This is a genomic window from Mycobacterium sp. NPDC050041, from assembly GCF_049541695.1.
Lineage (GTDB): Bacteria > Actinomycetota > Actinomycetes > Mycobacteriales > Mycobacteriaceae > Mycobacterium.
Window position 1 is genome coordinate 1,068,722 of the sequence record NZ_JBMVDG010000001.1, and the last position, 57,671, is coordinate 1,126,392.

Annotated in this window: 16 protein-coding genes (2 of these 16 running past the window's edge); 10 read left to right on the top strand and 6 right to left on the bottom strand. The window is 69.5% G+C overall.

Features of this window, described 5'->3' with window-relative positions; translation table 11 throughout:
• Nucleotides 1–1,673 carry the 3' portion of an alkaline phosphatase D family protein gene (locus ACPCHZ_RS05205; RefSeq protein WP_423483742.1) on the top strand. Its footprint begins 43 nt before the window's first position, so 1,673 of the gene's 1,716 nt are visible here — the last part of the coding sequence; the start codon falls outside the window, past its left edge; the stop codon is at nucleotides 1,671–1,673.
• Here the strand turns inward: ACPCHZ_RS05205 and ACPCHZ_RS05210 are convergent.
• Together ACPCHZ_RS05210 and ACPCHZ_RS05215 are read right to left on the bottom strand one after the other, a co-directional pair.
• On the bottom strand, nucleotides 1,636–2,058 hold the full coding sequence (locus ACPCHZ_RS05210; protein ID WP_423483743.1) for a pyridoxamine 5'-phosphate oxidase family protein: 423 nt from the start codon (nucleotides 2,056–2,058) through the stop codon (nucleotides 1,636–1,638). The two genes, ACPCHZ_RS05205 and ACPCHZ_RS05210, sit on opposite strands and share 38 nt — an antisense overlap.
• A complete protein-coding gene (locus tag ACPCHZ_RS05215; protein ID WP_423483744.1) occupies nucleotides 2,055–2,903 on the bottom strand; it encodes an NAD(P)H-binding protein in 849 nt (282 codons plus the stop codon). Before ACPCHZ_RS05215 ends, ACPCHZ_RS05210 begins: the two co-directional genes overlap by 4 nt.
• A gap of 80 nt (nucleotides 2,904–2,983) precedes the next feature.
• Between ACPCHZ_RS05215 and ACPCHZ_RS05220 the strand changes: the two genes are divergently transcribed.
• Nucleotides 2,984–3,916 (top strand): AraC family transcriptional regulator, encoded by a 933-nt coding sequence (locus ACPCHZ_RS05220; RefSeq protein WP_423483745.1) that lies wholly within the window; start codon nucleotides 2,984–2,986, stop codon nucleotides 3,914–3,916.
• A gap of 818 nt (nucleotides 3,917–4,734) precedes the next feature.
• Here ACPCHZ_RS05220 and ACPCHZ_RS05225 read toward each other — a convergent pair.
• Nucleotides 4,735–5,541 (bottom strand): L,D-transpeptidase, encoded by an 807-nt coding sequence (locus ACPCHZ_RS05225; RefSeq protein WP_423483746.1) that lies wholly within the window; start codon nucleotides 5,539–5,541, stop codon nucleotides 4,735–4,737.
• Nucleotides 5,542–5,670: 129 nt separating this feature from the next.
• Nucleotides 5,671–6,687: an alpha/beta fold hydrolase gene (locus ACPCHZ_RS05230; RefSeq protein ID WP_423483747.1), complete on the bottom strand. Its 1,017-nt coding sequence runs from the start codon at nucleotides 6,685–6,687 to the stop codon at nucleotides 5,671–5,673.
• 85 nt (nucleotides 6,688–6,772) lie between these two features.
• Here ACPCHZ_RS05230 and ACPCHZ_RS05235 point away from each other — a divergent pair, with 85 nt between their 5' ends.
• The 3 genes from ACPCHZ_RS05235 to ACPCHZ_RS05245 all read left to right on the top strand — a co-directional run bounded on the left by ACPCHZ_RS05235 (nucleotide 6,773) and on the right by ACPCHZ_RS05245 (nucleotide 39,868).
• Nucleotides 6,773–7,693: a LysR family transcriptional regulator gene (locus ACPCHZ_RS05235; RefSeq protein ID WP_423483748.1), complete on the top strand. Its 921-nt coding sequence runs from the start codon at nucleotides 6,773–6,775 to the stop codon at nucleotides 7,691–7,693.
• A 670-nt stretch (nucleotides 7,694–8,363) separates the two neighbouring features.
• Nucleotides 8,364–8,588 carry a hypothetical protein gene (locus tag ACPCHZ_RS05240; protein ID WP_423483749.1) on the top strand — a complete coding sequence of 75 codons (225 nt, stop codon included), beginning with the start codon at nucleotides 8,364–8,366 and terminating at the stop codon, nucleotides 8,586–8,588.
• Nucleotides 8,589–8,629: 41 nt separating this feature from the next.
• Nucleotides 8,630–39,868, top strand: a complete 31,239-nt coding sequence (locus ACPCHZ_RS05245; RefSeq protein ID WP_423483814.1) for a non-ribosomal peptide synthase/polyketide synthase — start codon at nucleotides 8,630–8,632, stop codon at nucleotides 39,866–39,868.
• A gap of 15 nt (nucleotides 39,869–39,883) precedes the next feature.
• Here ACPCHZ_RS05245 and ACPCHZ_RS05250 read toward each other — a convergent pair whose 3' ends face one another.
• Nucleotides 39,884–40,381 (bottom strand): DUF2505 domain-containing protein, encoded by a 498-nt coding sequence (locus tag ACPCHZ_RS05250; protein WP_423483750.1) that lies wholly within the window; start codon nucleotides 40,379–40,381, stop codon nucleotides 39,884–39,886.
• 736 nt (nucleotides 40,382–41,117) lie between these two features.
• Between ACPCHZ_RS05250 and ACPCHZ_RS05255 the strand changes: the two genes are divergently transcribed.
• From ACPCHZ_RS05255 to ACPCHZ_RS05270, 4 genes are all read left to right on the top strand, one after another.
• Nucleotides 41,118–41,537 carry an MmpS family protein gene (locus tag ACPCHZ_RS05255; protein ID WP_423483815.1) on the top strand — a complete coding sequence of 140 codons (420 nt, stop codon included), beginning with the start codon at nucleotides 41,118–41,120 and terminating at the stop codon, nucleotides 41,535–41,537.
• The gene (locus ACPCHZ_RS05260) at nucleotides 41,534–44,416 is read left to right on the top strand and encodes an RND family transporter (RefSeq protein WP_423483751.1); all 2,883 of its coding nucleotides are present in this window, start codon (nucleotides 41,534–41,536) and stop codon (nucleotides 44,414–44,416) included. Before ACPCHZ_RS05255 ends, ACPCHZ_RS05260 begins: the two co-directional genes overlap by 4 nt.
• 9 nt (nucleotides 44,417–44,425) lie before the next feature.
• Nucleotides 44,426–47,371, top strand: a complete 2,946-nt coding sequence (locus tag ACPCHZ_RS05265; protein ID WP_423483752.1) for an RND family transporter — start codon at nucleotides 44,426–44,428, stop codon at nucleotides 47,369–47,371.
• Between the two features lie 159 nt (nucleotides 47,372–47,530).
• Nucleotides 47,531–47,869 carry a hemophore-related protein gene (locus ACPCHZ_RS05270; protein ID WP_423483753.1) on the top strand — a complete coding sequence of 113 codons (339 nt, stop codon included), beginning with the start codon at nucleotides 47,531–47,533 and terminating at the stop codon, nucleotides 47,867–47,869.
• 46 nt (nucleotides 47,870–47,915) lie between these two features.
• Here the strand turns inward: ACPCHZ_RS05270 and ACPCHZ_RS05275 are convergent, their stop codons facing one another.
• Entirely contained in the window at nucleotides 47,916–49,229 is a 1,314-nt protein-coding gene (locus tag ACPCHZ_RS05275) for a hypothetical protein (RefSeq protein ID WP_423483754.1), read from the bottom strand.
• Between the two features lie 1,078 nt (nucleotides 49,230–50,307).
• Here ACPCHZ_RS05275 and ACPCHZ_RS05280 point away from each other — a divergent pair.
• On the top strand, nucleotides 50,308–57,671 hold the 5' portion of the coding sequence (locus ACPCHZ_RS05280) for a non-ribosomal peptide synthase/polyketide synthase (protein ID WP_423483755.1). The gene runs 13,684 nt beyond the window's last position; the window shows 7,364 of its 21,048 coding nt (coding positions 1–7,364); its start codon is at nucleotides 50,308–50,310; its stop codon lies off the right edge, out of view.

A 57,671-nucleotide genomic window follows, 5' to 3' on the forward strand; every position in this document is an offset into this window, starting at 1 on the left:
CGACCGCGTCGGTGTGGGTGCAGACCGAGCAGGCGGCCACGGTGAGCGTCCTCGGCTGCTCGGCCCAGACGTTCGACGTGCAGGGCCACCACTACGCCCTCGTGGAGGTGACCGGCCTGACCCCCGACTCGGTCACCGAGTACCAGGTGACAGTGGACGGGCAGCAGGTGTGGCCGGTCGAGGACTCGCCGTATCCCGCGAGCGTCATCCGGACGCGAGGCCCGGAATCCGCGCCCCGGATGCGGGCGATCTTCGGATCGTGCCGGTATCCGAAGACCGAGGACGACAAGGTCGATTCCAAGCTCGGCCGCGACGCCCTCGACTCGTATGCGACCCGCATGGCCGGGCAGCCGATGGACGCCTGGCCCGACGCCCTGATCCTGCTGGGGGATCAGCTCTATGCCGACGAGCTCACCCCGGAGTCGCGGCAACACCTGGCGGGCAAGCGCACCCGGCGCAATTCGAACGGCAGCCGCCCCCCGGACGAAGTGGTCACTTTCGCCGAATACGAACGGCTGTACCGACATTCGTGGGGTGACCCGGAGATCCGATGGCTGATGTCGACCGTGCCCACGGCGATGATCTTCGACGATCACGACATCCGCGACGATTGGAACACGTCGGAGGCATGGCGCGCGGACATCAACACGAAGCCCTGGTGGCGCGACCGGATACGCGCCGGGTTGGCGTCGTACTGGGTCTATCAACACCTGGGCAATCTCACTCCCGAGGATCTGGCAGGCAATGAGGACTATCAGCGTCTCCTCGCCGCAGACGGTGACACCTGGCCGCTCCTGGTGGATCTCGCCGACCGCGCCGACGAGGAGGTCGACGAGAGCAAGGGCATCCGGTTCAGTTACCGGTGGGACCTCGGTCGCACCCGGCTGATCATGATCGACTCCCGCAACGGCCGGATCCTGGAGTCGGGCAACCGGATGATGATCGGTGAACGGGAATTCGCCTGGCTGGAAGACGAAGCCACCGACGGCGTCGAAGACGTCGACCACCTGATGCTCGCCTCGTCGCTGCCGTGGCTGCTGCCGCCGGCCATCAGCGATCTGCAGATGATGAACGAGCAGTCCGCCAACCGTCCCGACCTGCGTGGCCGCCTCGCCGAGAAGATCCGGCGCGCCGGTGATTTCGAGCACTGGGCGGCGTTCCTGAAGTCCTTCCTGCGCCTGACCGAACTGATTGGGCGGGTCGCAAGCCATCCCGACGGACCTGCCACCGTGAGCGTGCTCTCCGGCGATGTGCACCACAGCTACGCCGCCCGCGCACATCTGACCGACCTACCGGCGGCGGATCGCGGCGCCACCGTGCACCAGCTGGTCTGCTCGCCGGTGCACAACTATGTGCCCGCCGCGGTGAAGCCGGCGTTCCGTCTCGGATGGTCACAGCCGGTGGCTCGGCTGACCCGGCGCTGGGCCCGCCATCGTGACCTACCGGCCTTGCCGGTGAGCTGGTCGAACGTCTGCGGTCCGCTGTTCGGCAACACGATCGCGACCATGGAAGCCGACGGCCGGCAGGCCGAGGTGTTCTTCGAGCAGCCTCGCGGGTCGGCCGAACTCGACGAGGTCGGCCGGATCCCCCTGACTCGCGCAGCGCGGTCACCCGTGGCCGGGCGTTCGGGGACGGTCACATCGAGTAGCGACTCACCTGCTGCGGGCGGATGACCAGGCGAACCTGGTCCTGCGCCAGGATGTCGGCGAGGTCGCTCGCCCGGCCGGCGTCGCGAAGGTCCCAGTAGCGGGCGGCGAGCCGCGCGGCGAGGTCGTGCGCTCCGTCGGGCTCCACCGTCACCGGTCCGGTGATCGACACCCAGCGTTCGCGTTCGCCCACCGGTGCGGCGACGACGATTGAGGCGCGCGAATCCTCCCGCAACTGGCGGATCTTCGCGGTGTCCGGCCCGGTGAAGAGCTGCACGGTGCCGTCGTCGGAGACGTCGAACCACACCGGGCGCGGCTGGGGTGGGCGCGGCCCCGCAGCCACGGACAGGAAGCCGTGGAGCGGGCGTCGGAGGAACTCGCGGTCCTCGGCGGTCAACCCATCGGCGCTCACCGCCGCCACGCCCCCGCCACGGCGGTCCGCAGCACGTAGTCCTCGAAGGTGCGGGGCGGACGGCCCAGCACGGTCGCGACACCGTCCGTCGTGTCGGCGATGAGTCCGCGTTCCATCAACACGAACATCTCGGCGACATGGTGGGCGTCGTCCTCGCTCAGGCCGTCGGCTGCCAGCCCCGCCGCGTACTCGTCGGCGGAGATCTGCTTGTAGGCGATCGGCAGATCCGCCGCGCGGGAGATCAACTGCACCGCCTCCTCGAAGGTGACCGACCGCGGTCCGCTGAGTTCATAGACCTGTCCGGCGTGCCGACCGGGTTCGGTCAACACCGCGGTGGCGACGTCGGCGACGTCCTCGAGGTCGATGAACGGCTCGGGTACCTCGCCGGCCGGAAGCGCCAGATGGCCCGCGATCAGGGGGGCATGCCAGAGTTCCTCGTCGAAGTTCTGGGCGAAGTTGTTCGGCCGCAGCACGGTCCATTCCAGGCCCGAGCCACGCACTGCGTTCTCGGCGTCGCGCATGTCCAGGCCGAATGCGGAGTCGCCCCAGCTGTCGGCGCCGCGCCCGGAGAGCAGGACGAGGCGCTGCACTCCGGCGTTCTCGGCTTGCGCCACGAAGTCGCGCGCGGGGCCGGGCTTTCCACCGGGCAGCGGCGGGGCCACGATGTACGCGGCGGAGACCCCCCGCAAAGCCGGATTCCAGGTGCCGCGGTCGGACCAGTCGAACGGGATCTCGGTGCTCCGCGCAACCGCGCGGACCGGAATTCCGCGCAGCCGAAGCCGGGCGGCGATCCGGCGGCCGGTCTTTCCGGTTCCGCCGAGGACGAGGGTGTTGTCACTGCTCATGTGTCCATTGAACGGCGCGGAGCCGGACACTTCCATGGGTGACAAGCCGCAATGCATGTCCAATCGTCTAACCTGCCGGCATGGATGTGTTCGGTGATCTGTTCCGCGGGGTGCGGGCCCACGGTTCGCTGTTCGGCAGCACCACCCTGTCGCCGCCGTGGGCGCTGCACTTCGTGGACGGCGCACCACTCACGCTGTGCACCGTGCTGGGCGGGCAGGGTTGGATCGTTCCGGAGGACGGCCGGCCCGAACCACTCCACGCCTACGAGACGGTCGTCGTACGGGGACCCGGCACGTTCACCTTCGTCGACGAAGTGGACACCGACGCGGAACCCATCGCGTGCGGCGAGCACTGTGCGACGCCTGAACAGGGCGGCACCCGGCATCGGCTCGGGTGGACCGACCCCCGCGACGACAGCGGCTCGGCGGCGACGTTGATCGTCGGTGCCTATCCGGTGCGCGGCGAGATCAGCCGCCGGCTCCTGGAGGCGCTGCCTGTCGTCCTTCGTGTCCCGGCGGGCGGCACGGGGGACGCGGTGCTCGATCATCTCGCCGCCGAGGTCGCCGTCGACGCGCCCGGCCAGCAGGTGGTGCTGGATCGTCTGCTGGACTGGATGCTGGTGTGCACGCTGCGCGAATGGTTCGACCGGCCTGGCGGTGAGCCGCCGGCGTGGTGGGCCGCCCAGCGCGATCCGGTCGCCGGCGACGCGCTGCGGCTGCTGCACGCCGAACCCGCCGTGCCGTGGACGGTGGCGTCGCTGGCCGACCGCATCGGGGTCTCACGCTCGACGCTGGCGAAGCGCTTCGCGGACCTGGTCGGCGAACCCCCGTTGACCTATCTCACCCGGTGGCGCATGACGCTCGCGGCCGATCTGCTGATCGAGAGGAAGGCGGCAACCGTCGCCGACATCGCCGGCACGGTGGGTTACTCCGACCCGTTCGGCTTCAGCGCAGCGTTCAAACGGGTCCGCGGCGTCAACCCGAGCGAGTTCCGGCGGGCCGCTTCCGGGTAGTTCGCGCCGCTCGATCGATTAGCTGCGCCAGCGCGGTCGAGCGCGGATCAGGGGCCAGTGTCACGACACGGAAACGGCTCCGTCACGGGGGCAACTCGCTTGGGCGTCAGCCTGGCATCCACTAGTGGCGTTGCGTAGACAGGCATTACGGTCTGCCCTACGGTTGCGCAACAGGTAATTTTCGCCGCAGTCATTTTTGAGCAGAGTTGAAGGAGTCACCGGCAATGAGCACCTTTGGTCGGATTGCTGTACGAGTAGTAGCCGGTGCCGGCTTGTGTGTGGCGGCCGCGGCGCTGAGCCCGCATGCGGCAGCCGCCCCGTTGAAGACGGGTGGTTACCAGTGCGTGGACCAGGCCGCCGGTGCACCGGCGGCTCCCGCCGCACCGGCAGCTGCCGGCGCGGCGCCGCTGTGTCAGGCAGCCGGGGCCGCGGCGCCGTTGGCGCCGCCCCTACCCGTGGTGCCACCGGTCGCGCCACCCGTCGTCCCACCGGTCCCGGCCGCGCCGCCCGTGCCGCCCGTTCCCCTCGTCCCACCGGTCCCGGTCGTACCGCCCGTGCCGGCAGGCGCCCCCATCGCACCCGCGGCCGGCGGCGCTCCGCTCCTCGAAATGGGCGGTCTCGGCGGAAAGGGAGTGCCGACCGGAAAGACCTCGGCCACCGGTCCCGCCGCGGGTGCGCCGGTCCAGGCGGCTCCCGTGGACAAGGCGGTCCTGGTCAGGTAGCGCGGCGTCGCCGCGCCCACTCCCGGGTCACATGGTGTGTTCCGCACGCCATGTGGCCCGGATTCCGTTGTGGCGTGGATTCTCTGCGCCCGCTGACTAGTCCTGAACGATCACCGGATCACCGATGTTGACGGTGTCGAAGTACCACTGCGCGGCGGCCGGAGCCAAACTGATGCAGCCATGGCTGACGTTCTCCAGCCCCAACGATGCGACGGCCCACGGCGCGGAGTGCACGAACAGGCCGCGGCGAGTGAAGCGTACGGCGTCCTCCACCTCGAGCAGGTAGCCGTCGGGAGCGGTGACGGGGATGCCGACGCTGCTCGAATCCATGATTACCGTGGCGTCTTTCGCCAGCACGCTGTAGGTGCCGACCGGGGTCGGATACTCCGGCCGCCCCATGGTCGCCAGCAGCACGCCCTCCTCGCCGAAGCGTGGCAAGTGATGCGGCGCGGGCAGTGCGATCGGTGATCCCGCCGCCGCCCCGTCGATGGTCACGGTGAAGGTGTGATCCGAGATATCGGCGACCCCGACGACGGCGGGACCGGTCTCGAATTGCGTCAGCTTGCCGTTTACCGACAGGGCGACGGTGCTGTGCGCCGGCCAGAACTCATCCGGGACCCACTGCACCACCGCATCTTCCAACCATTCGAAGCGGCCGGTTCTGGCGGGTGTCGAGGTGATCCGGAGAGCGCGCTCGGCGGCGGCCCGGTCGGCGATCGGGCCGGCGAACGTCACCACCACCGGGTGCCCGACTCCGACGCGCGCACCCCGGGTCGGAGCGACGCCGTCGACGGCCCCGAACATCGGCAGACTGACCGCTGCGGCGTCGACGCCGGGTGTCCCCCCGAGCACGGCCGTGGTGGCGACCACCACCGGTAGAACAAGCTGAACAACTGCCCGCATCGACTCGAACCCCTGACTGACGCACGGTCTTGAACGTCGTCATCTTACGGGTGCGTCAATGCTCGAACGGCGCGGCGCGCGTTGAGGATTCGGTCAAGCGTTGGTCACGGTTCGGCCACGGCGGCGATATCAGGAGTGTTTGGCCACCTCGGCGATCGCCGACGCGAAATCCTGCGGCGCCTCCTGGGGCACGTTGTGGCCGATGCCGTCGAGGACCCGGTGCTGGTACCACCCGGTGTAGAGCGCGCGGTAGCCCTTACCGTCCTTGGCGGCGCCGTCGAAGTCGCTGGCGATGGTGATCGTAGGGACCGTGACCGGCGGCCGGTCGGCAAGCCGGCGTTCGTCGGCGTCGTAGCGGGCCTCACCCGGCGCGAGGCTCAGCCGCCATCGGTAGTTGTGGATGACGATCTCGGCGTGGTCGGGGTTGTCGAAGGCGGCCGCCGACAGGTCGTAGGTCTCGTCGGTGAACGTCCACGCCGGCGATGCGAGCTGCCAGATCAACTTGTTGAATTCGTGGGTGTTCTTCCGGTAGCCCGCCTCTCCGCGAGGTGTGGCGAAGTAGTACTGGTACCACCAACCGTGCTCGGCCTTCGGCGGCAGGGGTTCGAGGTTCGCGGTCAGATCGACCGTGATGTAGCCGCTGACGGCGACGAGGCCAGTACACCGTTGCGGCCACAGCGTCGCGACGACGTTGGCGGTGCGGCCGCCCCAGTCGTATCCGCCGAGAATGGCGGCGGGGATCCGCAGTGCGTCCATCAGGCTGATCACGTCGTGCGCGAGCGCGGCCTGTTGCCCGTTTCGGAGGATGTCCGCTGCGAGGAACCGGGTGGTCCCGAAGCCGCGCAGGTACGGCACGATGACCCGGAATCCCTGGCCGGCGAGCACGGCGGAGACGTCGGCGTAACTGTTGATGTCGTATGGCCATCCGTGCAGCAGGATGACGGGTGGCCCGTCTGGCGGGCCCGCCTCCGCGTATCCGACGCTGAGGTCGCCGGCGTCGATCTGCCGGATCGGGCCGAGCCGATGCGCGGGGGCCTGCGGCGCTCCGACCCGGGCCGGCGGCGGCGCGCACGCTGCGAGCGCAGTCGCGCCGGTGGCCGCCAGGGTCGCCAAGCGTGCGAAGTCCCGTCTGTTGACTGAGGTCATACCGTCCATCCGACCGCAGAATCATCATCGAGTCCAATGATCGTTGGCCATGAGGCACATCTGTGACATAGATACGATGACGTGCGTGGAACTCCGCCAGGTCGAGCACTTTCTCGCCGTCGCCGCAGAGCTGAGTTTCACCCGGGCAGCCGAGCGGGTTCACCTCGTGCAGTCGGCGCTGTCCACGTCGATCGCGAAACTCGAACGCGAACTCGGAGTCGAGTTGTTCGACAGGACACGGCAGCAGATCAGGCTCACCCCGGCGGGCGACCGTTTCCGCATTCATGCCCATGACGTCGTGAGGGTCACCCGCGCGGCCGGCGAATCGGTCGCCGAGTACCGCGGGGCTCTCAGCGGCACCATCGAGTTCGGCTCACTCATCTCCTTCGGACCCCTCGACGTCCCCGGTGCTCTCGGCGAGTTCCACCGCGCCAACCCCTTCGTGCGGTTACGGCTGCGGCTGAGCCAGTCCGGTGCCTCGGCCTATCTCGCCGCACTCATCGAGGGGTCACTCGACCTGGCGTTGATCTCGGTGCCCAACCGGTTCCCACCGCAACTCGACATGCGGCTGCTCTTCGAGGAGCCGATGGTCTTCGTGTGCCGTCGGGACCACCCGCTGGCCCGGCGGCGGCGACTCCGCCTCGCCGACGTCGCCGGCGAAGACCTCGTCGGCTTTCCACCGGAATTCGGGCTTCGCCGACTGACGGACGAGGCCTGCCGCGCCGCGGGCGTCACCGCGCGGACGTCCTACGAGGTGCCGGCCGGCTTCGCCGCCGTCGCCGAACTGGTCGGCAGTGGGCTCGGCACCGCGTTCATGCCGGCGTCGGAGGCGCAGAAGTTCGACCACCTGGACGCTCTCGACGTCACCGAACCCGTGACGTGGCAGGTCTACCTCGCGTCGCCGCCGAGCGACCGCTGTACACCGTCGACCGTCCGCCTGGCCGAGACCCTGCTCGGCGCCGCGCCCGCCGCGCGACAGGCGGTGCGCCCGCCGCAACGCCACTGATGGATGGCATCGATCGAGGTGGAGCACCTCGGTCGGCGTTGTTCGAGCGTCGTGTGCGGGCCGGAATGCACGGATCTCTGTGACGGTCCGGCGACGGCCCGGCCGGTCACAGCAATACCCCGCCGTGCGGTCCGCCCGGTGAGGCCGAAGACGGGCACGGCCCGCCGCGCCCGCCGGGGAGCGAGAAGGTCCGGCGGCCTGCATACCCGTCCCGGTCCCACCGGAGGCCCAAGCGGAGCACCGGTCACGATCGGCGACCTACCGGTGAAGCGCAGTGGCGTACAGCGGTAGCAAACGAATCATCGAGGTGAGTCCGACCTCCCTGAACCGCATCGCGCGCGCAACTCCCGGATGGCTGTGGCAAAAGCAGCACATACACCGCTGCATTCCCTCTAGGATTCCCCTCAGTGAACGTCGAGTGTTTCGTTCCCGCTTCGGCGAAACGTGACCGTTGTACGGCGGGTTTGATTCAACGAGCCAAATGGCTTGTCAACAAACCTGATCAGGGCACTCTGCGGCGAGATTCGTATGTAACAGGCGCGGATAATGGTTGCATCGACAAGGAAGTACCCACTCCGATTCGGGTCCGCATCATGAAATCGAGCCAACTATTGGCCTTTGTTGCGCAAACGCTTGCGGTCTTAGCATAAGGCGTGTTACAGCTACTCCCATGACCACGGCTTGGGCCGAAATTGACCGCGACAGTTATTTCGTCGACGTCAATAACGGGGATCGGATCGACTCGTGGTTGTCCTCCGCCGATGAACCGGCCGCCCCGTGGGCGGCCGTCGGCGGCGGCGCTCGCGCCTCGCGCCCGAACGGGATCGGACAGAACTGCACCGATGCGTGGTCGAAGGGCTCCTGCGAAGAAGCGGCAAAGGGCTCGACGTCCTAGAGATGTGACACGAACGTTCAGGGGGAGTCTCGGTGAATCGAGTGGAGCCGGACGACAGGGCGTTGCCGCTGACACGCGCCCAGATGGACATCTGGATGGCTCAGCAAACGAGCCGGCAGAGCACCGAGTGGCAGCTCGGCGTCCTCGTACACATCAAGGGCAGGATCGAGCACGACCTGTTCGAGCAGGCGATACGGCAGGTGGTGCAGGAGGCCGACGCGCTGCGGGCCACCTTCTTCGAGGTCGACGGCCAGGTGTTCCAGCGGGTGGTCGACGACCCGGACACCCGGTTGCGCCGGCACGACTTCACGGGCGCGCAGGATGCGGAGCGGGACGCCCGCGAGATGGCCACCGGTATTCAGCGCACGCCGATGCCGCTGGACGGTCCGCTGATCAACTTCTCGCTGTTGCAGACGGGTCCCGACGAGTACATCTGGTACACCTGCTGCCACCACATCATCCTCGACGGACTGGGCCTTTCGTTGATCGGCCGGCGGATCGCCGCCATCTACACCGCGCTGGCCACCGCCCGCCCGGTCCCGCCGGCCTACTTCCCCTCGCTGCGCGACCTGGTCGACGGCGAGTCGGATTACGAAGCCTCCGCCGAATTCCGGGATGACCGGGAGTACTGGAGCCGGAACCTTCCATCGGGCAGCGGTCCGGACCTCGGCGCGCCTCAGGACACCGGGGGCGAGACGTACTGGCCGTCGGCTCAGGTCCAGATGGACCCGGCCGTGGTCGGCCGGATCAAGACGCTGGCCAAGCAGTTCGGTGTCCGTCGCACGTCGATCATGACCGCGGTGTGCGCGCTGCTGGTGCGCGGGCTCGGCGGCGGCGACTCCGACGAACTGGTGCTCGACTTCCCGGTCAGCAGGCGTGTGAGCCCGGAGAGCAAGCTCCTGCCGGGGATGCTCGCCGGCATCGTGCCGCTGGTGCTGAAGACCGATCCGCGGTGCACCGTCGCCGACTTCTGCAGACAGGTCGACACCCGCACCCGAGAGTTGTTGCGCCATCAGCAATTCCCAGTGGAGACGCTGGCTGCGAACGCCAGTTCGCGGCAGGCGCGCAACAGGGTGGTCGTCAACTTCGTGCCCGCCCGGCTCACCATGGACTTCGCCGGCGCGACGGCGACGGCGAGCTATACGACCTTCGGGCCGGTGGGCCACTTCGGGCTCTTCCTGCTCGGCTTCGGCGACCAGCAGTTCCTCAGCACCGTGGGCGCCGGCCAACCCTTCGCCGGGTTCGAGGTCGCGGACCTCGCGGAGCGAATGCAGCGGATGTTGGTCGCGATGTCCGACGATCCGCAGACGCGGCTGTCGTCGATGGACGTGTTGCGGGCGGGCGAAGCCGCGCATCTGGACGGGGCGGGCCGTCGTGAGCTGGCGGCGCACCCGGCGCCGCCGGCCGCGACGGTCCCCGAACTGCTGGCCGCGCAGACCGATCGGACACCGGACGCGGTGGCGGTCTCCTGCGGTGACAATCACCTGTCCTATCGCGAACTCGACGCGGCCTCCGACCGGTTGGCCCGCGCATTCGCCGGGCACGGTGTCGGGCCAGGCGGGTCGGTGGCGCTGCTGCTTCCCCGGTCGGCCGAGGCGGTCGTGGCGATCGTGGCGGTGCTCAAGACCGGGGCGGCGTACGTCCCGATGGACCCGATGCACCCCGATGCGCGGATCGCGTTCGTGCTCGGCGATGCCGCGCCGACCGTTGTCGTCACCACCTCGGAACTGGTCGGCCGGCTGGCCGGCTGCGGTGTGCCGGTCATCGACATCCAACGGCCCGCCGCCGGTATCGACACGGGGACAACGCTGTCGGCACCGGAGCCGGACGACGTTGCCTACGTGATCTACACCTCGGGCACCACGGGCACGCCGAAGGGGGTGGCGATCACCCACGCCAACGTCGCGCAGCTGCTGGGCTCACTGGAGGCCGGCCTGCCGCCGGGACAGGTGTGGTCGCAATGCCATTCGTACGCGTTCGACTTCTCCGTCTGGGAGATCTGGGGCGCATTGCTCGGGGGTGGCCGCCTGGTGGTCGTGCCCGAGGAGGTGGCCGCATCGCCGCAGGACTTCGAGGCGGTGCTGCTGGCCGAGCATGTCACCGTGCTCACGCAGACCCCCTCGGCGGCGGGGATGCTCTCGCCGAAGGCGCTGGGCTCGACGGCCCTGTTCGTCGGCGGTGAGGCCTGTCCGGCCGAGGTGGTGGACCGATGGGCGCCGGACCGGGTGATGGTCAATGCCTACGGTCCGACCGAGACCACCATCTACGCGTCGATGAGCGCACCCCTGACAGCGGGTTCGGGTGCGGCGCCGATCGGCGCGCCCGCGGCGGGGGCGGCGCTCTTCGTCTGCGACGACTGGCTGCGGCCGGTGCCTGTCGGGGTGGTGGGCGAGTTGTACGTCGCCGGTTCGGGTGTCGGGATGGGCTACGTGGGCCGCACCGCCCTGACCGGGTCGCGGTTCGTGGCGTGTCCGTTCGGAAGTCCCGGGGACGCGCCCGGATTGAGGATGTACCGCACCGGAGACCTGGTGCGCTGGGGTGCCGACGGGCAGCTGCGGTACATGGGCCGCTCCGACGAACAGGTCAAGATCCGCGGCTACCGCATCGAACTCGGCGAGATCCAGGCGGCGCTGGCCGATCTGGACGGCATCGACCAGGCGGCGGTGATCGCCAGGGAGGACCGTCCGGGGGACAAGCGACTCGTCGGCTACGTCACCGAAATCGGCTCAGGGAGACTCGATCCGGCGCAGCTCCGAGCGCAGCTGGCCCGGCGACTGCCCGCCTACATGGTGCCGGCCGCGGTCGTGGTGATCGACGCCGTGCCGCTGACCGTCAACGGCAAGCTGGACACCCGCAGCCTGCCCGCACCCGTCTACACCACCGAGAACTACCGCGCCCCTGCCGACTCGGTCGAGGAGGTCCTCGCCGACATCTACGCCGAGGTGCTCGGGCTCGAACGGGTGGGTGTCGACGACTCGTTCTTCGAGCTCGGCGGCGACAGCATCCTGTCGATGCAGGTGGTGGCGCGCGCCAGGGTCGCAGGAGTGGTGTGCCGGCCGCGCGACGTCTTCGTCGAGCAGACCGTGGCCCGCCTCGCCCGGGTCGCCCGGGTCGCCGACGACGAGGTCGGCGAGGTCGACGAGGGCACGGGACCGGTGGTGGCCACACCGATCATCCGGTGGCTGGGCAGCGTCGACGGCCCGGTCGAGCAGTTCAACCAGACGATGGTGTTGCAGGCCCCGGCGGCCGTCACCCGGGCCGACGCCGAAATCGTGCTGCAGGCTCTGCTGGATCAGCATGGCGCACTGCGGATGTCCGCCGAGGTCGACGGGTTCGGGCGATGGTCGCTCGAGGTGCCCGAACCCGGATCCGTGCGGGCCGGCGACTGCGTGCATCGGGTGGAGCTGCTGACCGATGGAGCGTTGCGGGACGCACGGCGACGACTGGACCCGGCCGCCGGGAGGATGCTCACCGCACTGTGGGCGCCCGACACCGGCCAGCTGACCCTGATCATCCACCACCTGGCCGTCGACGGCGTCTCGTGGCGAATCCTGCTGGAAGACATCAACATCGCGTGGGCACAGCACCGCAGCGGTCAAGCCGTCGCCCTGCCCCCGGGCGGTACGTCGTTCGCGCGCTGGGCCAGGCGGCTCGAGAAGCACGCGCTCGCGCCCGAGGTCGTCGAGCAGGCTGACACATGGCGGCGTGTCGGGACCCTTGCCCCGGCGCTGCCCGCGGTGGATCCCGCGCTCGACACGTATGCCACGGCCGGGCACCTCTCGGTAACGCTGGACGCCGAGACCACCCGCCGGTTGCTGGGCGAGGTGCCCACGGCGTTTCATGCCGGGGCGCAGGACATCCTGCTCATCGCGTTCGGTCTGGCGGTCGGGGAGTTCCTTGGCACCGGAAGCGCACCGGTCGGTGTCGACGTCGAGGGCCATGGCCGCGCCGAGGAACTGGGTGCCGACATCGACCTGTCGCGCACCGTCGGCTGGTTCACCGCCAAGTACCCGGTGTCGCTCGCGGCAGGCGGACTGTCCTGGGCGCAGGTGTGCGCCGGCGACGCCGCACTGGGGGAGGTCGTCAAGAACACCAAGGAGCAGCTGCGCGCCCTGCCCGACGGTCTGACGTACGGCCTGCTGCGTTACCTCAACCCCGACGTCGACCTGGCGGGTGCGGACCCCGCCATCGGGTTCAACTATCTCGGGCGACTCGGGGCCGGGACGGCCGCCCTGTCCGAGGAGCTGTGGCGCCTCAGCGAGGACGGTCTCCCGCTGACCGAGGCCGCCGCGGCGATCGCAATGCCGTTGGCCCACACCGTGGAAGTCAATACGATGACCACGGACACCGACGCCGGCCCGTGCCTGCGGGCCGCATGGACGTGGGCCCCGTCGGTGATGGACGAAGCCGGCGTCGGGCGCCTGAGCCGGTTGTGGTTCGAGGCTCTGGCCGGGATCTGCGCACACGTGCAACGCGGCGGCGGCGGACTCACCCCGTCGGACATCGCCCCTGCCAGGCTGACCCAGCGCGAACTCGACGAGGTTCAGCGCAGGTACGAGGTCGCCGACATCCTGCCGCTGACCCCGCTGCAGCAGGGCCTGCTCTTCCACGCCGATTCCGACCACGCAAACGACGACATGTACGCGGTGCAACTCGATTTCACCGTGGCGGGCCAGGTGGATCCGCAGCGGTTGCGAGACGCGGTCCGCGCCGTCGTGCACCGCCATCCCCACCTTGCGGCCCGCTTCTGCGACCAGTACGCCGAGCCGGTGCAGGTGATCCTGCGTAACCCCGAGATCGCCTGGCAGTTCGCCGATCTCACGGATGCGGACACCGCGGCGGGCGACCGGCTGTGTGCGGCGGAGCGTGTCGCGGTCTGCGACCTCGCCGACCAGTCGGCGTTCCGGGTGGCGCTGATCCGGGTCGGGCCGCAGCGGCACCGGTTGGTGCTGACGTTCCACCACATCGTGGTCGACGGCTGGTCGCTGCCCATCCTGCTGGGTGAGATCTTCGCGATCTACCACGGCCATCCGCTGTCGGCGCCCGGCTCCTACCGCCGGTTCCTCACCTGGCTGGCGGACCGCGATCTCGCCGGCGCACGCGAAGCGTGGCGGGAGGCGCTGTCCGGATTCGACAGCCCCACCCTGGTCGGTACGCACGACCGGTTCGGGGTGGGGCGCCGTGGCATCGCCTCGTTCCAGGTGCCCGAGCCGATCACCGAAGCACTCCGCGATCTCGCGCGCTCCCGCCACACCACCGTCAGCACCGTGCTGCAGGGGGCGTGGGCGCTGCTGCTCACATCGCTGACCGGTCACCCCGACGTCACCTTCGGCACGCCGCGGTCACGTGTCGGCCAGGCCGACATCGCCGACGCGGATGCGATGGTCGGCCTGCTCATCAACACGGTGCCGGTGCGGGCCACCATCACGGCGGCCACCACCACCACCGAACTGCTCGACCAGCTGCAGAACACGCACAACGACCTGCTGGACCACCAGCACCTGGCCCTGATCGACATCCACCGCGCCAGCGGCCACGACCGGCTGTTCGACACACTGTTCGTCTACGAGAACTACCCGATCGACACCAGCGCGCTGGCGGGCGAGCACGACTGGACCATCACCGAATTCGCCAACCGCGAGTACAACCACTACCCGCTGACAGTCGAGGCGATGCCGGGCCGCGAGATCGGCATGCGCGTCGAATACGACACCGACCTGTTCGACGCGGCCCGTATCGAGGCGATCGTCGACCGCCTCCAGCGGGTACTGGCGGCGATGACCGCCGACCCGGCGCGCCGGCTGTCGTCGATCGACCTGCTCGACCGCGGCGAGCGCGAGCTCGTGCTGTCAGGATTGTCCGGCGCCGGTGTGACGGCACCGGTGGGCGTGGCCCCGCATCTGTTGACCGCGGCCGTCGCCACCGATCCGGATGCGACGGCAGTCATCGACGGCGAGCGGCAGCTGTCCTACCGCGCACTCGACGAGTGGTCCACGCGCCTGGCCCGGGTGCTGATCGAAACCGGCGTGGGTCCGGAGCGTGCGGTGGGCGTGGCCATGGAACGCTCGCTGGAGCTGGTCGTCGCCTGGTGGGCGGTGGTCAAGGCCGGTGGGTACTACGTGCCGGTCGATCTGGCCCACCCGGTCGAGCGGATCACCAGCGTGCTGGACGCGGTCGGCGCGCAGTGCGTGTTGGCGCGCGGCGGCGATCCCGTCGCCGCGGCGGGGCGGCGACCGGTGGTCCGCGTCGACGGACCCGAGGTGTCCGAGCACTCCTGCGAGCCGATCACCGACGCCGATCGGCTCGCGCCGCTGCGGCCGGACAACACCGCCTACGTCATCTTCACCTCCGGTTCCACCGGCACGCCGAAGGGCGTGGCGGTCAGCAGTGCGGGCCTGCTGGGATGGGCTGCGGCACAGGGCAGTACGTTCCTGCTCGGCGCCGACGCGCGGGTGCTGATGGTGGCCGCGCCGACCTTCGACGCGTCGATCGGCGAACTGCTGCTGGCCGTGGAGGCCGGCGCGGCCCTTGTGGTGGCGCCGCCGCAGGAGTACGCCGGTGAGGCCCTGACCACGCTGCTGGAGCGGCATCGCGTCACCGCGGCGATCCTCACGCCGACCGTGCTGTGGTCGCTGGACCGCGCCCGGCTGGGACGGCTGGACACCCTGATCGCGGTCGGCGAGGCCTGCCTCGAGGAACTCGTGGCCGCCTGGGCGCCGGGCCGGCGGATGTTCAACGGATACGGCCCCAGCGAGACCACCATCTGGGTCACGTGTGCGCCACTCTCGGCGGGACAGCCGATCTGGATCGGCGCCCCCATCCCCGGGGTGTGCGCGACGGTGCTCGACGCCTGGCTGAACCCGGTCGGCGTCGGCGTCGTCGGCGAGCTGTACCTGGCCGGGCCGGCACTGGCGCACGGGTATGTCGGCCGGACCGATCTGACCTCGGAACGCTTCGTGGCCAACCCCTTCGGCGGCGCCGGGGAGCGCATGTACCGAACCGGCGACCTGGTGCGCTGGACGCCCGAGGGCGCGCTGGACTACCTCGGCCGCGCCGACACCCAGGTGAAACTGCGCGGCCAGCGCATCGAACTCGGCGAGATCGAGAACACCCTGCTGGCCTGCCCGCAGGTCGCCCAGGCCGCCGCGACCGTGCACCACAGCGACACCGGCGCACACCTGATCGCCTACGTCACGCTCGAACAGACCGGCAGCGCGGACGACGACGCCGAGATCGTCGAGGAGTGGCAGACCCTGTACGACGAGCTCTACGGCGCGGACGTCGAGGTGCCTGCGTTCGGCATGGACTTCCGCGGCTGGAACAGCAGCCTCACCGAGGAGGCCATCCCGCTCGACGACATGGCCGAGTGGCGTGCCGCCACCGTGGACGGGATCATGGCGCTGCGACCCCGGCGGGTGCTGGAGATCGGCGTCGGCTCCGGCCTGCTGCTGTCGCAGATCGCGCCCGCATGCGAGCACTACGTCGCGACAGACATGTCGCCGGTGGTGATCGACAACCTCGCACACTCCCTGCAGCAGCTCGACATCCCCTGGCGCGACCGGGTTCAGCTCACCGCCCAGCCGGCACACGTCACCTCCGGATTACCGCAGGGCTACTTCGACACCGTCGTCATCAACTCGGTCGTCCAGTACTTCCCGAACGCGGGCTACCTCGCCGATCTCATCTCCGACGCGATGGACCTGCTGGCGCCCGGCGGGGCGATGTTCGTCGGCGACGTGCGCAACCACACCCTGCAGGGCGCCTTCCAGACCGCGGTCGCGCTGGCCCGCACGGAGGCCGCCGACGCCGACGCGATCCGCCAGCGCACACATCGCGCCATCCTCGGCGAACCCGAACTGCTGCTGGCGCCGGACTTCTTCACCACCTGCGCCGAGGACCATCCGTCGGTGGCGGGGGTGGCGATCGAGGTCAAGCGCGGACGAGCCGACAACGAGCTCACCCGGTACCGCTACGACGTCATCCTGCACAAGGCCCCCGCAGCGGTGCGCTCCCTGGCGGCTGCGCCGACCTGGCCGTGGACCCGGTGCGGCGACCTCGACGGGCTGCACACCCGGCTGTCGGCGGAGCGTCCCGACATCGTCCGCATCACCGGGATCCCGCGCGCCGGGCTGATCGAAGACGTCCGGATCGAGCGGGGCATCGCGAACGGGCTGCCCCTGCCGAGCGCGCTCGCACACGCCGAGGACGCAACGGCCGGCGCCGTCGTTCCCGAGGACCTGCACCGCATCGCGCAAGCGGCCGGATATCACGCGAGTGTCACGTGGGGCGCCGAACCCGGCACCGTGGACGCCGTCTTCCTCACCCCCTCCGATACCCCCTCCGACGGTCGGCGCATTCCGCCGCTGACGGATCTCTTCCTGCCGCCCGCCGGCGCCGATCGTCGCGGCGCCCAGGCCAACGACCCGCACAGCAATACGAAGATCAGCGCGGTGCGACGTCGGCTGACCGAGTGGCTGCCCGAGTACATGGTGCCGACCCACATCGTCGTGCTCGACGAGTTCCCGCTGACGACCTCGGGCAAGCTTGATCGAAAAGCGCTGCCCGCACCCGAATTCCAGGACTCCGACAGCTACCGGGCACCGGCAGGCGCGGTCGAGGAGATCCTGGCGGGCATCTACGCCCAGGTGCTCGGCCTCGAGCGGGTCGGGGTCGACGAGTCCTTCTTCGATCTCGGCGGGGACTCGCTGTCGGCGATGCGCCTCATCGCGGCGGTCAACAACACCCTGGACGCCGACCTCTCGGTGCGCGCCCTGTTCGAGGCGCCGACGGTGGCTCAGCTCGCGCCGCGCATCGGCGGGGACGCCAGTCGGCTCGAACCGCTGGTGGCCCGTGAGCGGCCCGAGGTGGTGCCGCTGTCCTTCGCGCAGAGCCGGTTGTGGTTCATCGACCAACTGCAGGGCCCCTCACCGGTCTACAACATCTCGGTGGCGCTGCGGCTGCGCGGACCGCTGGACGCCGGTGCGCTGGGTGCCGCGCTGACCGACGTGGTGGGCAGGCACGAGAGCCTGCGCACGCTGTTCGCGGCGCCCGACGGCGTACCGCAGCAGCTGGTGGTGCCTGCCGAGCAGGCCGAACCCGGGTGGGAGGTCGTCGACGCCGCCGGGTGGGCCGGGACCCGGCTGGGCGGGGCGATGGAGACCGCGGCGCGCCACACATTCGATCTCGCACACGAAATTCCCTTCGCCGCAACGTTGTTCCGCCTCACCGATGTCGAACACGTGCTGGTGGCCACGGTGCACCACATCGCCGCCGACGGCTCGTCGATCGGTCCGCTGGCGCGCGACCTCGGGGTGGCCTACGCCAGCCGCTGTGCCGGTGCGGCACCCGGCTGGACCGATCTCGCGGTGCAGTACGCCGACTACACGCTCTGGCAGCGCAGGCAGCTGGGCGAGCTCGACGACGGCGGCAGCCCGATCGCCGCCCAGGTCGCCTACTGGGCCGACGCGCTGGCAGGCATGCCGGACCGCCTTGCGCTGCCGACCGACCGGCCGTATCCGCCGGTGGCCGACCTTCGTGGCGGCCGGGTGGCGGTGGACTGGCCGGTCGATCTGCAACAGCAGATCCGTGCGCTGGCTCGCGAGCACAACGCGACCAGCTTCATGGTGCTGCAGGCCGCCCTCGCGGTGCTGCTCGCCAAGATGAGCGCGAGTTCGGATGTCGCGGTCGGCTTCCCGATCGCGGGACGGCGGGAGCCCGCTCTCGACGAGCTGGTCGGGTTCTTCGTCAACACCCTGGTGCTGCGCGTCGACCTCACCGGCGACCCCAGCTTCACCGACCTGCTGGCCCAGGTGCGGCGACGCAGCCTGGCCGCCTACGAACACCAGGACGTGCCGTTCGAGGCACTGGTGGAACGGCTGAACCCGACCCGGAGCCTGACCCATCACCCGCTGGTGCAGGTCATGCTGGGGTGGCAGAACTTCTCGTGGCAGGACAGTGACGCCGCCGGGCTGGCGCTCGGCGATCTGCACGCCACCCCGGTGCCGGTGGACACCAGGACCGCCCGGATGGATCTGGCAATCTCGCTGGCCGAACGCTGGAGCGAGACCGGCGCGGCGGGCGGAATCGGCGGAACCGTGGAGTTCCGCACCGACGTCTTCGACGCGACGACCATCGCGGCGTTCGTCGACCGGTTCCAGCAGGTGCTGCAGTCGGTCATCGCCGAACCCGCGCAACGCCTCTCGGCCATGGACGTGCTCGGTGCCGAGGAACGCGCCCGACTGGACCGGTGGGGCAACCGCGGGGTGTTGTCGCAGTCGAGCACGCCGACGACGGTGCCCGCGGTGTTCGGTCGGCAGGCGAGCCGGGCGCCGAGCGCGGTGGCCGTGACGTGCGGTGACCGGTCGCTGTCGTACCGCGAGCTCGACGAGGGGTCGAACCGGCTGGCCCACCTGCTGGTGGCGTCGGGCGCGGGCCCGGGAACGTCTGTGGCGGTGATGCTGTCGCGTTCGGTCGAGGCGATCGCCGCGATCCTGGGGGTGATGAAGTCGGGGGCGGCGTACCTGCCGATGGATCCGGCCCATCCCCGAGCCCGCATCGAGTTCATGCTCGCCGATGCCGCACCGGTCGTGGTGATGGCGTCGGCGGGTCTGGCCGACAGGGTGGCCGGCTGCGGCGTACCGGTCATCGGGGTCGACGATCCCCGGATCGCCGCCGAGCCCGCGACCGCGCTGCCCGGGCCCGCGCCGGACGACGTCGCCCACATCATCTACACCTCCGGGACCACCGGCACCCCCAAGGGCGTCGCGGTCACCCAGCAGAACGTGGTGGCACTGTTCGACACCCTCGAGGTGGGCTTCGCGTTGTCCGCCGGGCAGGTCTGGACGCAGTTCCACTCCTACGCCTTCGACTTCTCGGTGTGGGAGATCTGGGGTGCGCTGCTGCACGGCGCCCGCCTGGTCGTCGTGCCCGACGCGGAGACCCGGTCGCCGCGCGACTTCCACCGGCTGCTGGTCTCCGAGGGCGTGACGGTGTTGACCCAGACACCCTCGGCCGTAAGGGGACTCGAGACCGGCGACCTCGACGGGGTGGCCGCGCTGGTGATCGGTGCGGAGGCCTGCCCGGTGGAGACCGTCGACCGCTGGGCGCCGGGCCGGGTGATGGTCAACGTCTACGGCCCCACCGAGACCACAATGTGGGCGTCGAAGAGCACTCCGCTCGCGGCGGGAACTGGGGCGCCGCCGATCGGGTCGCCGGTCACGGGTGCGGCGTTCTTCGTCTGCGACGAATGGCTGCGGCCGGTGCCTGCCGGGGTGGTCGGGGAGCTCTACCTGGCCGGCCGCGGGGTCGGGATCGGGTACTGGCGGCGGCCGGGGCTGACCGCGTCGCGGTTCATGGCGTGCCCGTTCGGAGCGCCGGGCACGCGCATGTACCGCACCAGCGACCTGGTGTGCTGGGGCACCGACGGGCAGCTGCGGTACTTCGGGCGCGCCGACGAGCAGGTCAAGATCCGCGGCTACCGCATCGAACTCGGCGAGATCCAGGCCGCCCTTGCCGAACTCGACGGCGTGCAGGAGGCCGTCGTCGTCGCCCGCGAGGACACCCCCGGCGAGAAGCGCCTCGTCGGGTACACCACCGGCACGATCAACCCCGCACGCGCCCGCGCGATGCTGGCCGACCGATTGCCGTCCTACATGGTGCCCGCCGCCGTCGTCGTCCTCGACGACCTGCCGGTCACGGTGAACGGCAAGCTCGACACCCGCGCCCTGCCCGCCCCCGACTACCAGCAGGCCGACCACTACCGCGCGCCCACCACGCCCACCGAGGAGATCCTCGCGGGCATCTACGCGCAGGTGCTCAACCTGCCCCGGGTCGGTGTCGACGACTCCTTCTTCGACCTCGGCGGCGACTCGCTGACCACCATGCGCCTCATCTCGGCCGTCAACGCCGCGCTCGACGCCGATGTCGCGGTACGCAACGTCTTCGAGGCGCCGACGGTGGCCCAGCTGGCGCCGCGGATCGGCACCGGCGCGGGCCGGCTGGAGCCGTTGGTCGCCGGTGAGCGGCCTGCCGAGATCCCGCTGTCGTTCGCGCAGAACCGGCTGTGGTTCATCGACCAGTTGCAGGGACCGTCGCCGGCCTACAACATGGCCGCGGCGCTGCGCCTGAGCGGTCGGCTCGACACCGACGCGCTGGCCGCGGCGCTGGCCGACGTGGTCGACCGCCACGAGAGCCTGCGGACCACGTTCCCGGCGAGCGCAGGGACGCCGCAGCAGCTGATCGTCCCCGTCGAGCAGGCCGATCCGGGCTGGCGGGTGGTCGACGCCACGGGATGGCCGGCGAACCGGCTGGCGGAGGCCGTCGAGGAGACCGCACGCCGGCCGTTCGACCTGGCCAACCGGATCCCGTTGCAGGCGGCTCTTTTCCGCGTGGCCGACGACGAGCACATCCTGGTCACCGTGGTGCACCACATCGCTGCGGACGGCTGGTCGCTCACGCCGCTGGTGCGCGATCTGGCGATCGCCTACGCGGGCCGCAGCGCCGGGCAGGCCCCGGCGTGGGCCGAACTGCCGGTGCAGTACGCGGATTACACACTCTGGCAACGCGACCAGTTCGGCCGCCTCGACGACGAGAACAGCCGCATCGCAGGCCAGGTGGCCTACTGGCAGGACGTCCTGGCCGGCATGCCCGAGCGGTTGCAGCTGCCCACCGACCGCCCCTACCCGCGGGTCGCCGACCACCGCGGCGCCACCGTCACCGTGGACTGGCCGGCCGACCTTCAGCAGGCGGTGCGCGACACCGCCCGCGAGCACAACGCCACCACCTTCATGGTGGTGCAGGCCGCACTGGCCACGCTGGTGTCGAAACTCGGCTCGAGTCCCGATGTCGCCGTTGGCTTCCCGATCGCAGGGCGACGGGACCCGGCTCTCGACGAGCTGGTCGGCTTCTTCGTCAACACCCTGGTGCTGCGCGTCGACCTCGCCGGGGACCCCACCGCCGCGGAACTGCTGGCCCGGGTCCGCACCCGCAGCCTGGAGGCCTTCGAGCACCAGGACGTGCCCTTCGAGGTGCTGGTCGAACGGCTCAATCCCGCCCGCAGCCTCAGCCACCACCCACTGGTGCAGGTGATGCTCGCCTGGCAGAACTTCTCCGGCCAGGACGACCCGGCCGCTGGACTGGCACTGGACGGACTGCGGGTGGCGTCGGTGCCGCTCGATGCGCAGGTCTCCCACATGGATCTGGTCTTCTCGCTGGCCGAGCGCTGGACCGAGGCCGGCGCACCGGCGGGGATCGGCGGGAAGGTCGAGTTCCGGACCGACGTGTTCGACGCGCGCACCGTCGAGGCGATGGTCACGCGGCTGCAGCTGGTGCTGCGGTCCATCACGGCCGACAGCGGCACGCGGCTGTCGGCGATCGAACTGCTCGATGCCGGCGAAGGTGCCCGGCTCGAGACCATCGGGAACCTCGCTTCGCTGACCCGCGTCGCACCGGAGCCGTGGTCGATCACCGCGTTGTTCGCCGAGCAAGTGGCCCGGTCGCCGGAGGCGCTCGCCGTCACCTGCGGCGAGCGGTCGTGGACGTACCGGGAGCTCGACGAGGCGTCGAACCGGCTGGCGCACTTGCTCGCCGAGCGGGGCGCCGGGCCCGGGCGGTACGTGGCGCTGTTGGTGCCGCGCCGTGCCGAGGCGGTGGTGGCCATTCTCGCTGTGCTCAAGACCCGGGCGGCCTACGTCCCGATCGACCCGGCGGTGCCTGCGACCCGGATGGACTTCGTGCTCGCCGACGCCGCGCCGGTCGCGGTGATCACCACACCGGACCTGCGGTCCCGGCTCGAGGGATGTGCCGCCCCCGTCGTGGACGTCGACGACCCCGCCGTGGGCGACCGGCCCGCGGACGCGCCGCAGGCACCCGGCGCCACCCCGTACGACATCGCGTACCTGATCTACACCTCGGGCACCACCGGGGTGCCCAAGGGCGTGGCGATCACCCACCACAACGTGACGCAACTGCTGGCGACGCTCGACTCCGGGCTGCCGCGCGCCGGGGTGTGGCCGCTGTGCCACTCCCTGGCGTTCGACGTGTCGGTGTGGGAGATCTTCGGCGCGCTGCTGCGCGGCGGCCGGCTGGTGGTGGTGCCCGAGACGGTCGTGGTGTCACCGGAGGACTTCCACGCACTGCTCGTCGCCGAAGGTGTCAACGTGTTGACCCAGACCCCGTCCGCGGTTTCGGCACTGCCGCAGCACGGTTTGGAGTCGGCGGCGCTCGTGGTGGTCGGTGAGGCCTGCCCGGCCGAGGTGGTCGACCGGTGGTCGCAGGACCGGGTGATGATCAACGCCTACGGCCCCACCGAGACCACGATGTGTGTGGCGATCAGCGCTCCCCTGACACCGGGATCCGGTGTGGTGCCGATCGGTTCGCCGGTGTCCGGTGCCGCGCTGTTCGTGCTCGACGAGTGGCTGCGCCCGGTGCCTGCCGGAGTGGTCGGTGAGCTGTACGTGGCCGGTGCGGGCGTCGGCGCCGGTTACGTCGGCAGGACCGGGTTGACCGCATCGCGGTTCCTGGCGTGCCCGTTCGGGGCGCCGGGGACGCGCATGTACCGCACCGGCGACCTGGCGTGCTGGGGCGCCGACGGGCAGCTGCGCTACTTCGGCCGTGCCGACGAGCAGGTCAAGATCCGCGGCTACCGCGTCGAACTCGGCGAGATCCGGACCGCGCTCGCCGGGCAGGACGGGGTGTCCCAGGCTGCCGTCATCGCCCGCGAGGACCGGCCCGGCGACAAACGCCTGGTCGGCTATGTCACCGAATCCCGCTCCGGCGCATGCGATTCAGCGAGGATGCGGGCCGCGTTGGCGCAGCGGCTGCCGGCCTACATGGTGCCCGCCGCGATCGTCGTGCTCGACACGCTGCCGCTCACCGTCAACGGCAAACTCGACACTCGCGCGCTGCCCGCGCCGGAGTACACCGCCGACCGGTACCGGGCGCCCGCCGACGCGGTCGAGGAGATCCTGGCCGGGATCTTCGCGCAGATCCTCGGACTCGAGCGGGTCGGTGTCGATGACTCCTTCTTCGATCTCGGCGGCGACTCACTCTCGGCGATGCGGCTGATCGCGGCGGTGAATTCCGGAGTGGGCGCAGATCTTCCGGTCGGGGTGCTGTTCGAGGCACCGACCGTGGCGCAGCTGGCGCCCAGGGTCGCCGCCGGCGGACGCGGCCTCGACCCCCTGGTCGCCGGTGACCGTCCGGCGGAGATCCCGTTGTCGTTCGCGCAGTCCCGGTTGTGGTTCCTCGACCAGCTGCAGGGGCCGTCGCCGGTCTACAACATGCCGGTGGTGCTGCGACTGCGCGGACACCTCGACGCCGACGCGCTGGGCGCCGCGATGGCCGACGTGGTCGACCGCCACGAGAGCCTGCGCACCCGGATCGTCGCTCCCGACGGCGTGCCCCGCCAGCTCGTGCTGGCGCCCGAGGACGCCGACTTCGGGTGGGAGGTCGTCGACGCCGACGGGTGGCCCCCGGCACGACTGCAGGACGCCGTCGCGGACACCGCGCGGCGCAGCTTCGATCTGGAGGCAGACATCCCGTTGTCCGCCAAGCTGTTCCGCGTCAGCGAGGACGAGCACCTGCTGGTGGGCGTGCTGCATCACATCGCCGCGGACGGATGGTCGATCGTCCCGCTGGTGCGCGATCTGGGGCAGGCCTATGAGAGCCGCCGGACGGGAGACGCGCCGGACTGGTCGCGGCTGCCGGTGCAGTACGTGGACTACACCCTCTGGCAACGCGCACAATTCGGCGATCTCGACGACAGTGACAGCCGGATCGCCGGGCAGTTGGCCTACTGGCAGGAAGTGCTCGGCGGCATGCCCGAACGCCTGCACCTGCCCACCGATCGGCCGTATCCGTCCGTCGCCGATCAGCGCGGCGCCACCGTCGCCGTCGACTGGCCGGCCGAACTGCACCGGGCGGTGCGCGCGGTCGCCAAGGCGCACAACGCGACCAGCTTCATGGTCGTGCAGGCGGCGCTGGCGGTGTTGCTGTCGCGGCTGTGCGCGAGCACCGATGTCGCGGTCGGTTTCCCCATCGCGGGCAGGCGCGATCCCGCACTCGACGAACTGATCGGGTTCTTCGTCAACACCCTGGTGCTGCGGGTCGATCTGGCCGGTGACCCCACCGCCGCCGAGGTGCTCGAACAGGTGCGCCGACGCAGCCTGGCCGCCTACGAGAACCAGGACGTGCCCTTCGAGGTGCTCGTCGAGCGGCTGAATCCCGCCCGTTCCATGAGCCATCACCCGTTGGTCCAGGTGGCACTGGCGTGGCAGAACGCGCCGGGCACGACCGACGAGGACGCGGGCGGTCTGACCCTCGGCGACCTGCAGGTGTCCGAGGTGCCGATGTCCGCCCACACCGCCCGGATGGACCTGACGCTGTCGATGTCGGAACACTTCGCCGCCGACGGTGAACTCGGGGGGATCGGCGGCACGGTGGAGTTCCGCACCGACGTCTTCGACGCCGCCACCGTCACCACGCTCGTCGACCGGTTGGCGCGGGTGCTGACGGCCATGACCAGCGACCCGGCCGCACCGTTGTCGGCGATCGACGTGCTCGACGCCGACGAGCACGCCCGGGTGGACGAGTTCGGCAACCGGGCGGCGCTGACTCGGCCGGTGCCGAGACCGGTCACGGTCCCGGCGCTGTTCGCAGAACACGTGCTGCGGTCGCCCGACGCGGTCGCGATCACCGCCGGCGAACGGTCGATGACCTACCGGGAACTCGACGAGGCCGCGAACCTGTTGGCGCGCAGACTCGTCGGTCACGGCGCGCGCCCGGGGCAGTGCGTGGCGCTGCTGTTCGACCGCTCCGCCGAGGCGGTCGTGGCGATCATGGCGGTGCTGAAGACGGGTGCGGCGTACCTGCCGATCGACGCCGTGGTTCCCGCGGGCCGGGCCGACTTCATGATCGCCGACGCCGCGCCGGTGGCCGTGGTCACCACGGCGGGTCTGCGGTCGCGTGTCGACGGGTGTGGCCTGCCGATCATCGACGTGCACGACACCGCCCCGGGCGCGGACCCCGCGGGTCCCCTGCCCGAGCCCGCATCGGACGACGTCGCCTACCTGATCTACACCTCGGGCACCACCGGTGTGCCCAAAGGCGTTGCGATCAGTCATCACAACGTCACCCAGCTACTGGAATCCCTCGACGCGGGCCTACCGCCCGCCGGGGTGTGGCCGCTGTGCCATTCGCTGGCCTTCGACGTGTCGGTGTGGGAGATCTTCGGCGCCCTGCTCCGCGGCGGACGCGTGGTCGTCGTCGCCGAGGACGTGGCCGCCTCGCCCGACGACCTGCACGCGCTGCTCGTCGGTGAGCGCGTCGACGTGCTGACGCAGACGCCGTCGGCGGTGACGGCGCTGCCCCGTGCGGGACTGGAATCCGCGGCGCTGGTGGTGGTCGGCGAGGCCTGTCCACCCGACGTGGTGGAGCAGTGGGCGCCGGGGCGGGTGATGCTCAACGCCTACGGTCCCACCGAGACGACGATGTGCGTGGCGATCAGCGCGCAGCTGACCCCGGGGTCCGGGGTGCCGATCGGTTCGCCGGTGCCGGGCGCGGCGCTGTTCGTGCTCGACGAGTGGATGCGGCAGGTGCCCATCGGTGTGGCCGGCGAACTGTACGTGGCGGGCGCCGGTGTGGCACAGGGCTACCGCAATCGCCCCGGCCTGACCGCGTCGCGGTTCGTCGCCTGCCCCTACGGCGGCACCGACGGCGCCCCGGGACTCGTGATGTACCGCACCGGGGACCTGGTGAGCTGGCGTCCCGACGGGCAGCTGCTGTACCTGGGCCGTGCCGACGAACAGGTGAAGATCCGCGGCTACCGCATCGAACTCGGCGAGGTGCAGGCCGTGCTCGCAGCGGTGGACGGCGTGGACCAGGCGGCGGTGGTGGCCCGCGAGGACCGCCCCGGCGACAAGCGTCTCGTGGGGTACGTGACGGGCGGGGCCGACCCGGCCGCCGCGCGCGCCGCGGTGGCCGAGAAGCTGCCGGCCTACATGGTTCCCGCGGCGGTGGTGGTGCTCGACGCGCTGCCGTTGACGGTCAACGGAAAACTCGACACCAAGGCGCTGCCCGCACCGGAGTACCGCGACGCCGGCAGGTACCGCGCACCCACCGATGCCGTCGAGGAACTGCTCGCGGGCATCTACGCGCAGGTCCTCGGCCTCGAACGGGTCGGCGTGGACGACTCGTTCTTCGACCTCGGCGGCGACAGCATCCTGTCGATGCAGGTGGTCGCGCGCGCCAGGGCAGCGGGTGTCACGTGCAGGCCGCGCGACATCTTCGTAGAGCAGACCGTGGCCCGGCTCGCCCTGGTCGCCACGGTCACCGCGGCACATCATGGCCCCGCCGACGACGGTGTCGGCACGGCGGGCCCCACTCCGATCATGGCGTGGCTCAACGGTATCGACGGTCCGGCGGACGAGTTCAACCAGACCGTGGTCGTCCAGGCCCCGGCGGGCGTGACCCGCGCCGACGTCGACACGGTGCTGCAGGCGCTGCTGGACCGGCACGGTGCGCTGCGCATGTCCGTGCACGAGGACGGCGCAGGCGAGTGGTCGCTGGAGGTACCCGAACCGGGCTCGGTGGACGCCGGCTCCTGCGTGCGCGTGGCCGAGCGGCTGACCGACGAGACCCTGGTGGACGCCCGTTCGCGGTTGAACCCTGCGGCCGGGGCGATGCTCAGCGCGCTGTGGGTGCCGGAGACCGGCCGGCTGGCGCTGGTGATCCATCACCTCGCCGTCGACGCCGTGTCGTGGCGAATCCTGCTGGAGGACCTCAACATCGCCTGGGCTCAGCACCACAGCGGCCAACCGGTCGACCTGCCCGCGGGCGGAACGTCGTTCGTCGGGTGGTCGAAGCTGCTCGCCGAGCACGCCCACAGCGCGCCGGTTGTGGCGCAGGCGCAGATGTGGTGGCAGACGGCGGCCACCCCCGCGGTACTGCCCGCGGTGCATCCCGCCGTGGACACCTACGCGACCGCGGGTCACCTCTCGACGTCGCTGGACGCCGAGACCACCCGGATGCTGCTGGGCGACGTGCCCGCGGCGTTCCACGCAGGCGCGCACGACATCCTGCTGATCGCGCTGGCGCTGGCGGTGGCCGAGTTCGCGGGCACCGGCGACGGCCCGGTCGGCATCGACGTCGAGGGCCACGGCAGGGCGGAGGAACTGTCCGCCGGCGTCGATCTGTCCCGCACGGTGGGGTGGTTCACCACCAAACACCCGGTGTCACTCGCGGTCGGCGGCGTGCCGTGGGCACAGGTCGCCGGTGGCCACGACGCGCTGGGCGCCGCGGTCAAGAACGCCAAGGAACAGCTGCGCGCCCTCCCGGACGGCCTCACCTACGGGCTGCTGCGCTACCTCAACCCGGACGTCGACCTGACCGGTCCCGACCCGGCCGTCGGATTCAACTACCTGGGCCGCCTCGGTGCGGACGCGACCGGGCTGTCCGAGGAGCTGTGGCGGGTCGACCAGGCGGTCCCGACGGACGCGGCTGCCGCCGTGCCCATGCCGCTGGCCCACACCCTGTCGCTCGACGCCGCCACCATCGACGGTGCTTCGGGCCCGCGCCTGCAGGCGACCTGGACCTGGGCGCCGTCCGCACTCGGTCCCGACCAGGTCCACCGGTTGAGTGACTTGTGGTCGCAGGCACTGGAGGGCATCTGCGCACACGTGCGGTCCGGTGGCGGCGGGCTGACACCGTCGGACATCGCACCCGCGCGCCTGAGCCAGCCGCAGATCGACGTCCTGCAGCAGCGGCACGAGGTCGCCGACATCCTGCCGCTCACCCCGCTGCAGCGCGGACTGCTCTTCCACGCCGGCGCCGCGCAGGACGACGACCTGTACGCGGTGCAGCTGAACATCGGCCTGAGCGGTCCACTTGACCGGCACCGCCTGCACGCCGCGGTCCAGGCGTTGGTCCGGCGCCATCCCCACCTGGTGGCCCGGTTCTGCCAGGAGTTCGACGAGCCGGTGCAGATCCTGCCCGCAGAACCCCGGGCGGTCTGGCGCTACGTCGAACTCGGCGCCGCGGACACCGCCGAGGAGATCCTGGCCGCCGAACGGGCCGCGGTACTCGATCCCGGCCACGAATCGGCCTTCCGTGCCGCCCTGGTCCGCATCGCCGAGGACGAGCACCGGTTCGTGCTGACCAACCACCACATCCTGCTCGACGGCTGGTCACTGCCGATCCTGTTGCAGGAGATCTTCGCCGGCTACTACGGGCAGCCACTGCCCCCGGCGGTGCCCTACCGCAGATTCATGACGTGGCTGGCCGAGCGCGACGCCGAGAGTGCCCGCGCCGCATGGCGGACGGTGCTCGACGGATTCGGCACCCCCACCCTGGTCGGTCCGGCGCACGCGGCGGGACGGAGCGCTCGCTGCGTCGAGACGTTCCGGATGTCTGCGGCCGACACCCATGCCGTCGGCGAGCTGGCCCGCTCGTGTCGCACCACCGCCAGCACGGTGCTGCAGGCCGCGTGGGCGCAGATGCTGATGTGGCTGACCGGCCAGAGCGACGTCGCCTTCGGCGTCGCGGTCTCGGGCCGGCCGACCGACCTGGCCGGTGCGGAATCGATGGTCGGCCTGCTGATCAACACGGTGCCGGTGCGGGCCACCATCTCCGCGACCACCACCGTTGCCGACCTCCTCGCTCAACTGCAGGGCGCGCACACCGACACCCTCGAGCACCAGCATCTTCCGCTGACCGACATCCACCGGATCGCCGGTCACGAGCAGCTTTTCGACACGCTGTTCGTCTACGAGAACTACCCCGTCGACGCCACGGCGCTGTCCGGCGCGCACGAACTGGCCGTCACCGAGGTGGCCAGCCACGAACACAACCACTACCCGCTGTCGGTGGTGGCGCTGCCCGGCGATGAACTCGGCCTGCGGATCGAGTTCGACACGGCGGTCTTCGGCGCGGCGGAGATCGCGACGATCGTCGACCGGTTCCGGCGGGTGCTGGAGGCGATGACCGCCGACCCGGCCCTGCGGGCGTCGAAGGTCGACGTGCTGGGCGACGCCGAGCACGCGCATCTCGATGCGGTCGGCCACCGGTCGGTGCTGACGGAAGCCTGTGCGCCGGTCACGATTCCGGCCGTGTTCGGCACGCAGGCGGCGGCGACGCCCGACGCGGTGGCGGTGTCGTGTGGTGCGCGGTCGGTGACCTACCGCGAGCTCGACGAGGCGTCGAACCGGTTGGCGCACCTGCTGGTCGAGCTCGGGGCAGGGCCCGGCCGGTACGTGGCGCTGCTGCTGCCGCGGTCGGCCGACGCGATCACCGCCATCCTCGCGGTGCTCAAGTCCGGTGCGGCGTACGTGCCGATCGACCCGGCCCACCCGGCGGCGCGCGTCGAGTTCATGATCGCCGATGCCGCACCGGTGGTGGCCGTCACCACCACAGGCCTGGCCGACACCTTGGCGGCGGGCGGCCTGCCGGTCGTCTGGGTCGACGACCCACGCATCGCCACCCGGCCCAGCGGCGCGCTGCCGGGCCCGTCGCCCGACGACATCGCCCACGTGATCTACACCTCGGGCACCACCGGCATGCCCAAAGGTGTTGCGGTGAACCATCACAACGTGACCCGACTGTTCGACTCCCTCGACGTCGGCCTGGACTCGGCCACCGATCAGGTGTGGACGCAGTGCCACTCGTATGCCTTCGACTTCTCGGTGTGGGAGATCTGGGGCGCCCTGCTGCGTGGCGGTCGCCTGGTCGTGGTGCCCGAGTCGGTCACCGCGGCACCGGAGGACCTGCACGAGCTGCTCGTGGCGGAGCACGTCACGATGCTCAGCCAGACACCGTCGGCGATCTCGGCATTGTCGCCCGCCGGCCTCGACTCGGTGGCCGTGATGGTCGCAGGCGAGGCCTGCCCGGCCGACGTGGTCGACCGGTGGGCGACGGGTCGCACCATGATCAACGGCTACGGGCCCACCGAGACCACCGTGTACGCCACCATCAGCGCGCCGCTGGGCGCCGACTCGGACGTGCCGATCGGCCTCCCGGTGCCCGGGGCCGGACTGTTCGTCCTCGACCAGTGGCTGCGTCCGGTGCCGGAGGGCGTGGTGGGGGAGCTCTACGTCGCGGGCCGCGGCGTCGGAGCCGGGTACCTCCGCCGCGCCGGACTCACCGCGGCCCGGTTCGTGGCGTGCCCGTACGGCGGCCCGGGTGCCCGCATGTACCGCACCGGCGACCTGGTGCGCTGGGGCACCGACGGGCAACTGCGCTACCTCGGCCGCTCCGACGAGCAGGTCAAGATTCGCGGCTACCGCATCGAACTCGGCGACATCCAGAGCGCGCTCGCGGCGCTGGACGGGGTCGAGCAGGCCGCGGTCGTCGCCCGCGAGGACCGCCCGGGCGACAAGCGCCTCGTCGGCTACCTCGTCGGAACCCTCGACCCCGCCGCGGCACGCTCGGCGCTGGCGGAGCGGCTGCCCGGGTACATGGTGCCCGCGGCCGTCGTCGTCGTCGACGCCCTCCCGGTCACCGTGAACGGAAAGCTCGACGCCCGTGCGCTTCCCGTGCCGGAGTACCGCGACGGCGACCGCTACCGCGCCCCCGCCACCCCGACAGAGGAGATCCTGGCCACCATCTACGGTCAGGTCCTCGGCGTCGACCGGGTCGGGGTCGACGACTCCTTCTTCGACCTCGGCGGCGACTCCGTCTCGGCCATGCGGCTGATCTCCGCGGTCAACGACATCCTCGAGTCGGAGCTGTCGGTGCGCGCGGTGTTCGACGCACCCACGGTGGCACAGCTGGTGTCCCGGCTCGACGGGCAGGCGGCCGGACGCGCGCCGCTGGTGCGCGTCGAGCGGCCCGACGTGCTGCCGCTGTCGTTCGCCCAGAACCGGCTCTGGTTCATCGACCAGTTGCAGGGTCCCTCACCGATGTACAACATGCCGGTGGCGCTGCAGCTGCGCGGGCGGGTCGACACCGAGGCGCTGGCCGCGGCCCTGACCGACGTGGTGGACCGTCACGAGAGCCTGCGGACCCTGATCGCCGCACCCGACGGCGTGCCCCAGCAGCTCGTCCTGCCTGCCCGCTGGGCCGACTTCGGCTGGGAGGTCGTCGACGCGAGCACCTGGTCGCGCAGCCGGCTCGAGTCGGCGGTCGCCGAGACCGTCTGCCACAGCTTCGACCTGGCCACCGAGATCCCGTTGCGCGCGAAGCTGTTCCACGTCGACGGCGACGAGCACCTGCTGGTCGCCGTCGTGCACCACATCGCGGCCGACGGCTGGTCGATCACCCCGCTGGTGCGTGACCTGGGCGAGGCGTATGCCGCCCGGTGCGCGGGGCGTCGTCCCGACTGGGAGCAGCTCCCGGTGCAGTACGCGGATTACACGCTGTGGCAGCGCGAGCAGTTCGGCGATCTCAATGACGGCGAGAGCTCGATCGCCGCGCAACTGGCGTACTGGCAGGACGCCCTGGCAGGCATGCCCGAACGCCTCGCACTGCCCACCGACCGGCCCTGTCCCCAGGTGGCCGACCATCGTGGCGCCGCCGTGCCGGTGGACTGGCCGGCCGAACTGCAGGACGCGGTCGCCCGGGTGGCGCGCGACAACAAGGCGACCACCTTCATGGTGATGCAGGCCGCGTTGTCGGTGCTCTGCTCCACGCTGAGCGCCAGTACCGATGTCGCGGTGGGCTTCCCGATCGCCGGCCGTCGCGATCCCGCCCTCGACGACCTGGTCGGCTTCTTCGTCAACACACTCGTGCTGCGCGTCGACCTCGCCGGGGACCCGACGTTCGGCGAGGTGCTGGCACAGGTGCGCCGCCGCAGTCTGGCCGCCTATGAACACCAGGACGTTCCGTTCGAGGTGCTGGTCGAGCGGCTCAACCCGGCACGCAGCATGTCCCACCACCCGCTGGTCCAGGTGATGCTGGCCTGGCAGAACTACTCGGGCGACCCGGGCGCCGGGCTGGCTCTCGGGGACCTGGAGGCGACACCGCTGCCGGCGGAGACCCGCACCGCGCGGATGGATCTGGTGTTCTCACTTGCCGAACGCTGGGCAGCGGACGGCACGAGCGCAGGTATCGGTGGGAACGTCGAGTTCCGGACCGACGTGTTCGACGCCGCGAGCATCGAGACATTCGTGGCACGGTTGCGGCGGGTGCTGGAGGCGATGACCGCCGACCCCACCCGCAGGGTGTCGTCGACGGACGTGCTCGGAGACGTCGAACGGGCACGACTCGACGACTGGGGTCACCGGGCGGTGCTGGCCGATCGGGCCGTCTCGCCGGTCCCGGTGCCCGCGCTCTTCGCCGAACAGGTGGCCCGGACACCGGACGCCGTCGCGCTGAGTGGCGCCGGACGCCGCATGACGTACCGCGAACTCGACGACGCCGCAGCACAGTTGGCGTCGGCGTTGGCCGCCGAGGGCGCCGGACCGGGACGGTGCGTTGCGCTGCTGCTGCCGCGGTCCACCGACGCCGTCATGGCGATCCTGGCGGTGTTCAAGACCGGCGCCGCGTACCTGCCGATCGATCCGGCCCTGCCCGTGGCGCGGTTGCAGTTCATGCTCGCCGACGCCGAACCGGTGGCCGCCGTCACGACGGCGGACCTGCGGATCCGGCTCGAGGGTTCGGGTGTCGCGGTGGTCGACGTCGCTGACCCCGCACCGGCTGTGACCGGCTCGCCGCGGTGGGCCCGCGAGCCCGGCCCGGCCGACCTCGCGTACCTGATCTACACCTCCGGCACCACCGGCGTCCCCAAAGGTGTTGCGGTGACGCACCGCAACCTGACCCGGTTGCTGGGCACGCTGCACGCCGACCTACCCGCCGGGCCCGGCCAGGTGTGGTCGCAGTGGCACTCGCTGGTCTTCGACGTCTCGGTGTGGGAGATCTGGGGTGCCCTGCTGCACGGCGCCAGGCTGGTGGTGGTGCCCGAGGAGATGGTGGCCGCACCGGACGAGCTGCACGAGCTGCTGGTCAGCGAGGGGGTCAGCGTCTTGCACCAGACGCCCTCGGCGGTCGGGATGCTGACACCGGACGGCCTGGGGTCGACCGCGTTGGTCGTCGCCGGCGAGGCCTGCCCGGCGGAGGTGGTGGACCGGTGGGCGCCGGGGCGGGTGATGCTGAACGCCTACGGGCCGACCGAGGCCACGATCTACGCGGCGATGAGTCGGCCGCTGGCCGCGGGAACCGGCGTGGTGCCGATCGGGTCACCGGTGCCGGGCGGCGCGCTGTTCGTCCTCGACAGGTCGCTGCGGCGGGCGCCCCAGGGCGTCGTCGGCGAGCTGTACGTGGCAGGCGCCGGGGTGGCTCTCGGCTACTGGCGGCGCCCCGGTCTGACCGGATCACGTTTCCTGGCATGCCCGTTCGGTGCGCCGGGCGAGAGGATGTACCGCACGGGCGACCTCGCGCGGTGGGGCGCCGACGGGCAACTGCAGTACCTGGGTCGCGCCGACGAGCAGGTGAAGATCCGCGGTTACCGCATCGAGCTGGGCGAGATCCAGACCGCGCTCTCCGAGCTGCCCGGCGTCGAGCAGGCGGTGGTGACCGTGCGCGAGGACCGCCCGGGCGACCGGCGTCTCGTCGGTTACGTGATCGAGTCACACACGGGTGCAGTCGATGTCGCGCAGGCGCGGGACGCCCTGATGCAGGTGTTGCCCGCCTACATGGTGCCCGCGGCGGTGGTGGCGATCGAGGCGGTGCCGCTGACGGTCAACGGCAAACTGGATTCCCGCGCGCTGCCCGCACCGCAGTACACCGTCGAGGGATACCGTGCCCCGGCCGATGCGGTCGAGGAGATCCTGTCGGGCATCTACGCCGACGTGCTCGGCGTCGAGCGGGTCGGCGTCGACGATTCGTTCTTCGAACTCGGCGGCGACAGCATCCTGTCGATGCAGGTGGTCGCGAGGGCGCGCGCGGCAGGCGTGCTGTGCCGGCCGCGCGACGTCTTCGTCGAGCAGACCGTGGCCAGGCTGGCCCGGGTGGCCACCGCGGCGGACGGTTCGGCCGCCGAGGTCGACGAGGGCGTCGGACCGGTGGTGCCGACGCCGATCATGCGCTGGCTGCACAGCGTGCACGGCCCGGTCGACGAGTTCAACCAGACGATGGTGCTGCAGGCCCCGGCCGGAGTCACCGAGGATGACGTCGTGGTCGTGCTGCAGGCCCTGCTGGACCGGCACGCCACGCTGCGCCTGCGCGCCGCCGACGGGGACTCCGGCGTCTGGACGATCTACGTGCCCGACCCCGGCTCGGTCGACGCCCGCAGCTGCCTGCACACCGTCGACGAGCTCACCGACGAGGCGATGACCGCGGTGCGGGCCCGCTTGAACCCGGCCGCCGGGACGATGCTCAGCGCGCTGTGGGCCACGTCCACCGGCCGGCTCGCGCTGGTGGTGCACCACCTGGCCATCGACGGGGTGTCCTGGCGAATCCTGTTGGAAGACCTCAACATCGCGTGGGCGCAGCACCGCGGCGGTCAACCCGTGGCGCTGCCTGCCGGCGGCACGTCGTTCCTGCGCTGGTCCAGGCTGCTGGTCGAACACGCCAGCACCGCAGAGGTGGCGGGGCACGCCGCCGCCTGGCGGGAGATCGCCGAGACCCCCGCCATGCTGCCCGCCGTACAACCCGAGCGCGACACCTTCGCCACCGCCGGGCACCTCTCGGCCGCGCTGGACGCCGAGACCACCCGCAGTCTGCTCGGTGAGGTGCCCGCGGCCTTCCACGCCGGGGTCCAGGACATCCTGCTGATCGCGTTCGGCCTCGCGGTCGCGGAGCTGCTGGGCACCGGCACGGCCCCGGTCGCCATCGACGTCGAAGGGCACGGGCGCGCAGAGGAACTCGCCGACGACGTCGACCTCTCACGCACAGTGGGATGGTTCACCACCAAGTACCCGGTGGCGCTGACGCCCGGCGGGTTGTCGTGGGCGCAGGTGTGCGCGGGCGACCCGGCGCTCGGTGCGACGGTCAAGGCCGCCAAGGAACAACTCCGGGCGCTGCCCGACGTCCTCACCTACGGACTGCTGCGCTACCTGAAGCCGGAGGTCGGGCTGACCGCGGCCGACCCGACCGTCGGCTTCAACTACCTCGGCCGGCTGGGGGTGTCGGGCGGTGAGCTGTCCGACGACCTGTGGCGGATCTCCCAGGAGGGCCTGTCGCTCACCGGTGCCGCCGCGGCGGTGCCGATGCCGTTGCCGCACACGCTGGAACTGAACGCCGTCACCATGGACACCGACGCCGGACCGCGCCTGCAGGCCTCATGGACGTGGGCGCCGTCGGCGCTGGACCACGACCAGGTCGGCCGGCTGAGTGAGCTGTGGTTCGAGGCGCTGACAGGTATCTGCGCTCATGTGAGCTCCGGTGGCGGCGGGCTGACGCCGTCGGACATCGTTCCCGCCCGACTGGAACAGCGACAGATCGACCAGCTGCAGCAGCAGTGCCCGGCCGCCGACATCCTGCCGCTGACCCCGCTGCAACGGGGCCTGCTCTTTCACGCGGCCACCGCCCGCACCGACGACGACGTGTACGCCGTGCAACTGGACTTCACCATCAGCGGCCCGCTCGACCCGGAGCGGTTGAGCGATGCCGTGCACGCCGTGGTCCGCAGGCACCCGCACCTGGCGGCCCGCTTCTGCGACGAGTTCGACGAACCGGTGCAGATCATCCCGGCCGATCCCCTGATGGCATGGCGGTACCTCGACCTGCGTGGCGACGGCCGGGATCCGGGGCCGGAGATCGCCCAGCTGTGCGCCGACGAGCGAACGAAGGTGTGCGACCTCGCCCACCGGCCGGCCGTGCGGGCCGCGCTGATCGGCACGCCCGGCGAGCGGCACCGGCTCGTCCTGACGTTCCACCACATCGTGGTCGACGGATGGTCGCTGCCGATCCTGCTCGGCGAGATCTTCGCCGGGTACCACGGACACCGGTTGCCCTCCCCGCCGCCGTACCGCCGGTTCGTGACCTGGCTCGACGGTCGCGACGTCGAGGGCGCCCGCGCGGCGTGGCGCGAGGCACTCGACGGCTTCGCCACCCCCACCCTGGTCGCTCCGCGCCCGCATGCGGGCCCGCGCGGGGTGAGTGCGCACCGGCTGTCCGAGCAGGTCACCGACGCGCTCGGCGAGCTGGCCCGCTCGTGCCACACCACGATGAACACCGTGCTGCAGGCGGGCTGGGCGATGCTGTTGACGTCACTGACGGGTCAGCACGATGTCGCGTTCGGCGCCACCGCGTCCGGCCGGTCGGACGTGGCGGGCGCGGAGTCCATGGTGGGTCTGATGATCAACACGGTGCCGGTGCGGGCGAACATCACGCCGGCCACCACCGTCGCCGATCTGCTCGACCAGCTGCAGGACTTCCACAACGAGCTGCTCGACCACCAGCACCTGGCGCTCACCGACATCCACCGGGTGACGGGCCACGACCAGCTGTTCGACACGCTGTTCGTCTACGAGAACTACCCGATCGACGCCGGTGCGGTGGCGGGCGAGCACGAGCTGTCCGTCAGCGATTTCAACCACCACGAGAACAACCACTATCCGTTGACCGTGGAAGCGCTGCCGGGCAACGAGATCGGGTTCCGGGTCGAGTACGACGCCGAGGCGTTCGACGAGGCCGCGATCGGCAGGATGATGGACCGGTTGAGTCGCGTGCTGGCCGCCATGTCCGGCGACCCAGGACGGCGGTTGTCCTCGGTGCAGGTGCTGGCCGACACCGAGCGGGCGCGGCTGGACGAGGTCGGCAACCGGGCGACGCTGATTCGCCCCGCGGCGGCCGGTGTCTCGGTGCCGGTGGCGTTCGCTGCGCAGGTGCGGCGGACACCGGAGGCGGTGGCGCTGTCGGGAGACGGCGACGCGCTGTCCTATCGCGAGGTGGATGCGGCGTCGGACAGGTTGGCGCGGGCGCTGATGGGCCGTGGTGTGGGAGCCGGACAGTGTGTGGGGCTGCTGATGCCGCGGTGCGCGGAGGCGGTCGTCGCGATCGTGGCGATCCTCAAGTCCGGTGCGGCCTACGTGCCGATGGATCCGATGCACCCCGACGCGCGGATCGACTTCATGCTCGGCGACGCCGCACCGGCGGCGGTGATCACCCGTTCGGATCTGCAGTGGCGGGTCGCGGCCCATGACGTGGCGGTGATCGACGTCGACGATCCGGTCGACGAGTGGGGGATCGGTTTCTGGCACGGCCCTGTGCCGGAGCCGGCGCCGGACGACGTCGCCCAGATCATCTACACCTCCGGCACCACCGGTGTGCCGAAGGGCGTGGCGATCACCCATCGCAACGTCACCTCGCTGCTGGCGTCGCTGGATGCCGGTCTGCCGCCGGGACAGGTGTGGACGCAGTGCCACTCGTACGCCTTCGACTTCTCCGTCTGGGAGATCTGGGGTGCGCTGCTCGGCGGTGGCCGGCTGGTCGTCGTGCCCGAGGAGATCACCGCGTCACCGGTGGACTTCCATGCGCTGCTCGCCGACGAGGGAGTCAACGTGCTGACCCAGACGCCGTCGGCGGTGGGGATGCTCTCGCCGAGCGGACTGGAGCGCACCGCCCTGCTGGTCGGTGGTGAGGCCTGCCCGGCGGAGGTGGTGGACCGCTGGGCGCCCGGCCGGGTGATGGTCAACGCCTACGGCCCGACCGAGACCACCATCTACGCGTCGATGAGCACCCCGCTCGTGGCGGGATCCGGGCCGGTACCCATCGGTGCGCCGGTGGCCGGAGCGGCGTTGTTCGTGCTCGACGACTGGCTGCGGCCGGTACCCGCCGGCGTGGTCGGGGAGCTCTACATCGCCGGCGACGGCGTCGCGCAGGGCTACGTGCGTCGGGCGGGCCTGACCGCGTCGCGGTTCGTGGCGTGCCCGTTCGGGACGCCGGGTGCCCGCATGTACCGCACCGGCGACCTGGTGCGCTGGGGTGACGACGGGCAACTGCGCTACGGGGGTCGCTCTGACGAGCAGGTCAAGATCCGCGGCTTCCGGATCGAACTCGGCGACGTGCAGTCCGCACTGGCTGCGCTCGACGAGGTGGACCGGGCCGCGGTGGTCGCCGGCGAGAGCGGAACCGGCATCACGCGGCTGATCGGTTACGTCACCGAATCACGCAGCGGCGCCGTCGATCCCGGCGCCATCCGCGCGCGGTTGGCGGAACGGTTGCCCGCCTACATGGTGCCCGCGGCGGTGGTGGTGCTCGACGCGTTGCCGCTCACCGTCAACGGCAAGCTGGACACCCGGGCCCTTCCCGCCCCCGAGTACACCGCAGCGCAGTACCGCGCCCCCGCCGACACCGTCGAGCAGGTCCTGGTCGGCATCTTCGAACAGATCCTCGGATTGCCGCGCGTCGGTGTCGACGACTCGTTCCTCGAACTCGGTGGGGACTCGCTGTCGGTGATGCGCCTCGTCGCCGCGGTCAACAGCAGCCTGGATGCCGACATCTCGGTGTCAGCGGTGTTCGAGGCGCCCACCGTGGCCGGACTGCGTCAGCAGCTGCGGATCGGCGCCGACTCCCCGCGGGAGGTCACCCCGATCCAGACCCTGAAGAAGGGCAGCGGCGCTCCGTTGTTCTGCATCCACGCCGCGAGCGGGCTGAGCTGGCCCTACCAGGCGCTCGGCCGCCATCTCGATTGCCCGATCGTCGGAATCCAGCAGACGGATGACGATGCCGCCGGGTCGATCCGCGACATGGCGCGGACCTACGCGGACAGGATCCAGCAGATGCGGCCGAATGGGCCGTACCACCTGCTCGGCTGGTCCTTCGGCGGCGTCGTCGCCCACGAAGTGGCCGTCGAACTGGAACGGCGCGGCGGCGAGGTCGCGCGCCTGATCATCCTGGACGCCCAGCCGGAACTCGACGGGCGGCTCGCGACGCCCAATCAGATCCTGGGCATGACGCACGTCCGGGAGGAGCTCGCACGCTTCTATCAGATCAGCAACGCCGGCCTGGACGAGTCGGTCACCAACGAGCAGATCGACGTGATGCTGCGCATGCAGGGCGAGGCGGTGTTCGGCCGGTACAAGGAGCTCGTCGACCGGATCATCCGGAACGGCAGCGCCAACATCGAGTCGTACCGGAGTTACGAACCGGGTGTGTTCGGCGGTGACATGGTGCTGTTCGGGGCCGAGGGTGCTCACGAGGACAGGAGTGCCGAGATACTGCGCGCCTGGAGCCCTCATGTCGCCGGCAACATCACCGTGCACTCGGTCGACTGCACGCACGAGGAGATGCTGGGCGCGGAGACGCTCGCCCGCTACGGCGAGCAACTCGAGCAGGCCCTGAGGCTGGGCCCGATCGAGGAGCTGGCATCCGTCGATTCCACCGGACGCCGGTTGCGCCGGATCAGGTGACGACGGGCTCGTCCGCTAGGCCTGCTCGGTCAGCCACTCGGCGGTGAAGCGCAGCATCTCGGGGGTGTCGTCCACCATCTGGCGGCTGAGCATGCCCTCGATCGTGCCGCCCACGAAGCGCACGTCGACCTTCACCGTCGCGGTACAGCGCAGCTGAGAGGCACCGCCCGCGGGCGCCAGCACCACGCTGCTGCGACCGGAACCCGGTGCGCCCCGGGCTTCGATGTGGACCGTTCCGTGCAGCTCGCCGTCGACCAGGGTCCACGTCTGGTCCTGGACGATCTCCAGGTCCCGGGGATACAGCTTTCCGAACGGCTTGGGCAACAGGGCGGTACGCAGGTCCTGGACGGTGACGACCTGTACGGAGCCGTCGACGACGTCGATCGCGTCGAGGCGGCCGTTGTCGCCGTAGGCCGCCAGTCGTGACACCCAGTAGTCCGCCTCGGAATAGGCGGCATGGATCTGTTCGACGCCGATCGCGGACTCGACCTGGAAGTCGACCGTTCGTGACATGCAAGCTCCCACCCCGTCGCGTGCAGCGCAGTGCACGTTGTCGGTCCCACCGTAGAGATGCGCGCCGAAGGGGTTTCGAACGGTTCGTGCGGGTGCGAACGGTGGAGAGGCGAAGAGCTGAGATGAGCGCTCGGAACACATCGGGCAAACGGACAGTGTCGAGGAGACAGGCGACTCCGGTCGGCACGACGCCGGAGGCCGGCGCAGCAGCTAATTGACGGAGGCGCTAGTCCGCGTCGGGTCCGGAGAACGGGGTTCTTCGGCCCGAGTGGTCAAGCCGAACGGGCACATGAATTGATTACATTTTGGTGACGCCCGTCCTCGCATTCGCTGTGAAGAACCGGCGGCAAACTTCACAATCACCGCCGCGAGCAACGCCGAGCCTTGTACGCGAATTATTCGCCAAATACTTCCATATATGCATTCGTGCCAGCTCACCGCCACCTGCGCGTTCCAGGCATGAGGTTGCTACCACCTGCGGAGACTGCGCACTCAGCAGTGCACGGAGTCGTTTGCTATAGCAACGATAAAACTCGTACTGCCGTGCACTTATCAAGCGATCATCGCAATCGCATATCGCGTCGGGCACAAGCCCATATGGCGGTTTCGGGCATGGGTTACCCTTCATCCACCGGTTGACGCCCGAAGGGGCGCTCAGCGTTTGCGATCAGACGGCGCCATGCCTCAGCATGGTGCGGGTGTGGCACAGGGGAGGAGTCCTGCGATTTTCAGGCTGCTGAAACGGGCGTGGATTCCGTTGCTCGTACTCGCCGTGGTCGCTGCCGGCGGCTTCACCGTGTCGCGTCTGCACGGCATCTTCGGCTCCGAGAGAAGAATCTCCTATGCCGACACGAGAGCAGCCGACACCAAGCCGTTCGATCCGAAGCAGCTGGTGTACGAGGTGTTCGGCGCGTCGGGCACCGTCGCCAACATCAGTTACTTCGACAAGGACTCGGAGCCGCAGTACATCACGGGCATCAGCCTGCCTTGGACGATGCAGTTCGACATCGGGAACGCCACTGCGACAGGAAGTCTCATGGCGCAGGGCGACAGCAACTACATCGGCTGCCGTATCACCGTGGACGGTGAGGTCAAGGCCGAGAAGGTGTCCGACAACACCAACGCGTTCACCTCATGCCTCCTGAAGGCCGCATGAGCAACGTCTCCACGGAGCACCGGCGGGTTCGACGGCCGCGGATCGCCTCGTTCATCCGGTCCTTCTCCCCCCTGATCATCATCGGCTGGCTGGCTGTCATGGTCCTGCTGTCCGTCACCATTCCTCCGCTGGAGGTGGTCGAGCGGCAGCGATCGGTTTCGCTCAGCCCGGCGGACGCGCCGTCCGTGATCGCGGCGGAGCGCATCGGTCAGGCCTTCGAGGAATCCACCGGCGGCAGCGTGGCGATCATCGTTCTCGAGGGCACCGAGCCCCTGGGCGAAGAAGCGCACAGGTACTACGACGAGATCATCCGTCAGCTGAAGGACGACCCCCAGCACGTACAGCACGTCCAGGACTTCTGGGGCGACCCGTTGACCGCGGGCGCAGCAGAGAGCGCAGATCGAAAAGCCGCGTATGTGCAGATGGACCTTGTCGGTGAACTGGGTCAGGCCGAGGCGACGAACTCGGTCACGGCCGTGCGCGACGTCGTCGACCGCACGCCTGCGCCGCCGGGCGTCAAGACCTATGTGACCGGTCCATCGGCAATCGTCGCCGACCTCGGCACGAGCGGTAACAAGACGGTTCTGCTGATCACCCTGGTCACCATCAGCGTCATCTGCGTCATGCTGCTGCTGCTCTACCGCAAGATCTTGATCGTCATCATCCTGCTGTTCACGGTGTTCGTCGAGCTGCAGGTGGCCCGGGGTGTGGTCGCGTTCCTGGCCCTACAGGGCTATGTCGGCCTCACGACATACGTCGTCAATCTCCTCGTCTCCGTCGGCATCGCAGCAGGAACCGACTACGCCATCTTCTTCGCCGGCCGATATCAGGAGGCACGCCAGGCCGGCGAGGACCGGGAGAATGCGTTCTTCACGTCGTACAGCAGTGTCGCCAAAGTGGTACTCGCGTCCGGTGTGACGATCGCCGGCGCGATCGCGTGCCTCAGCTTCACCCGACTGCCGTTCTTCCAACCGCTCGGAGTCCCCGGCGCGATAGGAATCCTCGTCGCCGTCGCGGTGGCGCTCACACTCGTGCCCGCCTGCATCGCCGCCACCAGTCGTTGGGCCACCTTCGACCCCAAACGGAGGGTGGCGACTCGCCGGTGGCGGCGAATCGGTACCGCGATCGTCCGGTGGCCGGCGCCGATTCTCGTTGCGACGATAGCAATTTCATTGATAGGCCTGTTGACGCTGCCCGGCTACAACCCGAGCTACAGCGACCAGAAGTACCTGCCCCAGGACATCCCGGCCAACCAGGGCTACGCGGCTGCCGCGCGGCACTTCCCGGAGTCGCGGATGGCCTCACCTGAGCTCCTGATGGTCCAGTCGGACCGCGACATGCGCAACTCCGCAGACCTGCTGGTGCTCAACAGGCTCGCCAAGGCGGTCTTCGCCGTCCCCGGTGTCGCCAACGTGCAGTCGATCACGCGGCCCGAAGGCACGCAGATCAAGCACTCGTCGATCCCGTTCATGCTGAGCATGAGCAACGCCAGCCAGAAGCTGACCATGCCGTTCCAGCGGGCGCGCATGGAGGATCTGCTCAAACAGGCCGACTCGATGTCCACGACGATCAACGTGATGAAGCGCATGCAGAGCCTGATGACCGAGATGGTCGGCACGACGCACCGCATGGTCGGCACCACCCACGAGATCGAAGAGATCACCGTCGAGCTGCGGGACCACATCGCCGATTTCGACGACTGGTTCAGGCCGATCCGCAACTACTTCTACTGGGAAAAGAAGTGCTACAACATCCCCATCTGCTGGGCATTCAGGGGCCTCTTCGATTCCATCGACGGCATCGACCAGGTGACGCTCAAGATGAAGGACCTCACGGCTGACCTCGACCAGCTCGATGAGCTGATGCCGCAGCTGCTGACCTCGTTCCCGCCGATGATCGCCCAGATGGAGAGCACCCGCACGATGATGCTGACGATGCACAGCACCATGTCGGGGATCTTCGCCCAGATGGACGACTCGAACACCAACGCCACCGCCATGGGCAAGGCGTTCGACGCCTCGAACAACGACGAGTCCTTCTACCTGCCGCCGGACATCTTCGAGAACAAGGACTTCAAGCGCGTTCTGGACATCTTCATGTCTCCGGACGGCAAGGCGGCGCGCTTGCTGATCTCACAGAAGGGCGATCCCGCGACGCCCGAGGGGACCAAGCTGGTCGAGCCGATCAAGACCGCGGCCGAAGAAGCGCTCAAGGGGACTCCGCTGGAGAGTTCGAAGTTGTATCTGACCGGCACCGCCGCACAGGTGAAGGACCAGATCGACGGCTCGAAGATCGATCTCCTGATCGCCGGCGTCGCCGCCCTGTGCCTGATCTTCCTGATCATGGTGATCATGACGCGGAGCCTGATCGCGGCCCTGGTCATCGTCGGTACGGTGGCGCTGTCGCTGGGAGCGTCGTTCGGCCTGTCCGTCCTGGTGTGGCAGCACCTACTCGGGATCCAGATCAACTGGGTCGTGTTGGCGATGTCCGTCATCGTCCTGCTGGCGGTGGGCTCGGACTACAACCTGCTGCTCGTCTCGCGAATGAAGGAAGAAGTCGCCGCCGGCATCAACACCGGCATCATCCGGGCCATGGGCGGGACCGGCAAGGTCGTGACCGCCGCCGGTCTGGTGTTCGCCGCCACGATGGGCTCGATGATCGTCAGCGACCTGCTCACGATCGGACAGGTGGGTACCACCATCGGTCTCGGGCTGCTCTTCGACACCCTGATCGTGCGTGCGTTCATGACGCCGTCCATCGCCGCCCTGCTCGGCCGGTGGTTCTGGTGGCCGCAGCAGGTGCGTCCCCGTCCCGCCAGCTCGATGCTCCGACCGGTGGGTCCCCGCCCGCTGGTCCGCTCCCTGCTGTCGCGGGACTAGTCAGGTCGCATGAGGACAAGAAGAGACCGCCCGCCGTTCATCGCGCGGACGATACGCCGGTTCTCGCCGATCATCATCGTCGCCTGGATCGCCGTGATCATCTACACGACGCTGGCCTCGGTCGGCTGGGAATGGCGCTCCGCGATCCCGGCGCTGGAAAAGGTGGCGGAGGAGAACTCGGTGTCCCTGATGCCGGCCGATGCGCCCTCAGCGCAGGGCATGCGGCGGATGGGACAGGCGTTCGAGGAATCCGACTCGGACAGTTCGGCGATGCTCGTCCTGGAAGGCCAGGAGCCGCTCGGTGAGGCTGCGCGGCAGTATTACGCGGGGCTGATCCAGCAGTTGCGCGACGATCCAGAACACGTGACCCACGTGCAGGATCTGTGGGGCGACCGGCTCACGTCGTCGAGCGTCCAGAGCCCGGACGGCAAGGCCACCTATGTGCAGTTGAATCTCGCCGGGAACCAGGGGACGCCGCTGGGCGACGAGTCGGTGGCAGCGGTGCGGGACATCGCCGCGCGTTCCTCGCCGCCCGCCGGTGTGCAGGTCTACGTGACCGGGGCGGCGCCGCTGGCCTCGGACATGCAGCACAGCGGCAACGACTCGATCCTCAAGATCACAATCGTGACCGTCGTGATCATTTTCACGATGCTGCTCATCGTCTACCGCTCGATCATCACCGTCATCCTGCTGTTGGTCATGGTGGGCGTGGAATTGGCGGCGGCCCGCGGAATCGTCGCGATACTGGGCGCCAACCAAGTGTTCGTGCTCTCGACCTTCGCGGTGAACATGCTGGTCTTCCTGGCGATCGCGGCGGGCACCGACTACGGCATCTTCTTCTTCGGCCGGTATCAGGAGGCGCGGCAAGCGGGCGAAGATCGGGAAACGGCGTACTACACCACCTATCGCAGTACCGCTCCCGTCGTCCTCGCATCAGGACTGACGATCGCCGGCGCCATCTACTGCCTGAGCTTCACCCGGTTGCCGTACTTCCACACCATGGGTGTCCCGTGTGCCATCGGCATGCTGGCCGCGGTCGCCGTCGCGGTGACGTTGGTGCCGGCCGGGATTGCCCTGGCGAGCGCTGTCGGACTGCTCGAACCCAAGCGCAGACTCAAGTCCCGTAGGTGGCGGGGGATCGGCACGGCGATCGCGCGCTGGCCGGGTCCCATCCTTGTGGCCGCTCTTGCGACCGCATTCGTCGGTCTGCTGGCGCTGCCGGGGTACGAAACGAGCTACAACGACCGCGAGTACATCTCCCCGGACATTCCGGCGAACCAGGGGTTCGCGGCAGCGGAACGCCACTTCACCCAGGCGCGACTGACGCCCGACGTCCTCATGATCGAGGCGGGGCACGATCTGCGGAACCCCACGGACTTCATCACGCTCAACAAGCTGGCCAAGGCGCTCTTCGGCATTCCCGGGATTTCGCGGGTGCAGGGGATCACCCGCCCAGAGGGGACACCGATCGAGAAGACGTCCATCCCCTTCCTGCTCAGCCTCCAGCAAGCCACCCAGTACCAGGTGCAGAAGTTCCAGGGCGAACGCAACGGCGACATGCTCAAGCAGGCCGAGAGCATGGGCGTGATGATCGGCATCATGCAGGAGCAGTACGCGATGATCCAGCGGCTGAACGAAGTCACGCACGAAATGATCCTCAGCACCCAGGAGATCGCGGCGATCACCGACGAACTGCGGGGCAGTGTCGTCCTCTTCGACGATTTCTTCCGACCGATCAGGAATTACTTCTACTGGGAGAAGAAGTGCTACAACATCCCGATCTGTTGGGCGCTGCGGTCAATCTTCGACACCATTGACGGCGTGGACGCGCTCCACGACAAGATCCAGATCCTCACCAAGGACATGGAGCAGTTGGACGTGCTCCTGCCGCAACTCGCCGCGCAATTCCCCCAGATCATCGAGGTCCTGCGGACCATCCAGACGATGTCGCTCACCATGTACTCGACGATGTCGGGGATCTCGGCCCAGATGGATGAGCAGACCACCGACGTCAGTGCGATGGGACAGGCGTTCGACGCGGCCAAGAACGACGACTCGTTCTTCCTGCCGCCCGAGGTCTTCGACAATCCCGACTTCAAACGCGCGATGGCGTCGTTCCTGTCGCCGGACGGGAAGTCGGCCCGGTTCATCATCTCCCACAACGGTGATCCGGCCACACCGGAGGGCATCGAACGCGTCGAGAAGCTCAGGGTCGCCGCCGAGGAGGCGCTCAAAGGCACACCCCTGAGCGACGCCAAGATCTATCTCGCCGGGACGGCGTCGACCGCCAAGGACTGGCAGGACGGGTCCACCTACGACCTCCTGATCGCCGGCATCGCGGCGATCTGCCTGGTGTTCATCATCATGCTGGTCATCACGCGCAGTCTCATCGCGGCGCTGGTCATCGTGGGCACCGTGGTGCTGTCCCTGGGCGCCTCTTTCGGGTTGTCCGTGCTGCTGTGGCAGTACATCCTGGGCATCAACCTGCACTGGATGGTGCTGGCGATGTCGGTGATCATCCTGCTGGCCGTGGGATCCGACTACAACCTGCTGCTCGTGTCCCGCATGAAGGAGGAAGTCGGCGCAGGCATCAACACCGGCATCATCCGGGCGATGGGCGGGACCGGGAAGGTCGTGACCACCGCCGGTCTGGTGTTCGCCGCCACGATGGCGTCCATGGCGGTCAGCGACCTGCGGATCATCGGTCAGATCGGCACGACCATCGGCCTCGGCCTGCTGTTCGACACGATGATCGTCCGCTCGTTCATGACCCCCGCCATCGCCGCGCTGCTGGGCCGCTGGTTCTGGTGGCCGCAGCGGGTGCGGCCGCGTCCTGCGAGCGCCATGCTGCGCCCGTACGGGCCGCGACCACTGGTGCGGGCCCTGCTGGGCACCCCCATGCGCCGCGACGACGACGATCCGCCCACGGTCGAGTTCCCCCGGGCGCCCGTTTAGGCGCGCCATTCTCCGTCGGCGGTACAGGTCTTTTCACATCGCGCGGGCAAATGGGTCTGGGTCGGTAACGAACATTCAGGCGCCGACGATGACACAAAAGTATGGGCAACAATCGGTCTCGGCGATTAGGATTCGGTGCCGGGGGGAAAGGAGACAAGCATGATGAAATTGTCGATGAGCAAAGTCGCCGTAGCGCTCGGAGGGCTCGCGCTGACGCTGAGCGCCGGGGCCGGCGTGGCCGCCGCGCAGCCTGATCTCGGGCCGGCCATCAACTCCACCTGTACCTACGACCAGTGGGTCGCGGCACTGCGCACCGAGAATCCCGGGCCTGCCTCCGCATTCGACTCACAGCCGATGTCGCAGTCCTACCTTCGTCAGTTCTTTTCCTCCGGTCCCGCGCAGCGCCAGCAGCTGGCGCAGATGTTCATGAGCCTGCCGGGCGCAGACCAGAACGTTCCGGTCATGGCGCAGGCTTTCAACTCCTGCAGCAAGTACTGAGCGGCCGAGTCAGCGGAGCGGATCGCGACCGATCTGCTCCGCTGATTCACATCACGGCGCCGGTGAGCGAGAACTCACTCAGAGTGTCCAACAGGCGTTGCGGCAGCCGGTCGTTCGAGTGACCTGGCTGGTAGGCGAAGACTGACACGAAGACGCTCCCGTGCAGTCGCCCGGAGAGCAGCGCCAGTATTCCCCCGCCCTGATGGAGCAGCTTCTTCGTCACGTGCGGGTACTTCCACATCATGGCGAAGTGATCGGCTTCGGTGCCGTCGGGGCGATTGGCCGATTCGTCGATTGCGCCGAGATTCGACGAGAGAACCCTCGTGGCGCTGCCGTGGACGAAGTTGACCATGCGTCTGACCACCCACTGCGGGAGCAGCGGGACGAGCGGCATCAGGGCCATCTCATCGTCCACCGAGTTTTTGTGCTGGACCAGGGCGTGCTTGATCGCGGCCCGCATCTCGCGCAGATCGCTCGTCGCGGACCTCGGGTCGACCGTCACGTGGGCATCCCGCACGGCGCCCGCGCGGGTGTCCTCGAGCGTGCGTTCGTTGACGGGCATGTCCAGCGTGACGAATCCGTCCGGGGTGACTCGTCCCAGCCCGCTCGCGAGCCGGGCGGCGAAGGCCGCGAGCAGGGTGTTGCTGGTTCCGCCGAGCGCCTCGGCGCGGCTGTCCCAGTCACCCGCGTCGACGAGGATCGTCGCCCTCGGGATGTCGACCATCTCGTCTTCACCGGTGCGTTCAAGGGTCGGCGTCGATCCCGCCGACTCACGCTTCTGCCGGCCCATCCGGAGCACCGCGGCGCCGGCTCGTCGGATGGCGGGAGTGTCGCGCACCACCTGACGGAGATCTTCGCGGATGGCGCGCGAGCGCTTCCGCGATGCCGCCTCGGGCCAGTTCCTGCCGACGTCGCGGTCGCCGACCGCACTGACCAACGACTCGCACAATCCGATGCCATCGGTGAGGCAGTGGGAGATGACGAGGCTCACCCCTGAGCCGCCGTCGGTGAAGGGGAGTGCCGCAAGGTGCCAGCCCGGTCCGTGCTCGGGATCGAGCGTGATGCTCGGTTGCTCGTTCAGCCAGTCGCTGAACTCACCACGCGGCCGCGCCGAGCTCACGAACTCGATGTCCGACGCGTGCGAGGACGCGACCCAGCGATGGCGACCGAAGGGCAGAGCCGAACGTTCGATGCGTCGGGATACCAGGACACCGCGCCGGAGGCGCTCGTGGAACAGCTCGAGGCCCGGCCCGTTCACCGGGCCGGGGAGAATCCAGGCGCATTGGAGGAGATTGGCCGTACCTGTCGCCCGTTCGATGTCGAACACCGTCTGGTCGAGCGGCTCGAGAACGTTGGTCATCGGATCGTGTCACAATCGCCGGTCGACGGGACTTCCGGCAGCATTCCGATCCGAGCCCATATCAGCCCCCGACTTCGACGTTCGATAGTTCTTTGATCCATTCTCAAGGTAGCTATGCGGCCCCGCTCTGCGGCCGTTTCGGCGAGATCGATTCCGGCCGGCTTCTGTGTCACAGCGGGTGCGCCGGGCGTGAACTGCGCCATCAATTCCCGGCTTCGTATTCCACTGTGACCGGCCGCGCTCGTGGCGTTGTCGCTGCTTTGCGGTGTGCCGATTCGCGTGTTTGCGACGGTCGAGGCCGTGGCATCGCTGCGCGGTCTCGCACGGGTCGGATGCGGGCGGGCGCGACATCTCGCAACCATCGGTGCTCCCCCCGCCCGCAGGCAGCTTGTACGGACCTGTAACACTCTGAGCAACGCCAGCGATATCTATATCGCCATCGCATCGCGAGATGGGACGGCTGCGCCCAGGTTTCCTCGAACCCCGGGCACTGATCGTCCGCTCTCGGCACCGGCGCAGAACAGCCGTTTGCCACGTCGATGCCTGATGACGAGGGAAGATTCGCTGTCGGCGATGGGAACGCAAATGCCGCTCCTGGTCGGCGGTGGTATTCGCCCGACGATCGATGCGCCGCGAATTTCACCGATTAGTGCAGGCAGAGTATTGTGTACGCAGATCACGGACGCTGCTTCCCGATCAAACAGCCGTACGGATTCGGCTAATGTTTTCACCGCTCCACCGCGAACCTGACGAAACGCACGAACGCCCTTGCTACCTTCCAGTAGTGTGCTGTGAGTTAATCTCTTGGACACGGGAGGGCCAGGTGGACGTCATTCCGTCCGATCGTGATCGAGACGTCTCTCTGACCTTGATGAGCCACGTCGAGCAACGCAACCCGCGCGTGTCCGGTCACGTAGGAGTCCGCCGGCTGGTGGGCCACGGCAAAGCCGAGCGCGCAGCGGCGCGGGTCAGGTGAGCCCGGACCGGCTCGGGGACCGGACGGGACGCCCACGCGGGTGATGGGTGGCGGTTCGGTCTTGAGGTGTGGCACCGGCAGGGGGTTGAGGAGTTGATACCGATGGGGGAATCGGGTGGGGGCGCCCTTCCGTTGACGCGCGGACAGCTCGACATCTGGCTCGCGCAGGAGACGGGTGATCTCGGCACGGCGTGGCAGCTGGGCATGTTCGTGCACATTGCGGGTGCAGTGGATCGCGACGCGCTGGAGTGGGCGATTCAGCGTGTGGTGCGCGAAGTCGAGTCGGCCAGGGCCGCCTTCGAAGAGGTGAACGGTCAGGTCGTCCAGTACGTCGTCGACGAGCCGGACGTCGAACTGACGTTTCACGATCTCACCGGCTCGCCCGACGGATGGGGCGACGTGCACCGGGTCGCCGAGTCGATTCAGCGCACGCCGATGCCGCTGACGGGGCCGTTGCTCAAATTCGCCCTCTTCGAGACACACAGCGATGAATTCCATCTGTTCGCGTGCTGCCACCACCTGAACATGGACGGATCCGCGCTCGGTTTGGCCGGGCAGCGAATCGCGTCGGTCTATTCGGCTGTCGTTTCGGGTGCGCCGGTACCTCCCGCACTGTTCGGCTCGTTGCAGGACGTCATCGATTGCGAAGCCGAATACGAGGCGTCCGCGGACTTCGTCGAGGACGAGGCCTGGTGGGCGGGCAATCTCCCTCCCGCCGAGGAGTTGCCGCATCCGTCGCGGTCGAGCGGCGATGCGCATGCGCGATACGAACAATCCGGTGCTGTGCGGCTGGATCCTTCGCTCCGTCGCAGGGTGGACGCGCTGGCGGAGGCGTGGACGATGCCCAGGTCGTCGATCCTCACGGCGGCATGCGCTCTGGTGCTGCGAGGACGCAGTGGCGTGTCGTCGACCGTCGTCCTCGACTTCCCGGTCACCAGGCGCGTGACCCCTCAGTCGAAGACCCTTCCCGGGATGTTCGCCGGCGTCGTGCCCTTGGTGATAGAGGTGCCACCGGCAGCGTCGGTCGCCGAATTCTGTCGGGGCGTGGACGCCAGGGTGCGCGAAGTCGTGAAGCACCAGCGGTACCCGGCCGACGCCCTGGAGCGCAAGGGCCGCCTGCCGGGGGCGGCACAGACAGCGGGCAGGGTGGGGGTCAATTTCCTGCCGTCCGCGTACACGTTGACCTTCGGCGGCGCTCCAGCGGCCGCGTCGTACACCAACATCGGACCGGTGGGCGGCTTCGGGTGGATCTTCTCGACGGCCGGCGACGACCTCTTCATCAGCACGGCCGGTGCCGCGGAGTCGTTCTCGGGATTCGACGTCGCAGACATCGCCAGACTGCTGGAACGGATGCTGACGGCGATGAGCGCGGATCCGAAGCAACGACTCGCCGTGATCGACGTCCTCGAAGCCGGTGAACAGGAGCGGCTCGATCTCTGGGCCAACCGGGCGGCGCTGGCAGAGGCCGGCTCGGCCGCCTCGTCAGATGCGTCGATCCCGGCGATGTTCGCGGCGCAGGTCGCGCGGACCCCCGAGGCGGTGGCGCTGACGTTCGAGGGCCGCGACCTGACCTACCGCGAGCTGGATGAGGCGTCGAACCGGTTGGCCCATCTGCTGGTCGGACAGGGTGCCCGTCCCGGTGAGTCGGTGGCGCTGCTGTTCCCCCGGTCGGCTGACGCCGTCGTGGCGATCACGGCGGTGCTCAAGACGGGGGCGGCATACGTGCCGATCGACCCGAGTCATCCCGATACGCGGGTCGAGTTCGTGGTCGGCGACTGCGCACCGGTCGCGGCGGTCGCCACCGCGGAACTGGCCGGACGGCTGGCGGGCCACGGTGTGGTCGTCGTCGACCCGCACGACACCCGGATCACCGCGCAGCCTGCCACGGCATTGCCCATGCCTGCCGCGGACGACGTCGCCTACCTGATCTACACCTCGGGAACAACCGGACGACCGAAGGGTGTCGCGGTCACTCACGGCAACGTCGCTTCGCTGATGACGTCGGTGAAGGCGGATCTGCCGCGTACGGGCGTGTGGACGCAGTGGCATTCCTATGCGTTCGACGTCTCCGTGTGGGACATCTGGGGTCCCCTTCTCGCCGGCGGCCGCCTGCTCGTGGTGCCGGAGGCCGTGGCGGCCTCGCCGGAGGAGTTCCACGCGCTGCTGGTCGCCGAGGGCGCCGATGTGATGAGTCAGACGCCCTCCGCCGTCGGGATGCTCTCACCCGACGGCCTGGAGTCGACGGCCCTGGTGGTGGACGGCGAGGCGTGCCCCGCCGACGTGATGGATCGGTGGGCACCGGGCCGCGTCATGGTGAACGCCTACGGACCGACCGAGGCCACGATCTTCGCGACGATCAGCCGGCCGTTGCAGCCGGGGTCGGGCGTGGTGCCCATCGGTGAGCCGGTGCCGAGGGCAGCGTTGTTCGTGCTGGACGGATGGTTGCGGCCGGTGCCGGCGGGTGTGATGGGTGAGCTCTACGTGGCGGGCGCAGGCGTGGCGGCCGGTTATGTCGGCCGGTCGGGCCTGAGCGCGTCACGATTCGTGGCGTGCCCGTTCGGCGGGCCCGGAACGAGGATGTATCGCACCGGTGACCTGGTGTCCTGGTGTGCAGACGGCCAATTGGAGTACTTCGGCCGAGCCGACGAACAGGTCAAGATCCGCGGATACCGCATCGAACTGGGCGAGGTCCAGACCGCGTTGGCGGCCGTCGACGGCGTCGAACAGGCCGTGGTGATCGCTCGGGAGGACCGCCCGGGTGACAAGCGGCTCGTCGGCTACGTGACGGGGTCGGTGGATCCCGGCGCGGCACGGGTCACCCTCGCGGAACAGTTGCCGCCCTACATGGTGCCCGCGGCGGTCATCGTGCTCGACGTGTTGCCCGTGACGGTGAACGGCAAGCTGGACCGTCGTGCGCTCCCAGCGCCGGAATACCAGGGCGTCGACCGGTACCGCGCTCCGTCGACGGCGGTCGAGGAGATCCTGGCCACCCTCTTCGCCGAGGTCCTGGGGTTGGAGCGGGTCGGGGTCGACGACTCGTTCTTCGAGTTGGGCGGCGACAGCATCCTGTCGATGCAGGTGGTCTCACGCGCCCGGGCAGCCGGCCTGGTGTGTCGTCCCCGAGATGTCGTGGTCGAGCAGACGGTGGCGCGGTTGGCCCAGGTCGTGCGCGCTTCGGACGGACCGGGGACGGTCGACGACGGTCTGGGGCCGGTGTCGGCGACTCCGATCATGGCCTGGCTGAACGGGATCGACGGGCCGGTGCACCAGTTCAACCAGACAACGGTGCTGCAAGCCCCGGCGGGTGTCGACGAGGCTGACGTCCGCATCGTGATTCAGGCGCTGCTCGACCGGCATGCGATGTTGCGACTGCGGGTCCTCGACGACGGGTCGGGCGACTGGTCGTTCGAGGTGCCAGGGGTGGGTGCGGTGGACGCCGCCGACTGCCTGGTCTACGCGGAGAGCCTGACCGACGGCGTCGTCTCGGCGGCGCGGTCCCGGCTCGATCCGTTCGCAGGGGCGATGGTCGCTGCGGTGTGGGCGAGGTCGACCGCTCAGTTGATGTTGAGCGTCCACCACCTCGCCGTCGACGGCGTGTCCTGGCGAATCCTGGTCGAGGACATCAACATCGGCTGGGCTCAACTCCGTGCGGGTCAGCCGATCGCGCTGCCGGACGGGGGCACGTCGTTCGCCAAGTGGTCGACCGTGCTGACCGACCACGCAGCATCGGACGCGGTCGTCGGGGTGGCTGATCGATGGCGGCAGGTGTTGGCGGTGCCGGAGGTGCTGGCGGCGCCGGACCCCGAGCGGGACACCTACGCCACGGCGGGCCGGCTGTCGGTGGACCTGGACACCGACACCACACGGCTGTTGCTCGGTGAGGTTCCCGCGGCGTATCACGCCGGGGTGCAGGACATCCTGCTTGCTGCCTTCGGTGTGGCGTTGGCGGAGTTCCTCGACGCCGGTGCTACGCCGGTCGGCATCGAGGTCGAAGGCCACGGTCGCACCGAGGAGATCGCCGACGGCGTGGACCTGTCGCGAACGGTCGGATGGTTCACCGCGAAGTATCCGGTGGCACTGTCCGGTGGGTTGTCGTGGTCCGAGGTGCTCGCCTCCCGACCGGCTCTGGACGGTGTGGTCAAGCAGGCCAAGGAGCAGCTGCGGGCGCTGCCCGACGGCATCACCTACGGGTTGCTTCGCCATGTGAACACCGAGGTCGAACTCGACGGCCCCGATCGGGTGATCGGCTTCAACTACCTCGGCCGGCTCGGCGCGGGCGAGCTGTCGGATGAGCTGTGGCGCCTCGACGCCGACACCGTGGCTGTGACGGCTGCGGCAGCGGAGGTCACCACCCCGTTGATGTACTCGTTGGGTCTGGATGCAGCGACTGTCGACTCCGCGGCGGGCCCTCGACTGCGGGCCCAGTGGACCTGGGCCACAACAGTACTCACCGACCTCGAAGTCGAGCGGTTGAGCCGGCTGTGGTTCGAGGCGCTGACGGGGATCTGTGGGCTGGTGGGCGCTGGCGACGGCGGCGGTTTGACGCCGTCGGACGTGCTGCCCGCTCGGGTCCGCCAGACCGATCTCGATCACCTCATCGAGCACTTCGACGTTGCCGATGTGCTGCCCTTGAGTCCGCTCCAGCAGGGATTGCTGTTCCACACCGATGCGGTCGGTGTTGACGACGATCATCTCTACGCGTTGCAGCTCGAGCTCACCCTCGACGGTGGTGTGGATCGTTCTCGGTTGCACGATGCGGTGTCCACTGTCGCGCAGCGTCATCCGCACCTGGCGGCTCGGTTCTGTCAACGGTTCGACGAGCCGGTGCAGGTCATCCCGACCCGTCCGGAGATCGGCTGGCACGAGGCCGAGTTCGACAACGAGGATCAGGTGCGGCAGCTGTGTGTGGCCGAGCGCGCCGCCGTGGGATCCCTCGAGAACGGCCCGCTGTTGCGGGCGGCTCTGGTCGAGCTCACCCCTGACTGCCACCGGTTCGTGCTGACGGCCCATCACATCGTGATCGACGGATGGTCGCTGCCGTTGCTGCTGCAGGAGATCTTCGCCTGCTACTACGGGCAGCAGTTGCCGGCCGCTCCGCCGTACCGCAGGTTCCTGTCGTGGCTCGCAGAACGCGACCTGACGGCTGCCCGTGCGGCGTGGGCGCAGGTGCTTGCAGGTGTCGACACTCCGACGATGGTCGGTCAGACGGGCACGGCCGGGTCGGGGCCGCGCGGCGTCGCATCGGTAGAGCTGTCGGAACGGATCACCCAGGCGCTGGGTGAGGTGGCGCGCGCACACCGGACGACGGCGAACATCGTCCTGCAGGCGGCGTGGGCCGTCGTGCTGAACTCGCTGACGGGCCGGCGCGACGTCCTGTTCGGCACCACCGTGTCGGGGCGTTCCGATGAGGTCGCAGGCGCGGACTCGATGATCGGCCTGCTGATCAACACCGTGCCGGTGCGGGCACGCTGCAGCGCGCCGACGACGGTCGCCGAGCTGCTCAGGCAACTGCAGGACAGTCACATCCACACGCTGGAACACCAGCATCTCGCCCTCGGGGAGATGCACCGTCTCGCCGGCCAGGACCAGCTCTTCGACACGCTGTTCGTCTACGAGAACTATCCGCTGGACGCAGGCTTCGCGCCGGGCACCGACGGGCTGGCCGTCACAGATGTCACCACTCGCGAGTTCAACCACTATCCGCTTGCGGTACAGGCCATTCCCGGTGCGCGGTTGCGGCTGCGCATCGAGTACGACACCGACGTCTTCACGGCCGGCGACGTCGACGGGTTGATCGCGAAATGCGACCGGGTGCTGGCGGCGATGACCGCCGATCCCGCCATCCGGGTGGCGTCGATCGACGTGCTCGATGCGGCCGAGCACGCGCGCCTCGACCGGTGGTCGAATCGGGCGGTGCTGTCGCGTCCGGTGACCGCGTCGGTGTCCATTCCGGGACTGTTCGCCGAGCAGGTGGTGCGGTGCCCGGGGGCGGTGGCGCTGACGTTCCAGGGTCGCAACCTGACCTATCGCGAGCTGGATCAGGCGTCGAATCGGTTGGCGCACACACTGGTCGGTCACGGTGCACGACCGGGGGAGCTGGTGGCGATGCTGCTGCCACGCTCGGCCGATGCGGTCGTGACGATCCTGGCGGTGCTCAAATCGGGCGCGGGGTATCTGCCGATCGATCCGGCTCACCCCGACACACGGATCCAGTTCGTGTTGGCCGACGCGGCTCCGATCGCGGTGGTCACCAGTGCCGAACTCGCGACGCGGCTGGGTGGTGGTGATCGGGTCGTCATCGATGTGGACGACCCGGCGATCGAGGATCGCCCGGCCACGGCTCTGGCGCTCCCGGCGTCCGACGACATCGCCTACGTCATCTACACCTCCGGAACCACGGGCACTCCCAAGGGAGTGGCGGTGCCGCACCGCAACGTGATCGAGCTGTTGGCCTCACTCGACGCAGATCTCGAGTTGGTCGGCCAGGTCTGGACGTTGGCGCATTCGCTGGCATTCGACTATTCGGTGTGGGAGACATGGGGTGCGCTGCTGCGCGGCGGGCGGCTGGTGGTGTTGCCGGAGTGGGTCACCCGATCGCCGGAGGATCTGCATGCGGTGCTGGTCGAGGAGCAGGTGACCGTCTTCTCCCAGACACCCGCGGCGTTCTATGCGCTGCAGGCCGTCGACGCACTGGAACCCGGGCGGGATGAGCAGCTGAAGCTGCAGACGGTGATCTTCGGTGGAGAAGCGCTCGAGCCGCACCGCCTTGCGCGCTGGTTCGTCGATCATCCGGGGCTGCCGCGGATGATCAACATGTACGGGATCACCGAGACCACCGTGCACGCCTCGTTCCGGGAGATCGTCGCCGACGACGCCGAGGGTACCGGCAGTCCGATCGGGGTGCCGCTGGACCATCTGGCGTTCTTCGTGCTGGACGAGTGGTTGCGGCCACTGCCCGCCGGCGCGGTCGGCGAGTTGTACGTGGCCGGTTCCGGACAGGCGGCCGGGTACGTGAACCGGGGCGGGCTCACCGCTTCCCGGTTCGTGGCCTGCCCCTTCGTCAGGGCCGGCGATGCCCCCGGGATGAGGATGTATCGCACCGGCGACGTGGTGAGCTGGAGTGCCGACGGGCAGCTGCAGTACCTGGGCCGGGCCGATGAGCAGGTCAAGATCCGGGGTCACCGGATCGAACTGGGCGAAATCCGCGCCGCCTTGGCGTCGGTCGACGGGGTGGATGCCGCGGCGGTGATCGCCCGCGAGGACCGACCGGGAACCAGGCGCCTCGTCGCCTACGTCACCGGCTCAATCGATCCCGCTACCGCGCGCGAGGCGCTGGCACGACGGTTGCCCGAGTACATGGTGCCGACCGCGGTCGTGGTGCTGGACGCGTTGCCGTTGACGGTCAACGGCAAGCTCGACGTGCGGGCGCTCCCGGCGCCGCAGTACCAGGGCGGGGACGTCCACCG

Excerpts from the sequence above, each read along its gene's own strand:
- ACPCHZ_RS05220 (WP_423483745.1), top strand. The coding sequence starts at position 2,984 with ATGGATGTGTTCGGTGATCTGTTCCGCGGGGTGCGGGCCCACGGTTCG.
- ACPCHZ_RS05270 (WP_423483753.1), top strand. The coding sequence starts at position 47,531 with ATGATGAAATTGTCGATGAGCAAAGTCGCCGTAGCGCTCGGAGGGCTC.
- ACPCHZ_RS05275 (WP_423483754.1), bottom strand. The coding sequence starts at position 49,229 with ATGACCAACGTTCTCGAGCCGCTCGACCAGACGGTGTTCGACATCGAA.
- ACPCHZ_RS05240 (WP_423483749.1), top strand. The coding sequence starts at position 8,364 with ATGACCACGGCTTGGGCCGAAATTGACCGCGACAGTTATTTCGTCGAC.
- ACPCHZ_RS05250 (WP_423483750.1), bottom strand. The coding sequence starts at position 40,381 with ATGTCACGAACGGTCGACTTCCAGGTCGAGTCCGCGATCGGCGTCGAA.
- ACPCHZ_RS05260 (WP_423483751.1), top strand. The coding sequence starts at position 41,534 with ATGAGCAACGTCTCCACGGAGCACCGGCGGGTTCGACGGCCGCGGATC.
- ACPCHZ_RS05230 (WP_423483747.1), bottom strand. The coding sequence starts at position 6,687 with ATGACCTCAGTCAACAGACGGGACTTCGCACGCTTGGCGACCCTGGCG.
- ACPCHZ_RS05265 (WP_423483752.1), top strand. The coding sequence starts at position 44,426 with ATGAGGACAAGAAGAGACCGCCCGCCGTTCATCGCGCGGACGATACGC.
- ACPCHZ_RS05225 (WP_423483746.1), bottom strand. The coding sequence starts at position 5,541 with ATGCGGGCAGTTGTTCAGCTTGTTCTACCGGTGGTGGTCGCCACCACG.
- ACPCHZ_RS05215 (WP_423483744.1), bottom strand. The coding sequence starts at position 2,903 with ATGAGCAGTGACAACACCCTCGTCCTCGGCGGAACCGGAAAGACCGGC.